The 57,671-nt window shown below is 52.6% G+C and carries 57 protein-coding genes and 2 pseudogenes (2 of these 59 cut by a window edge); 43 read left to right on the top strand and 16 right to left on the bottom strand.

The features are described 5' to 3' along the window. On the top strand, positions 1 to 497 hold the 3' end of the coding sequence (locus BLO51_RS04600) for a hypothetical protein (RefSeq protein ID WP_090667453.1). It extends 1,336 nt beyond the left edge of the window; only the last 497 of its 1,833 coding nucleotides appear in the window; its start codon lies off the left edge, out of view; it ends in the stop codon at positions 495 to 497. Between the two features lie 179 nt (positions 498 to 676). After that, entirely contained in the window at positions 677 to 820 is a 144-nt protein-coding gene (locus BLO51_RS29670; protein WP_217266690.1) for a hypothetical protein, read from the top strand. 73 nt (positions 821 to 893) lie between these two features. On the opposite strand, the gene BLO51_RS04595 is transcribed toward BLO51_RS29670, so the two are convergent. After that, the gene (locus BLO51_RS04595) at positions 894 to 2,216 is read right to left on the bottom strand and encodes a 6-phospho-beta-glucosidase (RefSeq protein ID WP_090667449.1); all 1,323 of its coding nucleotides are present in this window, start codon (positions 2,214 to 2,216) and stop codon (positions 894 to 896) included. Beyond that, complete coding sequence (locus BLO51_RS04590; protein WP_090667446.1) at positions 2,213 to 3,196, bottom strand: N-acetylglucosamine kinase; 984 nt, start codon at positions 3,194 to 3,196, stop codon at positions 2,213 to 2,215. The genes BLO51_RS04595 and BLO51_RS04590 overlap by 4 nt, the downstream gene beginning before the upstream one ends. A gap of 228 nt (positions 3,197 to 3,424) precedes the next feature. Between BLO51_RS04590 and BLO51_RS04585 the strand changes: the two genes are divergently transcribed. After that, complete coding sequence (locus BLO51_RS04585; RefSeq protein ID WP_245719530.1) at positions 3,425 to 4,216, top strand: GntR family transcriptional regulator; 792 nt, start codon at positions 3,425 to 3,427, stop codon at positions 4,214 to 4,216. 87 nt (positions 4,217 to 4,303) lie between these two features. Here BLO51_RS04585 and BLO51_RS04580 read toward each other — a convergent pair whose 3' ends face one another. Next, positions 4,304 to 5,113 (bottom strand): helix-turn-helix domain-containing protein, encoded by an 810-nt coding sequence (locus BLO51_RS04580; RefSeq protein WP_090667440.1) that lies wholly within the window; start codon positions 5,111 to 5,113, stop codon positions 4,304 to 4,306. 145 nt (positions 5,114 to 5,258) lie between these two features. Between BLO51_RS04580 and BLO51_RS04575 the strand changes: the two genes are divergently transcribed. Beyond that, positions 5,259 to 5,708, top strand: coding sequence for an SRPBCC family protein (locus BLO51_RS04575; RefSeq protein WP_090667436.1), 450 nt, complete (start codon positions 5,259 to 5,261; stop codon positions 5,706 to 5,708). Here BLO51_RS04575 and BLO51_RS04570 read toward each other — a convergent pair. The 3 genes from BLO51_RS04570 to BLO51_RS04560 all read right to left on the bottom strand — a co-directional run bounded on the left by BLO51_RS04570 (position 5,705) and on the right by BLO51_RS04560 (position 8,164). Continuing rightward, positions 5,705 to 5,911 carry a hypothetical protein gene (locus BLO51_RS04570; RefSeq protein ID WP_090667432.1) on the bottom strand — a complete coding sequence of 69 codons (207 nt, stop codon included), beginning with the start codon at positions 5,909 to 5,911 and terminating at the stop codon, positions 5,705 to 5,707. The genes BLO51_RS04575 and BLO51_RS04570 overlap by 4 nt on opposite strands. Positions 5,912 to 5,947: 36 nt before the next feature. Further along, positions 5,948 to 7,111: an acyltransferase gene (locus tag BLO51_RS04565; protein WP_281180324.1), complete on the bottom strand. Its 1,164-nt coding sequence runs from the start codon at positions 7,109 to 7,111 to the stop codon at positions 5,948 to 5,950. Between the two features lie 174 nt (positions 7,112 to 7,285). Continuing rightward, complete coding sequence (locus BLO51_RS04560; protein WP_090667427.1) at positions 7,286 to 8,164, bottom strand: hypothetical protein; 879 nt, start codon at positions 8,162 to 8,164, stop codon at positions 7,286 to 7,288. A 281-nt stretch (positions 8,165 to 8,445) separates the two neighbouring features. Between BLO51_RS04560 and BLO51_RS04555 the strand changes: the two genes are divergently transcribed. Further along, a complete protein-coding gene (locus BLO51_RS04555; protein WP_090667424.1) occupies positions 8,446 to 8,886 on the top strand; it encodes a flavodoxin in 441 nt (146 codons plus the stop codon). A gap of 117 nt (positions 8,887 to 9,003) precedes the next feature. Here the strand turns inward: BLO51_RS04555 and BLO51_RS04550 are convergent, their stop codons facing one another. Beyond that, positions 9,004 to 9,591: an ASCH domain-containing protein gene (locus BLO51_RS04550; RefSeq protein WP_090667421.1), complete on the bottom strand. Its 588-nt coding sequence runs from the start codon at positions 9,589 to 9,591 to the stop codon at positions 9,004 to 9,006. 137 nt (positions 9,592 to 9,728) lie between these two features. On the opposite strand from BLO51_RS04550, the gene BLO51_RS04545 reads away from it, so the two are divergent. Further along, positions 9,729 to 10,400 (top strand): HAD family hydrolase, encoded by a 672-nt coding sequence (locus tag BLO51_RS04545; RefSeq protein ID WP_090667418.1) that lies wholly within the window; start codon positions 9,729 to 9,731, stop codon positions 10,398 to 10,400. A gap of 395 nt (positions 10,401 to 10,795) precedes the next feature. Beyond that, the gene (locus tag BLO51_RS04540) at positions 10,796 to 12,487 is read left to right on the top strand and encodes a long-chain-fatty-acid--CoA ligase (RefSeq protein ID WP_090667415.1); all 1,692 of its coding nucleotides are present in this window, start codon (positions 10,796 to 10,798) and stop codon (positions 12,485 to 12,487) included. Positions 12,488 to 12,641: 154 nt separating this feature from the next. Here the strand turns inward: BLO51_RS04540 and rocF are convergent, their stop codons facing one another. Together rocF and BLO51_RS04530 are read right to left on the bottom strand one after the other, a co-directional pair. Then, positions 12,642 to 13,553 (bottom strand): arginase, encoded by a 912-nt coding sequence (rocF, locus tag BLO51_RS04535; protein WP_090667411.1) that lies wholly within the window; start codon positions 13,551 to 13,553, stop codon positions 12,642 to 12,644. Between the two features lie 36 nt (positions 13,554 to 13,589). Then, positions 13,590 to 14,798, bottom strand: a complete 1,209-nt coding sequence (locus BLO51_RS04530; RefSeq protein WP_090667408.1) for an ornithine--oxo-acid transaminase — start codon at positions 14,796 to 14,798, stop codon at positions 13,590 to 13,592. A 422-nt stretch (positions 14,799 to 15,220) separates the two neighbouring features. On the opposite strand from BLO51_RS04530, the gene BLO51_RS04525 reads away from it, so the two are divergent. The 3 genes from BLO51_RS04525 to BLO51_RS04515 all read left to right on the top strand — a co-directional run bounded on the left by BLO51_RS04525 (position 15,221) and on the right by BLO51_RS04515 (position 17,270). Continuing rightward, a complete protein-coding gene (locus BLO51_RS04525) occupies positions 15,221 to 16,174 on the top strand; it encodes a helix-turn-helix transcriptional regulator (RefSeq protein WP_090667405.1) in 954 nt (317 codons plus the stop codon). 64 nt (positions 16,175 to 16,238) lie between these two features. Continuing rightward, positions 16,239 to 16,787, top strand: a complete 549-nt coding sequence (locus tag BLO51_RS04520; RefSeq protein ID WP_090667402.1) for a GyrI-like domain-containing protein — start codon at positions 16,239 to 16,241, stop codon at positions 16,785 to 16,787. Positions 16,788 to 16,811: 24 nt separating this feature from the next. Further along, positions 16,812 to 17,270, top strand: coding sequence for a DUF1801 domain-containing protein (locus BLO51_RS04515; RefSeq protein WP_217266688.1), 459 nt, complete (start codon positions 16,812 to 16,814; stop codon positions 17,268 to 17,270). A 325-nt stretch (positions 17,271 to 17,595) separates the two neighbouring features. Here the strand turns inward: BLO51_RS04515 and BLO51_RS04510 are convergent, their stop codons facing one another. After that, complete coding sequence (locus BLO51_RS04510) at positions 17,596 to 18,009, bottom strand: hypothetical protein (RefSeq protein ID WP_090667395.1); 414 nt, start codon at positions 18,007 to 18,009, stop codon at positions 17,596 to 17,598. After that, a complete protein-coding gene (locus BLO51_RS31115) occupies positions 18,006 to 18,428 on the bottom strand; it encodes a MobA/MobL family protein (protein WP_281180323.1) in 423 nt (140 codons plus the stop codon). The genes BLO51_RS04510 and BLO51_RS31115 overlap by 4 nt, the downstream gene beginning before the upstream one ends. Positions 18,429 to 18,543: 115 nt before the next feature. On the opposite strand from BLO51_RS31115, the gene BLO51_RS04500 reads away from it, so the two are divergent. The 6 genes and pseudogenes from BLO51_RS04500 to BLO51_RS04475 all read left to right on the top strand — a co-directional run bounded on the left by BLO51_RS04500 (position 18,544) and on the right by BLO51_RS04475 (position 23,418). Further along, entirely contained in the window at positions 18,544 to 19,212 is a 669-nt protein-coding gene (locus tag BLO51_RS04500; protein ID WP_167670100.1) for a hypothetical protein, read from the top strand. Positions 19,213 to 19,451: 239 nt separating this feature from the next. Beyond that, positions 19,452 to 19,613, top strand: a complete 162-nt coding sequence (locus BLO51_RS30095) for a DUF4275 family protein (RefSeq protein WP_090667585.1) — start codon at positions 19,452 to 19,454, stop codon at positions 19,611 to 19,613. Between the two features lie 89 nt (positions 19,614 to 19,702). After that, positions 19,703 to 20,083: a hypothetical protein gene (locus BLO51_RS30090; RefSeq protein ID WP_245719529.1), complete on the top strand. Its 381-nt coding sequence runs from the start codon at positions 19,703 to 19,705 to the stop codon at positions 20,081 to 20,083. A gap of 278 nt (positions 20,084 to 20,361) precedes the next feature. Then, positions 20,362 to 21,285: pseudogene (locus BLO51_RS04485) on the top strand (IS4 family transposase); the annotation flags it as partial. Positions 21,286 to 21,459: 174 nt separating this feature from the next. Then, entirely contained in the window at positions 21,460 to 22,713 is a 1,254-nt protein-coding gene (locus BLO51_RS04480) for an MFS transporter (protein ID WP_217266686.1), read from the top strand. Positions 22,714 to 23,040: 327 nt separating this feature from the next. Beyond that, positions 23,041 to 23,418: a helix-turn-helix domain-containing protein gene (locus BLO51_RS04475; protein ID WP_174551194.1), complete on the top strand. Its 378-nt coding sequence runs from the start codon at positions 23,041 to 23,043 to the stop codon at positions 23,416 to 23,418. 162 nt (positions 23,419 to 23,580) lie between these two features. On the opposite strand, the gene BLO51_RS04470 is transcribed toward BLO51_RS04475, so the two are convergent. Further along, positions 23,581 to 23,973 carry a hypothetical protein gene (locus BLO51_RS04470; RefSeq protein ID WP_217266685.1) on the bottom strand — a complete coding sequence of 131 codons (393 nt, stop codon included), beginning with the start codon at positions 23,971 to 23,973 and terminating at the stop codon, positions 23,581 to 23,583. 380 nt (positions 23,974 to 24,353) lie between these two features. Between BLO51_RS04470 and sigK the strand changes: the two genes are divergently transcribed. Continuing rightward, positions 24,354 to 25,055, top strand: a complete 702-nt coding sequence (sigK, locus tag BLO51_RS04465; RefSeq protein WP_090667381.1) for an RNA polymerase sporulation sigma factor SigK — start codon at positions 24,354 to 24,356, stop codon at positions 25,053 to 25,055. Between the two features lie 121 nt (positions 25,056 to 25,176). Next, positions 25,177 to 26,490: a xylose isomerase gene (gene xylA, locus BLO51_RS04460; RefSeq protein ID WP_090667378.1), complete on the top strand. Its 1,314-nt coding sequence runs from the start codon at positions 25,177 to 25,179 to the stop codon at positions 26,488 to 26,490. Between the two features lie 859 nt (positions 26,491 to 27,349). Here xylA and hisC read toward each other — a convergent pair. Continuing rightward, a complete protein-coding gene (hisC, locus tag BLO51_RS04450) occupies positions 27,350 to 28,417 on the bottom strand; it encodes a histidinol-phosphate transaminase (RefSeq protein ID WP_090667373.1) in 1,068 nt (355 codons plus the stop codon). A 194-nt stretch (positions 28,418 to 28,611) separates the two neighbouring features. Between hisC and pdxR the strand changes: the two genes are divergently transcribed. The 23 genes and pseudogenes from pdxR (at position 28,612) to BLO51_RS04335 (ending at position 53,904) form a co-directional block, all read left to right on the top strand. Next, the gene (gene pdxR, locus BLO51_RS04445; protein WP_090667370.1) at positions 28,612 to 30,054 is read left to right on the top strand and encodes a MocR-like pyridoxine biosynthesis transcription factor PdxR; all 1,443 of its coding nucleotides are present in this window, start codon (positions 28,612 to 28,614) and stop codon (positions 30,052 to 30,054) included. Between the two features lies 1 nt (position 30,055). Further along, a complete protein-coding gene (locus tag BLO51_RS04440; RefSeq protein WP_090667365.1) occupies positions 30,056 to 30,244 on the top strand; it encodes a hypothetical protein in 189 nt (62 codons plus the stop codon). A 281-nt stretch (positions 30,245 to 30,525) separates the two neighbouring features. Then, positions 30,526 to 31,524: an asparaginase gene (locus BLO51_RS04435; RefSeq protein WP_090667363.1), complete on the top strand. Its 999-nt coding sequence runs from the start codon at positions 30,526 to 30,528 to the stop codon at positions 31,522 to 31,524. A gap of 110 nt (positions 31,525 to 31,634) precedes the next feature. After that, the gene (locus tag BLO51_RS04430; RefSeq protein WP_090667360.1) at positions 31,635 to 33,218 is read left to right on the top strand and encodes a glutathione ABC transporter substrate-binding protein; all 1,584 of its coding nucleotides are present in this window, start codon (positions 31,635 to 31,637) and stop codon (positions 33,216 to 33,218) included. Positions 33,219 to 33,313: 95 nt separating this feature from the next. Further along, a complete protein-coding gene (locus BLO51_RS04425; protein WP_090667357.1) occupies positions 33,314 to 34,243 on the top strand; it encodes an ABC transporter permease subunit in 930 nt (309 codons plus the stop codon). A gap of 11 nt (positions 34,244 to 34,254) precedes the next feature. Continuing rightward, positions 34,255 to 35,151: an ABC transporter permease subunit gene (locus tag BLO51_RS04420; protein ID WP_090667354.1), complete on the top strand. Its 897-nt coding sequence runs from the start codon at positions 34,255 to 34,257 to the stop codon at positions 35,149 to 35,151. 16 nt (positions 35,152 to 35,167) lie between these two features. After that, complete coding sequence (locus BLO51_RS04415) at positions 35,168 to 36,166, top strand: ABC transporter ATP-binding protein (RefSeq protein WP_090667352.1); 999 nt, start codon at positions 35,168 to 35,170, stop codon at positions 36,164 to 36,166. Continuing rightward, a complete protein-coding gene (locus BLO51_RS04410) occupies positions 36,163 to 37,140 on the top strand; it encodes an ABC transporter ATP-binding protein (protein WP_090667349.1) in 978 nt (325 codons plus the stop codon). The genes BLO51_RS04415 and BLO51_RS04410 overlap by 4 nt, the downstream gene beginning before the upstream one ends. Further along, positions 37,137 to 38,600 carry a leucyl aminopeptidase family protein gene (locus BLO51_RS04405; RefSeq protein WP_090667346.1) on the top strand — a complete coding sequence of 488 codons (1,464 nt, stop codon included), beginning with the start codon at positions 37,137 to 37,139 and terminating at the stop codon, positions 38,598 to 38,600. The genes BLO51_RS04410 and BLO51_RS04405 overlap by 4 nt, the downstream gene beginning before the upstream one ends. 285 nt (positions 38,601 to 38,885) lie before the next feature. Then, positions 38,886 to 39,599: a 2OG-Fe(II) oxygenase gene (locus BLO51_RS04400; protein WP_090667343.1), complete on the top strand. Its 714-nt coding sequence runs from the start codon at positions 38,886 to 38,888 to the stop codon at positions 39,597 to 39,599. A 160-nt stretch (positions 39,600 to 39,759) separates the two neighbouring features. After that, positions 39,760 to 40,809, top strand: a complete 1,050-nt coding sequence (locus BLO51_RS04395; protein WP_090667340.1) for a serine hydrolase domain-containing protein — start codon at positions 39,760 to 39,762, stop codon at positions 40,807 to 40,809. A gap of 29 nt (positions 40,810 to 40,838) precedes the next feature. Continuing rightward, positions 40,839 to 42,155: an ABC transporter substrate-binding protein gene (locus BLO51_RS04390; RefSeq protein ID WP_090667337.1), complete on the top strand. Its 1,317-nt coding sequence runs from the start codon at positions 40,839 to 40,841 to the stop codon at positions 42,153 to 42,155. 41 nt (positions 42,156 to 42,196) lie between these two features. Next, positions 42,197 to 43,153: a carbohydrate ABC transporter permease gene (locus BLO51_RS04385; RefSeq protein WP_245719528.1), complete on the top strand. Its 957-nt coding sequence runs from the start codon at positions 42,197 to 42,199 to the stop codon at positions 43,151 to 43,153. Positions 43,154 to 43,171: 18 nt separating this feature from the next. Then, positions 43,172 to 43,996, top strand: a complete 825-nt coding sequence (locus tag BLO51_RS04380; protein WP_090667335.1) for a carbohydrate ABC transporter permease — start codon at positions 43,172 to 43,174, stop codon at positions 43,994 to 43,996. Between the two features lie 57 nt (positions 43,997 to 44,053). Further along, positions 44,054 to 44,974, top strand: a complete 921-nt coding sequence (gene murQ / locus BLO51_RS04375; protein ID WP_090667332.1) for an N-acetylmuramic acid 6-phosphate etherase — start codon at positions 44,054 to 44,056, stop codon at positions 44,972 to 44,974. Between the two features lie 106 nt (positions 44,975 to 45,080). Further along, positions 45,081 to 46,217, top strand: a pseudogene (locus BLO51_RS04370) (IS91 family transposase). A 362-nt stretch (positions 46,218 to 46,579) separates the two neighbouring features. Further along, complete coding sequence (locus BLO51_RS04365) at positions 46,580 to 48,079, top strand: spore germination protein (RefSeq protein WP_090667329.1); 1,500 nt, start codon at positions 46,580 to 46,582, stop codon at positions 48,077 to 48,079. Between the two features lies 1 nt (position 48,080). Next, complete coding sequence (locus BLO51_RS04360; protein ID WP_090667325.1) at positions 48,081 to 49,253, top strand: Ger(x)C family spore germination protein; 1,173 nt, start codon at positions 48,081 to 48,083, stop codon at positions 49,251 to 49,253. Between the two features lie 4 nt (positions 49,254 to 49,257). Then, on the top strand, positions 49,258 to 50,358 hold the full coding sequence (locus BLO51_RS04355; RefSeq protein ID WP_090667323.1) for a GerAB/ArcD/ProY family transporter: 1,101 nt from the start codon (positions 49,258 to 49,260) through the stop codon (positions 50,356 to 50,358). Further along, positions 50,355 to 50,558, top strand: a complete 204-nt coding sequence (locus BLO51_RS04350) for a hypothetical protein (protein ID WP_090667320.1) — start codon at positions 50,355 to 50,357, stop codon at positions 50,556 to 50,558. The genes BLO51_RS04355 and BLO51_RS04350 overlap by 4 nt, the downstream gene beginning before the upstream one ends. A 337-nt stretch (positions 50,559 to 50,895) precedes the next feature. After that, a complete protein-coding gene (locus tag BLO51_RS04345; RefSeq protein WP_090667315.1) occupies positions 50,896 to 51,318 on the top strand; it encodes a hypothetical protein in 423 nt (140 codons plus the stop codon). Between the two features lie 299 nt (positions 51,319 to 51,617). Then, the gene (locus tag BLO51_RS04340) at positions 51,618 to 52,649 is read left to right on the top strand and encodes an ROK family protein (RefSeq protein WP_245719525.1); all 1,032 of its coding nucleotides are present in this window, start codon (positions 51,618 to 51,620) and stop codon (positions 52,647 to 52,649) included. A 31-nt stretch (positions 52,650 to 52,680) separates the two neighbouring features. Beyond that, the gene (locus tag BLO51_RS04335) at positions 52,681 to 53,904 is read left to right on the top strand and encodes an MFS transporter (protein ID WP_174551193.1); all 1,224 of its coding nucleotides are present in this window, start codon (positions 52,681 to 52,683) and stop codon (positions 53,902 to 53,904) included. A gap of 20 nt (positions 53,905 to 53,924) precedes the next feature. Here BLO51_RS04335 and BLO51_RS04330 read toward each other — a convergent pair whose 3' ends face one another. Then, on the bottom strand, positions 53,925 to 54,674 hold the full coding sequence (locus tag BLO51_RS04330) for a response regulator transcription factor (RefSeq protein ID WP_090667312.1): 750 nt from the start codon (positions 54,672 to 54,674) through the stop codon (positions 53,925 to 53,927). A gap of 206 nt (positions 54,675 to 54,880) precedes the next feature. On the opposite strand from BLO51_RS04330, the gene BLO51_RS04325 reads away from it, so the two are divergent. Then, positions 54,881 to 55,741: a cytochrome c oxidase assembly protein gene (locus tag BLO51_RS04325; RefSeq protein ID WP_245719524.1), complete on the top strand. Its 861-nt coding sequence runs from the start codon at positions 54,881 to 54,883 to the stop codon at positions 55,739 to 55,741. A 3-nt stretch (positions 55,742 to 55,744) separates the two neighbouring features. On the opposite strand, the gene BLO51_RS04320 is transcribed toward BLO51_RS04325, so the two are convergent. Then, entirely contained in the window at positions 55,745 to 56,356 is a 612-nt protein-coding gene (locus BLO51_RS04320) for an SCO family protein (RefSeq protein WP_090667305.1), read from the bottom strand. Positions 56,357 to 56,421: 65 nt separating this feature from the next. Then, positions 56,422 to 56,787 carry a c-type cytochrome gene (locus BLO51_RS04315; protein WP_090667298.1) on the bottom strand — a complete coding sequence of 122 codons (366 nt, stop codon included), beginning with the start codon at positions 56,785 to 56,787 and terminating at the stop codon, positions 56,422 to 56,424. Positions 56,788 to 57,046: 259 nt separating this feature from the next. Here BLO51_RS04315 and BLO51_RS04310 point away from each other — a divergent pair, with 259 nt between their 5' ends. Further along, positions 57,047 to 57,671, top strand: the 5' portion of a protein-coding gene (locus tag BLO51_RS04310; protein ID WP_090667569.1) for a response regulator. It continues 23 nt past the right edge of the window; 625 of the gene's 648 nt are visible here — the first part of the coding sequence; its start codon is at positions 57,047 to 57,049; its stop codon lies off the right edge, out of view.

Here is a 57,671-nt window from a genome sequence, read left to right as displayed (position 1 = left end):
ATGAGCAATACGTTCTGAAGTTCACGGATGCGAAGACGGCAGCGCCGGCCTCGACGGCGATCGGAGCGTACCGTGTGGCCATGCAGGAAACGAAGCTGGACCTGAAAAATATGTCGTTCTATCCGTTCAACGTCAAGCTCAATGACTGGACGCTGAACGCGCGGTATATCGTACCTTCGGCGCTCTCTCCGAACACGCCAATCAGCTATACGTATCGGATGAAGCTTGATATGGACATTACCCGCCACGAGCATGTCGTCGTCGATCCGAATTCGTCCAAAATGCAGTTGGAGCTCGTAGATAAGACGGGCAAAATATTGTCGACCAAGTCGCTGCCGTTCAGCGGCGTGAACCGGTTGATCAGCGGCGTACAGTTTATTCAGTTCGACGCCCTGCGCACCGAAGAGCACGAGTATCCGCTGGACATTAATATATACGAAGTGATAGCGACCCCGACGGGTGAAGCGAAGCGGCTTGTCGGCGTACTGAAGCAATAGGCGATTTTTTAACGGCATACCCGAAGAAGCAGGTTCTCTCAGCGAGAGCCTGCTTTTTATAATGATAGAATGTAAAAATTTTCAGCGGAGCTGAACCATTCTATCATTTCAAGAAAAGCTTCCTCTAAGACACGAATGGTTCTTCCTCGAAAAGGCTTCGAAAAGAAGCTGGTAAGAGTATGGCCATTCATTCCTATTGGGAGAAAAGGGGTATGGAGTTCGAGCTGTTCCGCGATCCAGCCATTCGTCAGGTGATCGCTTCTGAAGGCATCCGTCCGATTCGCTGGTCGGATCTGCAGCACCTGATACGAAAGGGAGTTTAACCCGCCCGAGCACAAAAATAAAGATCCCGCCAGGTTCCGAAAGGAACAGGCGGGATCTTGTCTTATAGGACCGTTAACGTTGCCAATAAACAGGCAGCTCCGCTTGGTTTTCCCGCAAAATATCGTCCAGCACCGACTTGGCCAGCGAAGCGGAGCCGACGAGCGGATGAAGGGTCAGCGCTTGAAGCGCGGTCCCGTAATCCCCGGTGACGGCAGCTTCGACCGTCAGCTCCTCGTAAGCTTTTACCGCTTGCAGCAGCCCGCGGATTTTGGCGTCGATCGGCGTGGTCAACTGCACCGGGTGGGCGCCGTTCGCGTCGATCACGCAGTTCACTTCTACCGAGACGTCGTCCGGCAGGCAGCCGATGATGCCGTTGTTGCGCACGTTGACGGTTTGGATGTCCTTTTTGTTATTGTAAATGGAAGAGACTAAATTCAGTGCCGCTTCGGAATAGTAGGCACCGCCGCGTTTTTCGAGCTGCGGAGGCTTGACGTTCAGGTTCGGGTCTTTGTACATCTCGAACAGCTCGTCTTCGACCTTCTTCACGGCTTCTGCCCGTGTGCCTGTCGTTTCCGCCGCATGGAGCTGCTCTTTCAGCATCTCGTCGCGCAAATAATAATAACGGTGGTAAGCGCACGGAAGCGAGCCGAGAGATTTCAAAAATTCGAGATCCCAGCCGAAATCCGGGATGTTCTTCATCGTAAACCCGCTTTGTCCGCTTGCTGCTTGGAACAGCACCTGCTGGGTCACGTCGACGCCGTCCACGATCATGCGAGTCGTCCAGTTCAGATGGTTGATGCCGATCATCTCAATGTCCACTTGGGAGACGTCGACATTCAGCGCCTTGGCGATCTGTATCCGGGTACCGATCGGCAAATTGCAGAGCCCCATCGTCTGGATGCTGGAATGCTTCAGTACAGCTTCCGTCACGATCCCTGCCGGATTCGTAAAGTTGAGCAGCCAAGCATTGGGCGCAAGCTCTTCCATGTCCTTGCAAATATCCAGAATGACCGGAATCGTACGAAGCGCCTTGGCGAAGCCTCCCGCGCCGGTTGTTTCCTGCCCAATCAGATTGTAGCGCAGCGGAATGCGCTCGTCCCGGGCGCGTGCCGCGAGCTGGCCGACGCGGAGCTGCGTCGTGACGAAGTCGGCATCCCGGATCGCCTCCCGGCGGTCCAGCGTCAAGTGGAGATTGATCGGGACGTTCGCTTTTTCCAGCATGCGCTTGGCCAGATTGCCGACGATTTCGAGCTTTTCCTTGCCGGCTTCGATATCGACCAGGTACAAATCTTTCACGGGAAGCTCGGGATACCGTTTGATGAAGCCTTCGATCAATTCTGGCGTGTAGGAAGAGCCGCCACCGATAACGGCTACTTTTAACGATTCCTTTTTCATGCTTCATACCCTCCGTAAGCTGCAAATTTGGAATGCATAGCTTCGCCTGCCGCCAGACCCAGATGGTCCATGCCGAGCAGTACGGCGCCGTAAACCGGAGCCATCTCCGGAATGATCAGTTCGATGGAGCCGTGCTCCTGCCGGACCGTCTCCTCCAAGGCGGCGAGCAAATGCGGATTGCGGCCTTTCTGCACGACGCTGCCGACCAGCACGATCGGAATCGTCTCCTTCCGGAAGCCGCCCAGCCGGCGGATGACCGAGCACGCCGCGATGCCGAGTTCCCGGCCGGTGTCCTGCAGGAGGCGGATCGCCAGAGCGTCGCCTTCGTCAGCCGCCTCGTGCAGTACGATCGTGAGATTGCCCTCCCGCAGCGAATAAATGTCCCGGTCCAGAAAATCGTTCACCATCTGCTCGACGGTGTCGAAACCGAAATAACGAGGCACTTTGTGCTGCAGAACGGACGGAATGTCCCGGTACTCCCATGAGCGAACCGCCGCTTGGAATGTCCGCGTCGCCATGTAGTGGCTGCCTGCGGCGTCGCCGTACAGCGTTCCAAGGCCTCCGGTTTGAATCGTGCGGCCTTCCTCGTTGCGTCCCGCCGCATTCGTGCCGCTGCCGCAGACGAGCACGACGCCCGCATTGTCCGGACAGCCGATACGAAGGCCTTCCATCGTATCGCAGACGACGTCCCAATTCGCAAAAGGCAGCGTCGCCAGCGCGGGGCGAAGAATCGAGAAATCGTGCTCCCGGTCCGCACCCGCAAGGCCGTACTGGACGAAGGCGATATCGTCATGAGCCAGGCCGGCCTCCTGAATCGCTTGTTCTACGGATTGCCGGATATGCCCCAGCGCCTTATCGATGCCGACAATCTGATGATTGCCGCATCCGGCAATGCCGCTTCCCCGCTTGTTTCCATGCTCGTCGATAACAACTGCATACGTCTTGGTTCCGCCGCCGTCTACGCCGATGATATAGCTCATGCTGATGCCGACTCCTTCCTTCTCCTAAGAAGCACTTGTTATTACAAATATTATTAATTTGCATTTGTCATTACAAATTTAACACGCCTTCCGAGCGGCGTCAACGGGTTATTTTCAGATAAAATAGGCTCTTGAATACCTATCTTCAACGTTGTATCCTATAGTTGTATCTAAATTTGTATCGAATGTTTGGGTACAATGACTATGGTTCTTATCGGAGGTTTCAACGTGGCAAAAACGAAAGCGGACGCTCCGCTCTATCATAAGCTGAAAAACCGTATACTGGAGCTGATCGAGTCGGGACGGTATCGGCCGGGGGACCGCTTGCCGACCGAATACGAGCTGTGCGAGCAATTTGAGGTGAGCCGGACGACGGTCCGGCAAGCGCTGCATCATTTGAAGCTGGAGGGGCATATCGAGCAAACGCAAGGCAAGGGCACCTTCGTCGCTTCTTCCAAAATTCAGCAGCCGCTGTCCAGCTACATCAGCTTTGACGATTATATGAAGCGGCTGGGGCTAACCGGCGAAACGAAGGTGCTGGAATTCGCTGTGGTGCCGGCAAACGCGAAGCTGGCCAAGATGCTGCAGGTCGCCGAAACGGACCCGCTCTTCAAGCTGATCCGTATGCGGTATGTTGACCGGACGCCCCTGAAATATTCCATTACGTATATTCCGTGGAAGGTTGCGCCGGGTCTTGCTCTTGAGGAAATTCATGGCTCGCTGTACGACGTGTTCCGCGGCAAGTACGGGCATCAATTAAGCAAATGTGTCGACTGGATCGAGCCGATCCTGACCGATGATCAGTACAGCGAATATTTGGAGGTGGCCGTCGGGGCTCCCGCCTTGATGGTCCGTTCCGTTACCTATGATACGGCGGGCATACCAATGGAGCATTCGCAGGAAATATTCCGCGGCGACCGTTCGAAGTTCGTGCTGGAGCGCGACCTCCAGTCGCCTTCTGCGAATTATACGGGACTGCTGCCCGACCCGTGGCAGCACGAGCCAGACGGCGCGGAATGACCCCGGAGTACGACAAAACGGCCCGGTTCCAACGAACCGGACCTGCTCCACGCTTGCCTTGCCTATTCGAACGGCAGCAGCCCGGGGTTAGCAGGAATGATGCTTCTTGACGTATTGCTCCGGCGACGGCCCCACAATCGACCTGAAATCGCGGATGAAATGGGACTGATCGTAATAGCCGAGCGCCAAGGAAAGCTGCAACCAATCGGGAACGGAGCCATGGTGCATCTGCTCGGCCGCTTCATGAAGCCGGTAGCGCCGAATGACCCATTTGGGGCTTACGCCGACATAGCGGTCGAACATGCGCTGCAGCGTCCGCTTGTGCACTCCGGTTTGGCGCACGGCATCATCCACTTTGACGATGGTCCGGTCGTTTTGGATGCGGCTGACGATGTCGCTCACCAAGCTGACGTTGTCGTCCGGCGCCGGGAGCCGCTCGCCGAGGAACGTTTCCACCCGGCGGAGCGCCGGCTCGATCTCCTCTTGGGCAAAAATTTCTTTCTCAAGCGGCCCGCTATCCATCCCGAACACTTCGCGGAAGCTGACGGAGCTGTCCGTCAACCGGGATATCGGCTCGTTCAGGAAAGGGTAGAAGCCTCCGGGCTTGAATTTCAGGCCAAGTACCCAGCCTCGGTCCTGCAGCAAATGAGAGGAGGTCACACTGGTAACGCCGTAAATGCGCGTAAGCTCCGGTTCGAAAACCAGATTGACGTTCGGATGGGTCAATACCGTCTGACGATACGGCGCTTCTCCGCGCAAGTCCCACTTGACGATCCAATAATGCTGCACGAAAAAGTCGATTTCCGCCGAAGGCTGGAATCGGGACAATACAAACTTTTTTTCACCGTTTTTCGGATGCAATAGTCCTCTTGGGGTCTCGTCGGCCGTCCTGTGCATCAAATCTCTCCCTTGCCCCGTTATGCGGGAAAATCGTTCTGTCGCGTTTTTCCTATACGCTTGTCCGCAGCCGAATGTATAGTAAGAGTAACAGTCGGGGCATCCGATTGCAATTCCAAAATAATAGATGCGCGGAGGGATAAGCATGGATCTTGTTTACCATTACTATATCGGGGCGTCACCGGAGGACGTCTGGCAGGTATTGATTTCGGACGAAGGCGTGAAAAAGACGATGTTCGGCTGTACGATCCGTTCCACCTTCGAGGTTGGCGCCGATTACGCGTACGTGGGACCCGGGAACGACGGCGACGAAACTGTCCACGTCTACGGCGAGGTGCTCGCCATCGAGCCTAACCGTCTGCTCAGCGTGACCGAGCATGCCGGACCTTCTTACCGGGACAACCACGCCGAGCTGGAGACCCGGATCACGTTCGCGCTGGAGCCTATGGGCAGCTGCACCAAGCTGACGCTGGTCAACGACAAGTGGCCGGCCAATCATCCGTCGTACGAGAACACCCGGCAAAGCTGGCCTATGATTTTGAGCAATATCAAAACCTACGCCGAAACGGGCAAAACGCTTGATTTCGGTTATTAATATCGTGTCAAACGGGACGGAGACTTGCTTCGTTCCGTTTTGCTTTCTGCGATTTTCGCGCCGGCATAGGCAACGATCAGGAGGAGCGTAATCCAGACGGACCGTTCGAAGGCGATGCGAAAGCGCTTGCGTCCACAGGTCGTCGCCGATGATAAAATAAGCCACCCGGTTGGAGATGCATAAGCCCCCGTCGTGCATGCCAAGAATCAGACCTCCGGCTCTTCTGCGATTTAGCGATTTTAGCCCTTCATGCTGTCAGCCGACAGGCCGGGAACTGGCTGCGGTTTCTTTTTGGATTTCCCCAAACCGGTCATCCATTGCCCGAGGAACGGAATCCTGGACAGCGCAAATGTGGCCAGCACCGACATCGCCGAGCAAAGAATAAAGGCAAGGATCGTGCGAAGTGTGACGTTCACCTGCGGAAGCAGTACGTCAGAGAGCATGGTAGCCCAGGTCAGCATCAGCGCATGGATCAAATAAGCGCCATAGGAATATTGGCTGACAATCCAGAGCACACGGCGCGTAAACCCCTTCGCGGATTCGGCGACCCGCATTCCGAACTTATATGCCACAAGAATCGAAACGATCAAGAAAACCGCCGTCACCGGGCGCAGCAAAAGCAAGTCCTCGTAGTGATTCTGAGATGCGGGGTTATTTTCGAAGCCGGCAACGACACGATAAGTCAAGTAAGCGGACAAGCTAAAAAAACCGGCATACACCAGCGGCCCGTTGCGTCTCAGCCATTCCCTCCAGTGCGTTAGCGCCGAACCGGAGACTGCTCCAAGGACAAAGTAGTAGAAGAAATAGAGCGAGTTGCGGTCTGCATATTCGGTCAGCATGGGGGTCAGCGCCGGCAGATTCCATTGCTCCGCCGCCTGATAAAGCGGCCATATTAGAGTCATACCATACACATACACGATAGCCAAAAGCATCATGGCGGCGATCGCGCGCCCAGATGTCACGATTCGGCTTCGCACATTCTGGATCACCCAGCGCCAAAGCGGAAACGTCACGTAAAACGGAATGATCATCACAATATACCACAAGTGATACGAGGCTTTGCCGGTAAATGCCAGCCCCACGAACTGCTGTACGCCTGTGAAGAGGCCGGTGCTTTGCAACAATGCGGGAGCAGCATAGATGAGGGACCAGAACAAATACGGGACGCCGATGTCCTTCAGCCGCTTTTGCAGAAACGAACCGTAACGTAGCGGCCCGTCATAATTGTAAAACAGTACGAGACCTGTAATAAAGATGAACAACGGAACAGCAAACTTGGAAAGAAGAAGAAAAAGTGTAAACATCACGCCATCCGAAAGCGTTGTATCCGGCTCGGACAAATAGTGGCCGATCGAGTGCTGCAGCACAACGGCCAGAAAGGCGAGTGCCCGTAAAACATGTATTTCTTCAATAGTTGTTTTTTTTCATTTTGATCTTCTCTGACCCCCAAACGACAATAAACCCTACTGCTATGATTCAAACAACTCTATCATTATAGTGCAAAGTATAGCGCTTATGAAAGATATGACGGATTCGGGATTTCTGGAATCGCCCGTGGATGCGGCGGATGAACTGATTTACCGGCGTCCTCTATGAAGCTTTGGGCTGATCCACACGGCGGATTCTACGGTTTTGGAAGAGGGTTCTGGTTTTGGAGCCTTCGTTTGCTTTGAAACGAACAGGCGGGAAGGGGCGGTTTTGCGGGTCCGCGATTTGCCGCTCCGGCTGGCGGTCACGGTTTTGGCGACGGTTCGTTGTGCGGACCTCGACCGGTATGACGATTTTATAGGCTGAGCCGAATCGTTCGGCGCAGTACCGGTCGCCGGGTCGACGGATTCCGGTGCGTCCGATAACGGCGAGAACGATAGCGTCCGGGCCACTTGATCATAAGCAAGCAGGCACGGCTGCCCATTGCCCAGCCGAAGCTTGGCCGCAGCGCCCGCCGACAGTACGAATTGTTCGCTAAGCTCGTTTTGGGGCACCGAGAGGCGGAGCTTGACGGAAGCACTCCCGTGTCTGGCCCGCACGGTCCGGCTCCTTTGTGCGCCAGCCATTCCGAGCTTGTTCAGTAACGAATACCCGATTCTTACTCTCGGTTCCGGTTGACCCTTTTCGGTAAGCACGATGACCCGCTCTTTGTTCAAGGTAATTTTGGTCAGAGTCACAGTCTGTTCGAGCTCGTTATATTCCAGCAGGCAGCGGGCTCCTCCCCGCAGGTTGACGGCTTGGGCCGTGGCCGGTCCCATTTCGATGTAATGAAACAGGCATTCGTCGTCCTGTCCCCGCACGATGCGGATTTGTTTTCCCGGACTGCCTTCTTTTTTCAAAACGACCATCGTTCCGTCCCGAAGCGCGTGCAGCTCATGTGCGTAGCCGTTTATACAATTCGCGACCACTGTTATCGTATCCTCGCTAAGCTCCGGGTTTACAACGACATCGAATAGTCCTCTTGCCACTTCGATCCTCTCCCGTAATGCCGATGTAAGTTTCTGTCCTGCTGGCACCTATATAAGGTATGTCATCCGCCGTCCTATGGTATGGACAGTTGTCTTGAGGTACCTATCACGAAAAAAGGACGCGTTCCCGGAACGGCGCATTGAGTCAGGTGTCGGTGGAAGGCGATGCGGACCGAAAATGAGTGGCTTCTCAAAAAAACATAATTGACAATGATAATCATTATCATTTAATATGATTGAGGAAGTAGATGGAACATGACGGAAAACGGAGGAGCTTGGAAATGAAGCTGATTATTGTGTTTGCCAGCATGACGGGCAATACGGAGGAGATGGCCGACGAGGTCGCAGAGGGGGTCCGCGAAGCGGGGATCGAGCCGGTCGTCAAAAACGTGATGGATGCAAGCGGTCACGAGCTGGCAGATTACGACGGCATTATTCTTGGAGCTTACACTTGGGGCGACGGTGAGCTCCCCGACGAATTTCTCGATTTCTACGAAGAGATGGACGGTCTGGAGCTGAGCGGGAAAAAGGCGGCGGTCTTCGGTTCGGCGGATTCCTCGTACGCGCAGTTCGGCAAGGCGGTCGACCTTCTCAAGGAGAAGCTGGAGGAACTCGGAGCGGACGTTGTCGCAGAAGGCTTGAAGGTAGAATTAAACCCGTCGGATTCGGATAAAGCCGCCTGCCGGGCACTCGGCAAACAGGTGGCGGATGCTTTGGCCTGATACGGCTGCCGCGCGCCGGATATCAAAGCACCCCTTGCGCTGCACATCCAAGACACACAAGCATCGTGTCCATGCAGGAAGGGGTGGTTTGCTTCGGACCGGTCGGTTCGAAGCTTGTCAAGGTTGAAGATGCTTAAGCAGCCTGATGCCGCGGGACGACAGCTTGTACCCCGTGCCCAGACTGATCGTAAGCCCGAGCTCCTTGAGCTTCCGCACGTTGATTTTGAGCGCATCGGGTTCCCAAGCCATTCTGTCGGCCAATTCGGCCGCTCTACTGCCCGACAGCTCTTGGATGAGAAGCATCGTTTGCAGCGTCCAGGGACCTCGTCGGCTTGCCTTATCATAGCGCTGCAACCGGCGCTTCAACTCGTCTACCTCGGCATCGGTCAGCTCGTCTTGCTCCCACAGCATCTCGCGCGGATCGGAACCGGCATATCGCAGCTCAATTCGATAAACGTTACCCTTGCCGCGGTATCGGTTCAGTTCTTTCCGCAGCTCCGCCAGCGATACATAGCCGGCCCGTCCGGCATCTTCCGCGGTCAAACGCTCCTCTTCCGCAACGACCTCCACGCTTTGAATCTCAAGCACGCCGACCGGTGTGCGCAGCTTGGTTCCCTCGTTGATCCGCGCTTTCTTCCAGCATCGAAAAGCCGTCGTGACACTGCCGTCCGCCAGCCTTTTCAGCACGTCGTTTTTGAACAGCATGGGCATTCACCTCCCGATCTTAGTATAACATGCGCTTGGAGCTCCGAAGGGAGCGTGATAAAATCAGTTCAGACGACACTTTGTCGAAGATAGATTTCACGCTATGCCAGATCAGGAAAGGAGAAAGGGGAACCGATATGTTTACGACTTTTATATTCGATATGGACGGCGTCATCATTGACAGCGAGCCGCTTCACTTCAAGGTGGATATGGAGGTGATGGAAGGGCTCGGCGTTCCGATTACGAAGGAGGAGCTTGAAGCGTATGTCGGGATGACCAATCCCGAGATGTGGACCCGAATCCGGCTCAAGTACGGCCTGGCGACATCCGTCGAGGACATCATCGAATTGCAGCTGAAGCGGAAGCTGTCGTACTTGGAGGCTTCGGACGACCGGCCGATCGAGGGGATCGCGGAGCTGCTTCATTCGCTGCATGGCAGCAAGCGGATCGGTCTGGCTTCCTCCTCGCCGCGGGTGTTCATTGAGGCGGTGCTGAATAAGTTCGGCCTGCTTCCGTATTTCGATTTTGTAATAAGCGGCGAAGAAGTGGACCATGGCAAACCGGCACCGGATATTTATTTGAAAGCCGCTGAAATGCTCGGTGCCTCGCCCGATCAATGCATCGTCCTGGAAGATTCCCGCAACGGCGTGGCTGCGGCCAAAGCTGCCGGTATGACGTGCATCGGGTTTCAAAATGTCAATTCCGGAAACCAAGATTTATCAAAGGCCGATTGGATCATCGGCTCGATCCGCCAGATCCGGCTTGAAGAGCTCGAGAGGCTGATTCCATCAGCCGAAGCGGGAGCTTAAGCCGCCGCGTAGTCGGTCCAACAGAGAAGCGCACCTCTTTTCGGGCAAGAGCTCATTTGCATCCCCGGCAGGTGCGCTTCCGTTTGCCTCCCCGTCCCCCGCAAGAATCCCACCAACTCCCCATGGATCAATCGTTTGCCTTCTCACCTGAATCTCACCTATGGCATAGACGCAGCTTGCGGCGCATAAATTACCAAGTACAGGGGAAATGGCGGCGCTTTCGGACAACCTGGCCGGCCGTTGGCCGCAAGCGGCAAAGCGGACGGTCCTGTGGTTCGTCCGCTAGGGCGGTTTACCGTTTCCCCAATCGGCCGCCGCCGAGGTGTCATACGTGACCGGCGAAACCGTCGGCGTCGGCCTCCAGACCAAGGTAACCTTGCATGGAGGTGGTTTTAATGCCCGACAAGCCTTGGCTGCGTCACTATCCTGCCGAGGTGCCGCCGACGTTCGACTACCCGCGACATTCGCTGGCTTGTTTTTTGACGGAGTCCGCCCGTACGTATCCGCAGCGCGCCGCCTTGGATTTTATGGGCAAAACGATGACTTACCGCAAGCTTCTGGAGCAAGCGAGCCGGTTTGCGGACGCGCTCGTCCGGCACGGCGTGCGCCAAGGCGACCGGGTGGCGCTCATGCTGCCGAACTGCCCGCAAACGGTCATTGCGTATTTCGGCACGCTGCTTATGGGCGGCATCGTCGTAATGACCAATCCGATGTACACCCCGCGCGAGCTGGAGTATCAGCTCAAGGATGCGGGGGCCCGGACGATCGTCACGCTGGATCTGCTGTACCGGCGGGTATCGGAAATTGCCGAGTCCGCCGAGCTGAGGCATGTCATCGTCACGTCGATCAAGGACTACATGCCTATCCCGCAAAAATGGCTCTACCCGATGTTCGCGAAGAAGCAGGGACTGGACCGGAAAGTCGTTTATGGCAACGGCGTCTATCCGTTCCGGCAATTTATGGAGCGGGGTTCCCCCGAGCTTCGGCAAGCGGAGGTGGATGCGGAACACGATCTGGCTTTGATCCAATATACCGGAGGCACGACCGGGCGGGCCAAAGGAGTGATGCTCACGCATTATAACCTAATCGCCAATACGATTCAAAGCCGGCTGTGGTCCTACCGTTTGAAGCCCGGACAGGAAACGTATTTGTCGGCGCTGCCTTTTTTTCATGTGTTCGGGCTTACGGTGCTGTTGAATCAGTCCGTTTATTTGGGCGGAACGCTGGCGCTCCTGCCGCGGTTCGAGACCGGCTTGCTGCTTGAGACCATTCGCCGGACGAAGCCGACCGTGTTCCCCGGCGCGCCGACGATGTATATTGCGCTTCTCCAGCAAGCCCGCAAGCCGCGGTTTAACTTATCTTCGCTGAAGCTGTGCATCAGCGGGGCCGCTCCGCTGCCGCTTGAGGTGCAGGAGCAGTTCGAGGCCATCTCGGGTGGCCGCCTCGTCGAGGGCTACGGCTTAACGGAAGCGTCGCCCGTCACGCACGGGAACAACATCTGGGAGCGGCGGAAAATCGGCTCCATCGGGATTCCGTTCCCCGATACGGACGCGCGGATTGTCGACCCGCAGACGCTGGAGGAGCTGCCGGTCGGAGAGGTCGGCGAGCTTGCCGTCTGCGGACCCCAAGTGATGAAGGGCTATTGGAACAGACTGGAGGATACGGCGGCGGTGCTGAAGGACGGATGGCTGTACACCGGCGATATGGGAAGGATGGATGAGGACGGCTTTTTTTACATTTTGGATCGCAAAAAGGACTTGATCATCGCCGGAGGCTTCAATATTTATCCGCGCGAGATCGAGGAGGTGCTGTACGAGCACCCGGATGTGGCGGAGGCTGTGGTGGCCGGCGTGCGCGATCGTTACCGGGGGGAGACGGTGAAGGCGTATCTGGTCATGAAGCAGGGCAGCGAGGCGGGAGCCGAGGAGCTCAACCGGTGGTGCCGGGAGCGACTGGCCGCTTACAAGGTGCCCCAGATTTACGAATTTCGCGATCATCTGCCCAAAACGATGGTCGGCAAAGTGTTGCGCAGAAAGCTGTTGGAAGAAGAGGCGAAACGGACGGAAGGCGAAACGCCCGGCGATTGACGGCAGATGCTGGGCTGCCTGATCCGCGCCATACTGCGTAAGCTCATATAAAACGAAGCAAAGTGCTTCTGCAGGCAGCAGTACACGCTGCGGCAGAAGCACTTTGCTATTGCAGGGATGCCGTCCGAACGCATCCGGCAAATCGGGCAGCCGATCACAAAATTTGCTCCCCAAGCAGGGAGCCGATCAATTCGACGGCGAGCTGTGCCGTCTTCTGTCCCGTATCGAGCGACGGATTCACCTCGACCAGCTCGGCGGACGTCACGATTCCCGATTCGTGCAGCAGCTCAAGGGCCAGGTGCGCTTCCCGGTAGCTGAGTCCGCCTTTCACCGGCGTTCCCGTGCCGGGCGCTTCGACCGGATCAAGGCTGTCGATATCAAAGCTCAAATGTACGCCGTCCGTGCCTTTGCCCGCCACCTGAAGGGCTTCTTCCATCACGCTGCTCATTCCGCGCCGGTCGATGTCGTGCATCGTGAAGCAGGTGATACCCTGCGCCTTGATGCTGGCTTTCTCGCCCGGATCGAGGTCTCTTACCCCGAGAAGGACCGTATGCTCCGGCCTGATCTTCGGGCTAATGCCCCCGATTCGGGTTAACCGTTCGTCGCCTTGCCCGAGACTTGCGGCGAGCGACATGCCATGGATGTTGCCCGAAGGCGTCGTATCGGGCGTGTTCAGATCGGAATGGGCATCAATCCAGATCACGCCGAGCCGGCTATAGTGCGAGGCCAGCCCTGCCAGCGTACCGATCGCGATGCTGTGATCGCCACCGAGAACGAGCGGGAAGCTCCCCTGCTGCACGATACGGGAGACGCCGGCGGCCAGCGCTTCGTTCACGGCCAGCACGTCGTGAAAATACTTTAGTGCGGTAAGCGGAAGCGCATCCTGATTGAGCTGCGGCTCCGGCCAAGTCAACAGTCCGGCATCGCTCCATTGAATGCCGAGCCGGCGTAATTTTTCAGGCAGACCGGCTTGCATAATAGCTTCCGGGCCGCCGCGGGCCCCCCGGCGTCCGGCCCCCAAGTCGAAAGGAACGCCGAGAAGGGTGATTGAGTTTGCGCGGGTCATGCAGTCCAGCTCCTTCTTCTGTGCTTAGTTAAAGCTCTATACGCTCTCATGCTGCGGCAGCAATACTTCTTCGAGCCGCTCCAGCGCCATATCGAGCTCTTCCTTGGCAATGATTAGCGGGGGAGCCAGACGAATCGTATGCTCATGTGTTTCCTTGCACAGAATTCCGCGCTCTTTGAGCTTTTCGCAGTAAGGCCTTGCCGCCGTCTCCAGCTCGATCCCGATAAACAGCCCGCGCCCGCGAACCTCACGAACAAGCGGGCTGCGGAGCCGGCGGAGTCGCTCGATCGCATACTCGCCCAGTTCCCGGGAGCGCTCGGCCAGTCCTTCGGACTCGATGACCTCCATCGCAGCAATCGCGACGGCACAGGCGAGCGGATTGCCGCCGAAGGTCGAGCCATGCGAGCCAGGGGAAAATAGCTCCAGCACCTCCCGGTCGGCCGCTACGGCAGAGACGGGCAGCACGCCGCCCCCGAGCGCTTTGCCCAGGATATACATATCGGGCACGACCTGTTCCCAGTCGCATGCGAACCGTTGACCGGTTCGCCCGAAGCCGGTCTGAATCTCGTCGGCGATAAATAGCACGTTTCGCTCCTTGCACAGCTGCCAAGCTTGGCGCAAATAGCCTTCCGGCGGCAGGATAATGCCTGCTTCGCCCTGGATCGGCTCGAAGAGAAAAGCGGCCGTATTCGGCGTGATAGCGTTTTCGAGCGCCTGCAAATCGCCGTAAGGGACAACCGTAAAGCCCGGGGTAAACGGACCGAAGCCCTTCTTGTATTCCGGCGTTGTGGAGAAGGAAGTGACCGCAAGGGTCCGGCCGTGAAAATTGCCTTCGCAGACAATCACTTCCGCAAGCGGCTCCGTCACTTGCTTTCGCTCATAGGCCCAGCGTCTGGCCGCCTTCACCGCCGTTTCCACCGCTTCCGCCCCTGTGTTCATCGGCAGGATCATCGGCTTGCCCGTCAGCCGGGACAGCAGTTCGAAGAACGGTCCAATCCGGTCGTTATGGAACGCCCGGGACGTTAAAGTGACCCGCTCGGCTTGGTCCTTCAAGGCCTGGATGATTTTCGGATGCCGGTGCCCTTGGTTTAGCGCGGAGTAGCTGCTCAGCAGATCAAGATAACGCCTGCCTTCCGCATCCTCGACCCATACGCCCTCGGCTTTGGAGATGACGATCGGGAGCGGGTTATAATTGGGAGCGCCATAATGCTCCGCCAAACGAATGAAATCCGTCGTTCGGCTCACGTGAATTCACCTCGGTTTCGTTTGATTGGAACTGGAAGAAAATATATTACTATACATATATTCCATACGGACTTCGACTGTCCTTCTTTCAAAAGGAAAAATTTCTTTTATTTAATCTGACGGAGCGTGCAACGGCGCAAGTGAATGGTGAACAGCCTGCGGGAGATAAAGGCTTCGGCGGCGGATGCGGCAAGGGGCCGGGAATGCCGGATAGCAATGAATTTGAATCAACGACATAATCGGCATGTATGAGTATTATGGTGAATGAATACTTACAGGGCTACCTCCGGGCTGCCTTTCTTGATGCATATGAGGTAATATATAATGATAGCGAGCATGAATTAATTTCGGAGAATTCTCATGAATAAGCAATAGCAATCGCAAACAAGCTTGTTTGTCCGACATAATGGAGGTCAACTACTGTGAAATTGGAAAGGCTCTTATCTATCATCATCTTGCTGCTGAACCGCCGCATGGTGCAAGCCAAGGAACTCGCTGAGCGGTTCGAGGTGTCCGTACGGACGATATACCGGGATATCGAAGCGATAAATGTGGCCGGCATCCCCGTTGTCACCTACCAGGGAAACAACGGCGGCATCGGTTTGGCGGAAGGTTACCGCTTGGATCGCAATGTGCTGACCAACGACGAGCTTGCTGCCATCGTCACCGCCCTTCGCAGCATCTCCACCTCATACGGCAACGAGCAGCATCTGCGGTTAATGGAGAAAATCAATAGCGTTATCCCGCCCGCATACTCCGAAGAATTCCGGCATATGACGAGCCGTGTCCTGATCGACTATTCGCCATGGGACGGCAACGAAAGGCTGCAGCCTAAACTGCAGCAGTTAAAGGAAGCGGTAGATAGCTGCCATATAGCAGAATTCACCTACTCCAATGCGAAAGGCGAAGTATCTCATCGAATCGTTGAGCCTCATATGCTCATTATGAAAGGAAAACAATGGTACTTGAAAGCCTACTGCCAGGAGAAAGAGCAGTTCAGATTATTCAAATTAAAGAGGATGAAGGAGTTGGAGATAGCCGATGGGAGGATATTCATTCGCCGAGAGCTACCGAAGCAAGATCGCTCTGCAGACCAGAGCCCGACCGAGTCGTCTCAGGCGACAGAGTTCGTCTTGCGATTCCGTGCTGAATCTCGTTATTTGGCGGAGGAATGGTTTGGGATTGAGGAGTTATCGCCAGTTGATGACGGCAGTTGGCAAGTAAAGAAAGCATATCCGGAAGATGAATGGTTGTACAGTTTTATACTTAGCCTGGGACATCATGCAGAGGTTCTTGAACCCCCACATCTGAGAGAGATCATCGCCAGCCGTGCGGAGCAAGTTGCGAAAATGTATAGAAGTGGTCATTTAACTTGACAGATAGCTGTCAGGTTAGTTGTGTTAAACTAGTCTTATTCCAATTAAAGGAGAAGGATTAGCGATGAAACAAGACGAATTTCAATCAAAAGCACAAACTGGTCAAACCGGAGATGCGGCTGTCCCGAAACCTACCCGTGTCGAGGAGCGTCCGTCCTTCACGCTGGCCGGAATTAGCGTTGTCACGACAAATGAGGCCGAATTAAGCGGGCAAGGGAAAATTGGCAAGCTGTTTGAGCAATTTCACTCAACAGATATTGCCGGACAACTGGGTATCCAAATACAGCAGAACGGCCATTACAGCTGCTACTTCAACTATGAACAGGGAGTTGCCGGACAATATGAAGTAATGGTCGGCGTACACGTTCGAGAACCATTGCAGGACCAATATCCCGATTTCGTAAAGACGTTTACTGTTCCCGCTGCTAAATATGCCGTATTCGTGACGGAGCGGGGGCCGATTATAGAGATGGTGCAGCGGGCTTGGGCCGATATTTGGCAATGGTCGCAACAACCCGGTAATGATCGGGCGTTCACGGGCGATTTTGAGTATTATGGGCCGAATATCGATCCGAACAACGGACAAGCGGAAATTTATATCGCATTGCGCTAATACAGTACAACACCGTCCCTGTAAATGAACATCCTTGATGCAATGGGGAAAGGAATGATCAGCATGGATGCGATTGAAAACACAAAGGTAGCCGATGTATTCGACCGTTATCCCAAACACATGCAAGAAAAATTGTTGTTTCTCCGCCAATTAATACTGGATACTGCATCAGAGATAGATGGCGTTGACACGGTGGAAGAGACACTAAAATGGGGCGAACCTAGTTACATCGCAAAAAGCGGAAGTACCATCAGAATCAATTGGAAAGAATCAAACTTAAATCAGTATGCCATGTATTTCAATTGCAACTCAAAACTGGTGGACACATTTAGAGAACTTTATCGGGATAAATTCAACTTTGAGGGTAACCGGGCGATCATGTTCGATGAAAATGATGAAATACCCGTGGATGAATTGAAACAATGCATTTCATTGGCTCTCACTTACCATACCCGAAAGCATCTTCCCATGCTGGGCATATGATTTAAGGCATTCCTTTTTACCTTACATGCACAAGTAGGCCCCAGCTCACATACAATGTACAATTGATGTTATGCGTGCTGGGGCTTTGTTCATTAAACAGTTAACCTTGTGGAATGCGCACTCGCACAACATCGTGATTGAACATAACTTGCGGCTGGTAGCCCACATCCTTCGCGGCGCGGTGCATTGAGAATGAAATCTTAATTTCATTTTATATGCGTAAAAAAATGTACAATTTAGAGGCCAAAGAGCCTCTTTTTCTATTCGCTAAAATTGGAAATTATTAGAAGTTATAAAAACGAATTCATCGAGCTATCGTCTCTCATTAGTCATCTTTAGGTGTTATGTTATAACTAACCAAATAAAATTTAGCTGTTGGAGTATCATTCTTCAGATACAGTTCCACATTATCTTTTTTAACCCCAACATTACATAAACTAACGGTTATTTCAAAATACTTTGCCCCATGTAAAGCATCTGCACGAATGCTCCCCTTATCTTTTCTTTTTACTGTTACCTTCTCGTTAATATTAGTTATTCGTTCACAATTAAAGGTAGCATATTCTGTCTTATAAATGTCTTTGAGTGAAGCAACTATAACTGAATGCAATTGTTGTAACAAAGCTTCCTCAAGTTGTTTTTCCCTAGTTTTTGAATGAGCAGCTAATGTTGGTGTTGTTATATTAATTAAAAGCATACATATAAGACTAAGATAGCAATAGCGAGTTTTAAAGGTCAAAAGGACGCGCCCCTTTTAAATTTTCTGTATATTTCCCTTTCCGGAGAATATTTATCCATTCCCAATATTTTGTCAGTTACAATTCTGCAAATGGTGCCGTGCTTAAGTAGCTCCACATCTTGGGTCAACAAAATAAAAAAACTCATGGAGTCATTTTCATCCATGAGAAAAACGAATGTATAAAGCTGTGAGTTGCAATTTCTCTCGATTTTCTCCACAGCGTTCCATAGGGTACCGCGGTCTGTGTACTCTCTCGGCGCATGGTCGGGCAATAAAATTGATCTATGCACAACGCCACCTTTTCGTGTGTAGTCATGGGTCACTCTATCATACTCATTTGTGATTTTTTCACCGCTGCGGTAACCCGCCGCTGCAACCGACGACTTGCCTTTGCCACGGTTAATGATTTTTATGCTCAAATGAAAGATTGCGATAGTTGACCTCCTCTTATTCTTGATTGAAGAAACATTTTGCTTCTGGTATAACCAATTTAAGTTATAATAAATAAGATGAATAAGCAGGATTTTTATTTTATTGGCGGTGGTGACTACGGTGGGGTGTGACATACAGCTTTTTTGCGAGGGGTTTTTACGAAAACACAAGAATACAGAGAAAAAATGGATAAATATTGACCAATGGTATAGGCAAGATGATTGGGCTGAATACATGGTGACTGAAAACGAGGGATTTCACTATACAGATTTAATTGATAACAGGCGCGACTATGGCCTTTTTTATCTGTTGGCAGGGGTGCGGGGAAACGATGAAGAAAACAGCTATTTGCCAATATCTAAAGCAAAAGGTTTACCTGAGCATATGGATTCTTTAGTCAAGAAATACTATGAAAATTTCTGTGAGATAGATTTTGAATCTGAAAAAGTTGACTTTCATCACGCTTCCTATCTGACGCTGAAAGAACTCAAGGATAGCGGATATGGCAACTTGATGGAATTAAAGGGCTGGGTCTATGAAGATGAACATAAAAAAGCAACCGAAACAATTGAGAATGGTCAAAAGTATCAGCTTCACTTTGTGGATGTCAAAACTCCAAATCGTGTAGAACAAGGCATGGTTTTGATGGAATGGAAAGGCTATCTCAACTTAAATCTAACCTACCTGATGGAACGAATGGAAGTTTTGAAAAAGGAAAGAGCCATCGAAAACGATGAAGAAATAAGAATAGTGTTTTGGTTTGATAATTAACTTTTGCGTCCAAAGCAAAACAACATATCTTTATGCAAGCCCTGGTTACATTAAATACACATTTTTCCAGATGAATCTACAGCAAATCCGTAGCTTTCTGCTGAAATGGGTGTAATTGGAATTAGGTTTTGCTGCTACTTACACCACAACAGGTCAAATTCGCCACGGTATGGCGAAAAGGAGCGTATTGGTTTGGAAGTCATAACCAACTATGATAAAATAACATGGAGTCCTAAAACATAGAGAAGGGATATTCCAATGAACAAAGTGAAATAGTCAGAGTAAGGAAAATCCCTGAATGGGGAGAATATCTACGTAATCAGTGGGAATATAACTTCGCTAATCATCTTAGTCATGAAGAAAGGAAGCAATTTATCTTCATGATACTGGCGGTAGCGTAAAAAAATGTATCAATGGAGGCCAAAGAGCCTCTTTTTTTTATTTGCAGAAGAGGGATAACACTCAAATTCCGCACCCTTTGACTCTAAAAATGGCGAATTCAACGAAGAAACAATTTGTGAAAACCCCCTTGTTAAACCGGAGACTGGTTTATAAAAATGTTGAATTTGAATTGACAAATATACAGCGATTAAATCAAGGAAAACTTCTAACACTAACTGAAACTCGCGAAATTAATGGAATTACAGAAAAATACTACAAAGCCAAATCTACAAGATTCCTCACATCCTCTAATGAGGAATTTACAACGAATAAAGATAATATTTCTTCAAGAATTCTAACTCAACTTTTATTGACATCCGAAGACAGAGAAAAATTAGTCTCAGAACTTGTAAAAGTTCTTGAGAAGTGGGAAAGTTTGCCCAAACCAAAAAATGAAGAAGAACTACTTGAAGTCAGGCCTGTTGATTAACCACTAAATGGTAGAAAAAAGATCGCCTTTACTGTAGAATCGTTTGTACCACCAAAGCGATTCGAGAAAGAGGCGACCTCATGAAAAATTGTATCACGATCCCATCCGTTCTTCAATCCATTCTAAGTGCTGAAGAAGTCAAATCAATTGTGCGAATGATAGGTTATGAAGACAAAGCCCGTAAGTTTACGGTATATGACTTGTTACAATATTGGTGTACGGCTGCTCATTAACAATGGGAGGGTTACCGGGCAGGGGTTGACTGCGCTCATTCCTGCGGCTTAATTCAGGTTCACTATTCTAGCTTTTCGAGCAAAGCAGCAGAGGTACCTTTTGCTGTGTTCAAAGAGCTTTTTCATCTGCTTATCCAAAAATGTAGTCGTAAGACACGTCGAAAATTGGCTTTCCCTAAAGAATTGCTTCTTATTGATTCCACAACGATGACCGTTGGCAAAACCCGTCTGCCTTGGGCACCTTATCATGGGGAACGAGCAGGCGTAAAATTACATGTGGCCTTGCAGGCAGAAAATCTTCAGCCACTGAAGGCCATCGAGAGCATTGGCTCGAAGCATGACGGGCCGATGAGCGAGAGCTTGACTCATACGGACTACATTATGGTCATGGACAGAGCCTACGGAAAACTCGAACGTTTGGATGGCTATAAAGAAAACGGGCAGTCATTCGTCGTTCGGTTAAGAGATAACGTTCATCTTGAAAAACCGCGTGCTTTGCATCGTCAAATCGAGGAAGATTCGCCAATTATTCGTGATATCACGTGTCAACTTGGAACAGCCCAATGTCGATCTAAACATCGCCATCGTGTTGTGATCTTTCGGGACTTTGAAGGTCGAGAAATCCGAGTCGCCACAGATCTAATGCAGGTCTCTGCCGAGCAAATCGCGCAGATGTACAAAGCTCGTTGGCAGATCGAGGTATTCTTTCGTTGGATTAAGCAGCATTTAAACATTCCTACGTTGTTTGGGACAACAGAGAACGCCGTTTATGGTCAGTTATTTGCAGCATTGATGGTGTACGTTCTGCTGAAATGGCTGTTTGACTCCGTTTCTTCATCCATATCTCGGCATGTGGAACTCTCCTTTGTCCGATTTACACGTTTATTCGCTCTTCATATGCTGCCTGCTGAATGGCTTATAAAGATTCAATATATTGTGCAAACACATAACCCCCAGGGGGTTGTTTAGAATACATAATTTGGTTAATCAACAGGCCTGACTTGAAGTTAAAGTTGAAGTGTTCCTAGGGGTCTGTCCGACGAAACAGGGTTAAGCCCCTTCCGTCGCGAATTATCGATCAACTGATCTTTCGATGATCACCAAGAGGTACTCTAACGTGGCCCAATATCCCAAGGAGGAATGATGAATAATACACCTGGTGACGTAAAGCAGTATCCAATTAATTTTATATTATTACTCTCATCTCGAATTTTTAAAGTTATCTCAGATAACTTTGCCTCTATTGCTCTAGTATGGTTACTTATTGAATCTGGTGGTGGGGCGGTGAGCACGTCCATTCTATATGTATGTTCGATAGTACCACAAATGGCTCTTAGCTTATTTATTAGTCCCTTACTAAATAAAGGACGGTTACAGTACTGGATGGCAGCATCAGATGTGATACGTGCTTTGATAATAATTATAGTGCCAATTTGTTACTACTTCGATATTCTACCTGTTTGGGTATTTTTCGTCACTGCTTTACTCCAATCCGTTACTGCTGCTATCTATAATCCTTCATCAGTTGCATTATTACCAAGAGTTGTTGATGAGGTAAAGATTCAATCAGCAAATGCACATTTGCAATCAGTTACTCAAATTGTAAACCTTTTAGGATTGGCCTGCGCTGGATTACTTGTTTCACTTTTGTCTGCTAGTACTACTTTACTATTGACAGGGGTGCTATTAGTTATATCAGGTCTATTAATTCTAACTGTCAAGACACCAAATTATACTAATGACCCGAAGGAACAGATTATCGAATCTTCTGGAAGAGTGGTTTTCAATTCTTACTTCAAGTACGTTTATGAAGGAATTATGAATGTAAAAAGACATAAACTAATATTTGGGTTGACAATATATGCCATTTTTATAAATGTGGGCACTATACCATGGATGTCTTTATCAGCAATTTATGTAGCTGATCAGTTGAATGGTAATGCAACAACGCTTTCTATAATTCGGGCAAGTTCAGCTATTGGAGCTCTTCTCATGGGGATAATTCTCGTCAAAATTAAAATTGTACGCCATGGGATGTTTTTCCTCTTTGCAGGTGTAATAAGTGGTGTAGTCCTTACAATTTTGGGGGTAATGCCTGAGTTATCTGTTATTATTGTTTGCTGTTTTATTTTAGGTGCAACTGAAACAGCAATAAATGTTCCAGAGATGGTTATCTTACAAACCACAGTTCCACAACACCAACAAGCACAAGTTTACGCGACACTAATGACAATTAGTACCTTTTTCATCCCAATTGCAATCTTGATCAGTGCACCGCTTGCAAATATGTTTGGTATGGGTCTGATTATAGCTATTGGTGGGGGGATAATTGTACTATCAGGAATAATAATTCGTTTTACGACGCCTCTTTTAGAATCAACTTCAATGAGAACATAGTGCCGAGAGATGTTAAATCGCTTAATTTGTGCGCCGTTCGGATTACATATTGTGATCTCATTGATAATTTACATCGGTTCGTGTACATATCTTCAAGAAATTCAACAATACGGGGAAGGATCTGGGAGATTCGATCTCCATCGGTAATCATTTACTTGAATAATGGAAACGCACCCACCATTGGCTGCTTCTCGCATAATGTACCTATCCGTGGGCAATTTCCTCGATTTTATGCGTGCAATCTATTGACATAGGTCTAACCAAAGCTATTAAACTTTTTGATAGCAGAGAGTTTAATAGGGGAGTCGCATGGAGGTTAGGTGTGTTTTGAATTTACATCCCAATGTCAGGAGAAAGTATTATTTTGACGACAAGAAAAAGGCAATCATGGTTTATAAATATCCAGCAGAAGAATGTTTGTTTTGTTCAGGCAAGCAACAAATCATTTACTTCAAACGATTTTATATTTGTACGCCATGTATTCAAAGCCTTCCTTTGCTTCAAGTTTTCTTGGAGCGGATAGAACGTGAACGAGCTAATAAGGTAAAAACGAAAACAATTACTGCAAAAAGGAAAGAAGCATTGGATCGTCTGCATCAAGCGATGAAGGAAAATCCAGAAGCTTCACAAAAGAAACTAGCCGAAATTTTAGGATTTTCACAAGCATGGGTCAGTAAGTTGATTAGGAATATTGTAGATTCATAAAGTGCGAACCTGACAACGAGTGTGAAAGAGGCCGCGAACTATTTCGCCGTGGGCGTAGCCTTCACCATCACTCGTTTTTTTCTTTGTTCAGTTCAAAGAGCGCAACAGGGAGCAAATACAGTTCTATCCACCCAATCGTATCCCTTCGGGTCACATGACACCTTACAGAGGATACTCCTCTACATTCGAGGCCTCGGTAAAATCCTCCAGCCGGACCCCGAGCACCGCCAGATGCTCCTGCAGCGCCGCAACCGAATCCAACTGATTGTAATCCTCCACCCGATCGTAGGACGGATCAAATCCGTGCTCAAGATCCGACGATAAGAACGACGCCTTGCGTAGCCGGAAGCGCGCGTCCTGCTCGCGGCATCGGGGCGCATATCTGGAATGTCCCAGCATGGCATTTGGCTCCGTGCGAAATGGATAGGGCGGCAGCGCCTCAGGCCGCAGCGAAATCTCGATCCACGTGCGGTAGAGCGGGTCCTCCGGACTGAGCTCATGCAGCAAAGCCTTTCCGTGAAGGAGCAGCTCCAGATTGTCTATTTTTCCGATCATCCTTTGTGTCCTGCCTTTCCATTAAACGCGTACTACTATTAACCATACCATGCTTTTTAGCGCGGTGACGATCCAGTCATCTTCAAAATAGACCTTGACTCCCTACGCCGTAGTCCAAGTTCACCTGGCGAATCTCTAATGATTGTGACATACAAGTGCAGCGACCTGCAAGACTGATTGTGCCTTTTTGGCCGGAGTATTATGGGATTTAAGTTCCATAATCATTCCACATTTTCAAACAGGAGAAGCAAACGTCACGGATTCAGGTGTAAATTTTGTATACAGGCACTTCCGGGCTGCCGCCCACATACACTAATACTAATCTTTGCGCGAAAACTTCCGAGATCGTTGATCGGCAAACACCTTAGGGGGTGGCTGGAATGCCCGGATTATTCAGTGCCGTAGCTTTATTTATTAAACAGCTTACTTTACTCGTTTCCTATGTAAAAAACAACGCGTTTCCCCAGCCTTTGGCGGAGGATGAAGAAGACAAACATTTGAAGCTGATGGCCCAAGGCAATCAACATTCGCGCAATGTGCTCATCGAGCATAACCTTCGGCTTGTCGCGCACATCGTCAAGAAATTCGACAATACGGGGGAGGATCTGGAGGATTTGATCTCGATCGGTACGATCGGTTTGATCAAAGCGATTGAATCGTTTTCCCCCGACAAAGGGACCAAGCTTGCGACCTTCGCTGCGCGGTGTATCGAGAATGAAATTCTGATGCATCTTCGCTCGCTGAAAAAGACGCGCAAGGACGTATCGCTGCACGACCCGATCGGGACGGACAAGGAGGGAAATGAGATTACGTTAATCGATATCCTCGGCACGGACTCCGACGAGGTGGTGGATAAGGTACAGCTCAAGATCGAGAAAAGCAAGATTTACAAAAACCTGGATATTCTCGACGAGCGGGAAAAGGAGGTCGTTGTGGGCCGTTTCGGGCTCGAACATGGCGGAGAGGAGCGTACGCAGCGGGAAATCGCCAAAGAGCTCGGCATCTCGCGCTCTTACGTTTCGCGGATCGAGAAGCGGGCGCTGATGAAGCTGTACCACGAGTTTTATAAGCAAAAGAGGTAAAACCATGAGAGCAGCTATCTATCGATAGTTTGCTTTTTTTTCTATCGTGGCATAACAATGCTTGCTGTCGGACGATGGCTGGCATTTCAAAGCTATTTTTCCAACATAGGGGGGAATCGATATGAGTTATTTCAATACGGTGAACAAGATTCAATATGAGGGCAGGGACTCCAAAAATCCGTTGGCGCTCAAGCATTACAACAAATCGGAAATCGTGTATGGCCAAACGCAAGAGGAGCATCTTCGCTTTGCCGTAGCCTACTGGCATACCTTTACAGGCGGGGGCAGCGATCCGTTTGGCGCCGATACGGCCATTCGTCCTTGGACGGACTGCACCGGGTTGGACTTGGCGAAGGCACGCGTCGAGGCGGCCTTTGAATTTTTTGAGAAAATCGGCGCTCCTTATTTTTGCTTCCATGACCGGGATATTGCGCCTGAAGGCGATTCGCTGAAAGAAACGAATCACCATCTGGATGTGATCGTGGCCTCTATACAAGAGCACATGAAAGCGAGCGGCGTGAAGCTGCTGTGGAACACCGCCAATATGTTTACCAATCCGCGATTCGTTCATGGCGCGGCAACGACCTCTAATGCGGATGTGTACGCGTATGCGGCCGCCCAGGTGAAGAAAGGGCTGGAAACAGCGGTAGAGCTGGGGGCGGAAAATTATGTGTTCTGGGGCGGACGCGAAGGCTACGAATCGCTGCTTAACACGGATATGGAGCTTGAGCTGGACAATTTGGCGAGATTTTATCATATGGCTGTGGCTTATGCGCAAGAAATTGGCTTTACGGGGCAATTTTTGATCGAGCCGAAGCCGAAGGAGCCGACGAAGCACCAATATGATTTTGATGCCGCAACCACCATTGCTTTCCTGCAAAAATACGGGCTCCAGGATCATTTCAAGCTGAATCTCGAAGCGAACCACGCGACGTTGGCCGGACATACCTTCGAGCACGAGCTGCGTGTAGCCCGCTTGCACGGCATGCTCGGTTCAATCGATGCGAATCAGGGCGATCTGCTGCTTGGCTGGGATACGGATGAATTCCCGACCGATCTGTATGCGGTTACTCTCGCAATGTATGAAATTTTGAGCAACGGGGGCCTCGGATCGGGCGGCGTGAACTTCGACGCGAAGGTCAGAAGATCGTCGTTCGAGCCGGAAGATTTGTTCCATGCGCATATCGCGGGAATGGATACGTTTTCCAAAGGCTTGAAGGTGGCGGCAAAATTGATCGAGGACCGCTTTTTTGAGAAAATTACGGATGAGCGTTACAGCAGCTTCAAAAGCGGCATCGGCCTTGATATCGTGGCAGGCAAAACGGATTTCCGCCAATTGGAGCAGTATGCGCTCGGCAACCAAACGATTGGCAACAAATCCGGCAGACTGGAGCGGATCAAGGCCGAGCTGAACGAGTATATCTTTTCCGTATAAGCGGGGCGAACGATCACTCCTTGGGGAGACGGGCAGAAGACCTTGGGTGGAAATGTCCCAACTTTTTTAAATTTTGAGCGTCTATACCTAGGAAGGAGGAAACTTATGAGACTTCTCAGATATATTTTATTGTTGATTGTATTTATGCTTTCTTACTGGGCAGGTTTTTTTTCTTACGAAAGTACCCTTTGGTTAGTTTGGCAACAGACTCTTGGGGGGGATAAGCGAGCGGTAATTTATTGGTCTTTGTTAGCTTATTTAGTCATATCAGTTCCATTGTATCTTTTAATCTGTTACACAATCAAAACTAAAATAAAGCGTAATTCAGCCCGTATGTTTTGTTACCCTACCATGTGTGCGCTCACCTTTATATTGCCTACAGCCTTCATAATGATTTCCTTCGGGGGCGGTAGCTTTTTCTCGGCTGAATCTCAGTTGTTTTACTCATTTTTTGCCTCATCCGGGATCGTATTCGGTGTAGGTTACGGGTTGATTTCACATGTTTTCGAATCCAAACATTGAATTGTAACAATCTCACGAGGATGACGATTCTCCGACCATCCCAAGAGGGTATCCTATATGCTCCAAGCACGTCGTCTATTTGTCCTGCCACGGATGCTTGTTATGCAACTACGAAGGCAGCGGCTGAAGTTCGTCTCCCGGCTCCTCGGAATGTAATCTTGCCCATAACAAAGCAGCCTGGATCTCACTACATCAGTGCTATGACCGGCATAAGTCGAAAAGTTGCTTCAAATCCAACTGGAAATACATGGTCGGACGTTCAAATTATAACATGACCGCTTCAATCGCCAAAGAAGCCCCCGTTCCCCTCGAAACCAAGGGCGGGAGCTTCTTTCCTTTAGCCCAGCAGTCCGCGCAGCACAGCGGTAACGGCAGCCATTTCTTCGTCCGTACCGATGGAAATGCGCAGCTTGTCGGCCAAACGAGGATGCTCGAAATGGCGGACGTAGATGTTGCGTTCCAGCAGCCTCCGGTACCATTCGCGGGCATCGGGCTTTCCGGCTCCCGCCGGAGGCGTGCACAGCACAAAGTTTGTTTGCGAAGGCATGACATCGAAGCCGAGGCTCCGAAGCTCGGCAATGAAGCTGTCGCGCGTCGCCTTGACCGCCGCCACCGTACGCGCCGTGTATTCCCGGTCCTCCAGGGCCGCCACGGCAAGCTTCCGGCTGATCGCGTTGATGTTGTAGATGTCCTTGCTCTTTTCCAGCGCGGCGATGAGCGGCTCGGTAGCGATGCAGTAGCCGACCCGCGCTCCGCACAGGGCGTAAGCCTTGGAGAACGTACGGACGACGATCACGTTGGGATAGCGGTCCACCTGTGGGATGGCGGTTGCGCCGGGATCGGCGAAGTCGATGTAGGCTTCGTCGATGACAACGAGCCCCGGGAAGCGACTGACCAGCCGTTCCACTTCTTCAAGCGGCAGCAGGTGTCCGGTAGGCGCATTCGGATTGACCAGCACGATCGCGTCCGCCCCGCTGCTTATCAGCAGATCCGTATCGACGGTAAAGTCGCTGCGCATCGGAACGGCGATGGAAGAAGCCTGATAAGATGCCGCCACCGTGTGATACAGCGAGAACGACGGGTCCGGTAGGGCCAGACGCCGGTTCGGGCCGATGAAGCCTTTGACGATCAAGGAAATGATCTCGCTTGAGCCGTTCCCGCAAAAGACTTGCTCGTCCTTGACGCCGTGCAGCTGTGAAAGTGCGGCGCGCAGCTGTACACAGTGGGCGTCGGGATAACGACGCAGCTCTTCTTCGCCAAGCGTGCGCAACGCCTCCAGCACAAGCGGAGAGGGCGGGTACGGGCTTTCGTTCTGATTCAGCTTGATCACGCCGCTTCCTTCCGGTGGAAGATCGCCCAAGGCGTAAGGGGTGAGCCGTTTAATATGTGGCAAAATAAGGGTCATCGGTTTGGTTCCTCCTGACATCCAGCTGACGGGGTCAGCTCGTGATTTTATGATGAGATGCATGTCTTCCGCTTTGCGCAATGGGATGATAAGATGAGCATAACTGTATTTTGACATTGAAAAAATAGTCAGTTTCGTCATTTTTACAGTGACAGTTTGAAACACTGAACGTTTATTACAAAGGAGAAGCCGGGATGATCGACTTGATGCCGAGGCTCGACGAAACGTCGGGCGAAGCGCTGTATATGCAGCTGTACCGCTATATCCGCGACGAAATCGCCGCCGGCCGCATTCCGGCGAACGAGCGGCTGCCGTCCATCCGTACGCTGTCCGCTTACTTGGGCGTAAGCCGGTCGCCGGTCGCTCTTGCCTACGAGCAGCTGCTCGCCGAAGGCTATGTGACCAGCCGACCGCGCAGCGGGCTATATGCCGCAGAGTTGGACACGTCCGCCTCCTTGCAGGCGCAGACCGAAGCGGCAGCGGAACGTTCCGCCGTGTCGCTGTCGCCGAAGCGCGCGTATCACGCATCTCAGGATGAACCGTTCCGTTACGACTTTGGCTACGGCAGCGTCGATATCGCGAGCTTTCCGCTGGCGAAATGGCGCAGGCTGATGAACCGCTGTCTGCTGCCGGAAAACAGCCGTCTGCTGCTGTACGGCGATTTGCAGGGCGAGTCGGAGCTGCGCGCCGAAATTGCCGCCTACCTGCACCATATGCGCGGGGTACGCTGCGAGCCGGAGCAGATCGTCATCGGTGCGGGCACGTACCACTCGCTCGATTTGCTGTTCCAATTGCTGCGCGAGGATGTCGTCTGCATCGCTTCCGAAGAAGCGGTCAACGACGGGGTAAAAGCGCTGTTCGGGCAGTTCCGGTTCGATTGCCTGCCCCTCCGGCTGGAAAGCGACGGCATCTGCCTCGAAGAGCTGCAGGCCAGTGGCGCGCAGGCCGTTTATGTCACCCCGTCGCATCAGTTTCCGTACGGCATGACGCTGTCGGCGGGCAAGCGGCTCAAGCTGCTTCAATGGGCGAAGGAGCGGCGGGCCTACATCGTCGAGAACGACTACGACGGCGAGTTCCGCTACAGCGGCCGGCCGATTCCTTCGCTGCAGAGCTTGGACGACGACGGCCGGGTCATCTACGTCGGCACGTTCTCGCGGGCGCTGACGCCGGCGTTTCGGCTCAGCTATCTCGTGCTGCCACCGGCGCTGCTGGCGAGGTTCCGCATCCGACGGCACAGCTACGACCAGCTTGCCTCACCGATATTCCAGAAGACGCAGCAGCTGTTCATGCAATCCGGCGACTTCGAGCGACATGTGCGCAAAATGCGCAGTGTCTACCACAAAAAGCGCGATGCGCTGCTGCATGCGGTGCGCGACGCTTTTCCGGCGGGCGTCGAGATGATCGGCGCGGACTCGGGGCTGCACATGTTGCTTCGGGTACGCGCCGATCAGGACGAAGCGGAGCTTGTGCGCGCAGCCGCCCGGGAAGGAGTCCGCGTCTATCCGGCTTCGGCTTACCGGCTTCGGCCGGAGGCTGACGAGGCCCCGACCGTGCTGCTAGGCTTCGGCGGCCTGTCCGAAACGGACATCCGGGAAGGGATAGGGCTGCTGGCGCGGGCATGGAAAATGGAGGGGTAACGTGAAAGTTTCCGGCGAAGGAAGCAGCGTCTTGAACCTGTACTCGATCCGCGAACAGGAGAGCAAAATTTGCAAGGATAACAGCCATCCGGTGAAACCCGAAAGACCGCACGCTTCCCGGCCAAACGGCCTGAGGGGAGAGGCGGTTTTTTTGTATACGAAGGACAAAAACGACAAGAGAAGAAATTAATACCGTCACTGGAATAAATAAATCTTGTATTCTTCGAATCGATCCCGAAAACTGTTGTTTATCTTCACAAATTATTCAAATATTTATTGACAAGCAAAAAAAACGGCTGTTATTATTAACATCAGTGGTGAAAATAAACGAAAAGAACTTGTTCGAGGAATCATTTTACGTGGTTCCGGACCGGACGAACCCGACTTGAAAGCGTTAGCAATCGGGATGCTCGGACCGTTAACCGCAGCGGAACATCTTGAACTTCACATGCCGAAAGGATATGAGTACTTATGGGCTTCGAACGATTGGTGGAAGAATACCGCGGAGGCGTGCTGGAGAATGTACATATGGGCCTCGTCTGCGGAATGGACGAGAACGGACGGATTGTGTACTCCGTCGGCGACGAACAGCATATGACTTTTCTGCGTTCGGCGGCGAAGCCGTTTCAGGCGATCCCGGTCTTTAAGAACGGCATCGACGACAAATTCAAGCTGAGCCCGAAGGAAGCGGCTTTGTTCGCCGCCTCGCACCGGGGAGAAAAGTATCATATCGAGGCGCTCGAGGCGATTTTGGAGAAAACCGGGCTGAAGGAAGAAGACATCCTGTGCTGTCCGACTTACCCGCTCAACGAAGCGCCGCGTGCAGCCTGCAACTGGGAGCATCTGGAGAAGCGCAGGCTGTACCATAACTGCTCCGGCAAGCATTCCGGTTATCTCGCGCTGTCCAAGGATCTCGGCTACGACCTCGAAACCTACTGGAGCATCGACCACCCGGCACAGCAGCTCAGCCTGGAAGCGATGGCGGAAATGGCCGACTACCCGAAGGAAGACATCCGCATCGGGGTGGACGGCTGCGGCTTTCCGGTTTATGCGATGCCGCTCCAAAACATCGCTCGCGCCTATCTGAAGCTGGCTTGCCCGGATTTGATAGAGGATGCCGGTACGAGAGCGGCGGTTACGAAAATCGCCGGCTATATGAACGCGAACCCGGAGATGATCGCGAGCCACGACTTTATCTGCACCGCGCTGCTGACCGACCCGAACATTGTCGCCAAGGGCGGCGCCAAAGGAGTGTACGGCTTCGGGCTCAAAAAGGAGCGCATGAGCTTCGCCTTAAAAGTGCTGGACGGCTCTGAGCTCGTGTGGCCGATTATCGTCGCTTCGATTCTGGAGCAGATCGGCTACGATAACCGCGATACGATCGACCGGCTGTATGCGCTGGCTCCGAAGGAGATCAAAAACGATAACCACATTGTCGTAGGCGAGAGAAAAACCGTATTCCATTTCTAAGCGGGCGCATCACCGATCCAAAGGTAACGATCTTCCGCTTATGGACGAATGGGTTCGTTCGTCCCGCAGGAAGATTTAGCATAAATCAATGAAAAACGGGGGGATTTTCCATGAAAAAACGTTTCACAACTTTTACGGCATTGGTGCTCGCAGGCGCGATGTTTGCAGGCTGCAGCGGCGGCGCAGGCAAGTCGCAGCCGCAAGGCGCGGCCGAACAGCCAACGGCCAAGAAGGAAGGCAACGGCATCACGATTGCGGTCAATGCCAACTTCGTAACGCTGGACCCGCATAACGCGGCCGATACGCTGTCCATTTCCGGCTACCGCACGATGTATCAAGGTCTGCTCGGCTTCGATCAGGATATGAAGGTCGTGCCCGTGCTGGCTGAATCTTACGAAGTGAGCCCGGACGCGAAAGTATACACCTTCAAACTGAAAGAGAACATCAAGTTCCACGACGGCACGCCGCTCAACGCCGAAGCGGTCAAAATCAACCTCGACCGGGTGAAAAACAAGGATAACAACTTGAAAATGGCCCGCAGCTTCGCCACCGTGGAGAAAACCGAAGTCGTCGACGCCAAAACGGTCAAAATCACGCTGTCCCAGCCGTATTCCGCGATACTGAACAAGCTGGCCATGCTGATGATCATCAGCCCGCAGGCGCTGGAGAAGCACGGCAAAGATATCGGCCAGCACCCGGTAGGCACGGGCCCGTTCAAGTATAAGGAATGGGTACAGGGCGACCGGATGACGATCGAGAAAAACGCCGATTATTGGGAAAAAGGACTGCCGAAGGTAGATACTGTCACCTTCAAGCCGGTGCCGGAGAACGGTTCCCGCGTCGCGATGCTGAAAACGGGCGAAGCCGATTTCGCCTATCCGCTGCCGACCGAGCAGGTTGAGCAGGTGAACGGAAAGAACGGCATCGCAGTGGACAAAACGCCTTCGACGATTGCGCGCTACATCACGATGAACATGACGAAGAAACCGTTCGACGACGTCCGCGTCCGTCAGGCGATCAACTTCGCAATCAACAAAGACGCCTATATCAAAGTCGTCAAATCGGGCTTTGCCGAGAAGCTGGACTCGACGATGTCGTCCAAAACGCAATTCTATGCGAAGCAAACGCCGTATGACGGCAACGTGGAGAAAGCGAAAGCGCTCCTGAAGGAAGCCGGCCTCGAAAACGGGTTCAAAGCCGAAATCTGGGGCAGCTCCGACTCGGAGACGGTCAAAGGCATGCAGTTCGTGCAGCAGCAGCTGGCAGCCGTAGGCATCACGCTCGACGTGAAGCAGATGGAAGAAGGCACGCTGTCCAACGAGATCAACTCGGCCAAAACGCCGCAGGAATCCAAGGTGCAAATGTGGTACGTCAGCTGGTCCCCGTCCTCGGCCGACGCCGACGCGGCGACGCGCCCGCTCTTCGCGAGCGAAATGTTCCCTCCGAACGGAGCGAACACCGCTTACTACAAAAACGACAAAGTGGACGAACTGATCGCAAAAGCGAACAAGCTGTCGAACGCCGACGAGCAAAAAGCCGTTTACGCCGATATTCAAGCGCAAATCTACAAAGACGCTCCGTGGGTCTTCCTTGCCGTCGACCAGATCGTATCCGGCAAGAAAAACTACCTCGAAGGCGTGAAAGTATATCCGGACGGCTCGATCAACGTCCGCGAAGCCGAAATCAAGAAGTAAGTCCTGACCTGATGCTGTGTTGACCCGCCCTTCGGTGCGGTGCTCACCACAGCATCTCGCCTAATGGCAGGTTTTCAGAGGAGGAGTGTAAAAGCTTGGCTCAGTATGTGCTAAAACGATTGGTTGCCGTCATTCCGATTCTTTTTATCGTTTCCGTCTTGATCTTTCTGTTCATCCATTTGATTCCCGGCGATCCGGCGCGGCTCGTCGCGGGCAAGGAAGCCACGCTCGAAGACATCAGCCGCATTCAGGCCGAGCTCGGCCTCGACAAGCCGCTCTGGGAGCAATATTTGATCTATATGTCGCATCTGCTGCAGGGCGATCTGGGCCGTTCACTCAAAACCGGCTTGCCGGTGACGGAAATGCTTGCCTCGCGCATGATGCCGACGATTTGGCTGACGATTTTCAGCATGGGCTGGGCGCTTGTGTTCGGGATTGTAATCGGAGTCATCTCGGCGACGAAGCGCAACCGCTGGCCGGACTATTTGAGCATGCTGACCGCGGTCTCGGGCATTTCGGTGCCGCCGTTCTGGCTCGGGCTGCTGCTTATCCAGCTGTTCTCCGTGCAGCTCGGCTGGCTGCCGACCGGAGGCGTCGATTCGTGGCAGGGCTACGTGCTTCCTTCGATTACGCTCGGAGCGGGCATCATGTCGATGCTGGCGCGCTTCTCCCGGGCCTCGCTGCTGGAATCGCTGAAGCAGGATTATATCCGGACCGGCCGGGCCAAAGGCTTGAACGAGTCCGCGGTCGTCTGGGGGCATGCGATGAAAAACTCGATGATCTCCGTCATTACCGTGGCCGGGCTTCAGTTCGGCTTTCTGCTTGGCGGCTCGGTCATTGTCGAGACGGTGTTCAGTATCCCGGGGCTCGGGCGGCTGCTGATCGATTCGATCGCCTTCCGCGATTATACGGTCATTCAAGCGGAGCTGCTGCTGTTCGCCGTCGAATTCATTCTGGTCAACTTGCTCGTTGACGTCCTGTATGGCGTTCTCAATCCTAAAATTCGCCTGTCGGGCCAGAACTGAGGAGGACCACCATGAATCAAAACATCGTCATCGACCATTCCGCGGATTCGGCCGTTCCGTTAACGAAAAGCAGTCCGCTCCGCGATTTTTGGATCAAAATGAAAAAGCAAAAGCTCGCGTTCGCCGCAGGCTTGTTTATCGTACTGCTCGTCGTCGTCGCGATCATCGGTCCAGCGCTTGCGCCTTACGATCCGACTGTGCCGGACTACGACAACATTTTGTCCGGTCCGTCGGCGAAGCATTTGGCCGGTACGGACGAGTACGGCCGAGATATTTTCAGCCGCATTCTCGTCGGCACCCGGCTGTCGCTGTCCGTCGGCCTCAGCGCCGTGCTGATCGGCGCGGTCATCGGCACACTGCTCGGGCTGATCAGCGGCTATTATGGCGGCTGGCTCGACCGGCTGATCATGCGGGGCAGCGACGTGATGTTCTCGTTCCCCGATCTGCTGCTGGCGATCGGGATTGTCGCGATTCTCGGGCCGGGGCTGATGAACGTCGTCGTCGCCGTTGCGATCTTCGGCATTCCGTCGTTCGCGAGGCTGATCCGCAGCGCCACCTTGGAAACGAAGGAGTCGCTGTATGTGGAAGCCGCCCGTTCCATCGGGGCGAACAACACGCGGATTATTGCCCGTCATATTTTTCCCGAAACCGTTCCGAGTCTGATCGTTTATTTCACGATGCGGATCGGGACGACGATTTTGGCCGCATCGGGCCTGAGCTTTCTCGGCCTTGGGGCGAAGCCTTCGGACCCGGACTGGGGGGCCATGCTGAGTATGGGCCGCGATTACCTCAGCATCGCGCCGCATGTCGTTTATTTTCCGGGAGCCGCCATTTTCCTGACGGTTCTCGCCTTCAACATACTGGGAGACGGTTTGAGAGACGCGCTCGATCCGAAGATCAAGAATTAGAACAGGAGTAACGCGAATGACTCAAAAACTACTTGACGTGAAAGGCCTCAAGACACAGTTCACCCGGGATCAAGGCAAAGTCAACGCGATCGACGGCGTCGACTTTCATGTGAACAAAGGCGAAGTGCTCGGTCTGGTCGGAGAATCCGGCTGCGGCAAAAGCGTCACGTCCTTGTCCGTCATGCGGCTGCTGCACGGCACGCCGGGGAGCATTGTCGGGGGAACGGTCCGTTTTCAGGAGAAGGAACTGGTCGCGCTGTCCGAAAGCGACATGCGCCGTATCCGCGGCAAAGACATCGCGATGATTTTCCAGGAGCCGATGACGTCGCTCAATCCGGTGCTCAAGATCGGCAAGCAGCTCGTAGAAGCGATCCGCCTGCACTTGAAATACGATAAAAGCAAGGCGCGGGAGCATGCCGTTCATATGCTAAAGCTGGTCGGCATTCCGCGCGCCGAGGATGTCATTGACGAATATCCGCACCAGCTCTCGGGTGGCATGCGGCAGCGGGTCATGATCGCCATGGCGATGTCCTGTAACCCGCAGCTCCTCATTGCCGACGAGCCGACCACCGCGCTGGATGTGACGATCCAGGCGCAAATTTTGGACCTGATGAAGAAGCTGAAGGATGAGAACGACATGTCCATCATGCTGATTACCCACGATTTGGGCGTGGTGGCCGAAATGTGCGACCGCGTCATCGTCATGTACGCCGGACGCGTGGTCGAGGAAGGGAACGTGCTGGATATTTTCGACGACCCGCAGCATCCGTATACGAAGGGGCTTATTCATTCGGTGCCGAAGCTGCGCCAGAATCACCGGCGGCTCGAATCGATTCCCGGCAACGTGCCGGACTTGACGAACATGCCGGTCGGCTGCAAGTTCGCTCCCCGCTGCTCGGCGGTAATGGACATCTGCCGCGAGCGGGAGCCGCAGCTGGAACAGACAACTGGCGGCCGAAAGTGCCGCTGCTGGCTCTATGAGAACGATAGCGCGAAGGGAGAAGGGGAAGCGTGACGAAACCGCTGGTGGAAGTGAAAAACCTGCGCAAAGTGTTTCCGATCAAGAAAGGGTGGTTCGGGAAGCCGGCTTTGCTGCAGGCGGTGGATAACGTATCTTTCTCCATCCGCAAGGGCGAGACGTTCAGCATCGTCGGCGAGAGCGGCTGCGGCAAGTCGACGACGGGCCGCCTGATTACGCGGCTGCTGGCGCCGAGCGAAGGCGAGATTTGGTTCGACGGGCAGGAGATCGGGAAGCTGGACGAGTCCCGCATTCGTCCGCTGCGTCGGCAGATGCAGATGGTGTTCCAGGACCCGTACGCGTCGCTTAACCCGCGCATGAAGATCAAGGACATCATCGCCGAGCCGTTGCTTATTCACGAGAAAATGTCGGCGGCGGAGCGGGAGAAGGACGTGCAGCGCCTGCTCGAGGTCGTCGGCTTAAGCTCGTTCCACGGCGAGCGCTACCCGCACGAGTTCAGCGGCGGCCAGCGTCAGCGCGTCGGCATCGCCCGCGCTTTGGCCGTGAAGCCAAGCCTGATCGTGGCCGACGAGCCGGTATCCGCGCTCGACGTGTCCATCCAGTCGCAGGTGCTGAATCTGCTGCAGGATTTGCAGGAGGAGCTCGGGCTGACGTACTTGTTTATTTCCCACGATCTGAGCGTCGTCGAGCATATCAGCGACCGGATCGGCGTCATGTATCTCGGCTCGATGGTCGAGCTCGCGGATAAGGACGCGATCTACGAAAAGCCGCTGCATCCGTATACGCAGGCGCTCTTTTCTTCCGTGCCCGTGCCGGACCCGCGGCTGAAGCGCGAGAAAATCGTGCTGAAGGGCGACCTGCCCAGCCCGGTCAACCCGCCGTCCGGCTGCCGGTTCCATACCCGCTGCCCGGTTGCAATGGATGTTTGCCGGACGAAAGCACCCGTGTTCCAAGAGCAGGAGCCGGGCCATTACGTGGCTTGCCACTTGCATGGGGAGAGCAAAGGATGAAGATCACGACAGGATTCGTTCAAACGGCGGATGTCACGGTTTATCTGTGCCCGGAGCACGCCGGGCAGCCGGTTCCGCAGTTGGAGCTGCGGCCGACGATGAAAGCCCGCGGCGCGGTCACTTGGTTTTACGGCCGTGGCGAAGAGGCGCACGTACTGATCCTCGGACTCGGACCGGAAGCGAGGGTCGATGCCGAACGGCTGCGCGAGGCGGCCGGGAATGCGGCCAGAGCGGTCCATAAGGAAGGCTTCGCGACCGTGAACGTCATGCTGGAATCGTTCGTCCGGGCGCTGAACGGCGCGCTTTCCGAGGAAGAAGCGGTGCGGGCTTGGGCGGAGGGCTGGCTGCTCGGCTCGTATGCGTTCGACAAATACAAGTCCCGCAAGGAAGCCCGTACGGTGGAGCGTCTGCACCTTGTATGCGCCAGTGAGGCTTCCTATGAGGAAGCGCTGGAGCAGACGGCCATTCGCACGGAAGGGGCCATGTTTGCGCGCGACCTGTGCAATGAGCCTCCGAACGTGCTGCATCCGGAATCGCTCGTTGAGATGGTTCGGGAGCGGTTTGCGGAGCGGCCGGTGAACGTTCGCGTCTATGGAGAGCAGGAGCTCGCGGACCTGGGCATGAACGGGCTATTGACCGTCGCGCAGGGAAGCCGGTACAAGCCCGCGCTCATCGAGCTGACGTTTTGCACCGATCCGTCGCAGCCGCTGCTGGCGCTCGTAGGCAAAGGCATCACGTTCGATATGGGCGGTATGAACGTCAAGTCCGGACGGGATATCAGCGACGCGCGGTTCGATATGGGCGGCTCCTGCGCCGTGCTTGGAGCGATGGATATGATCAGCCGCTCGGAGCTGCAGGCGAACATCGTCGCGCTGATCGCGGTCGCGGACAATATGCCCGACGCGGCGGCGTTCGTGCCATCCACGGTGGTCACGTACCCGAACGGCCTTTCCGTGCAGGTCGGCAACACCGACGCGGAAGGCCGCCTCGTGCTGGCCGATGCGCTGCTGCACGCCGGGCGTCTCGGCGCACGGGAAGTGATCGACATCGCGACGCTGACGGGCAACGTCGGCGAAGCGCTCGGGCTGAGCGTCGCAGGGGCGTGGGGTGACCGCAAGCTGGTCGAGACGCTGACCGCCATCGGCGAGACGAATGGGGACCGGCTGTGGCCGATGCCGCTGGTCGACGACTACGAGGAGCTGCTGCGCAGCGATTACGCCGACATGAACAACATTCCGCCGATTTCGTACGGCGGAGCCATTGTAGCGGCGTTGTTCCTGCGTCGCTTCGTGGCCGAGACGATGCGCTGGGTACACATCGACATGGCAAACACCGTGCAAGCTAAGGCTGCGCGCGGCTATTACCCGGCTGGCGCGACCGGCTACGGCGCGCGTTTGCTGGCCGACTTTGCGGTGAGCCGGGCCGAAGCGAACCGGACTGCCGGGGGCGGCGAGGCTTGATGCCAACCGTCGGCTGGGCGTGGACAGACAGGTTTTAGGCTAGATGAATGGGGTACTGATAAGAGATCGTTCCAGAGGCAGATGTTTTGCCGAGGGGCGGTCTCTTTTTTTGATTTTATCAAGTTCCTCGAAAGGGAGTCCCGTCACATGCCCGATTTGGTAAAAATGGAGGGTTCATACAGCGTCTGCCGTAACCCTAAATAGGTAAGCATGATATGGAAAGACGCTGCAGGGCTTTTTGGTTATGATGAAGGCAGCTAAATTATCACGGAAGGAGCCTTTGGTATGACGGAATCTATCACAAAGCGCGTCGCGGGGTTGGATTGGCCTTCGATCCAACAAGCCTTGGATGAGCAAGGCTTTGCAGCGTTTCCGCCTTTGTTGCGGAATGACGAGTGCCGCGAGCTCATAGGCATGTATGAGGTGGAGTCGCACTTCCGGACCCGGATCGATATGGCCCGGTACAGGTTTGGCATCGGCGAATACCAATATTTCCAGTCACCGCTGCCGCCGCTGCTGCAGGAGCTGCGCGTCTCGTTTTACCCCCGGCTGGCCGAAACGGCGAATCGTTGGCAGACGCAGCTTGGTCGGGAAGCCGTGTATCCTCCCGAGCTGGCGCAATTTCTGGAACGCTGCCATGAGCACGGACAGACCCGTCCGACGCCGCTGCTTCTAAAGTACGAGGCAGGGGGCTATAACTGCCTGCATCAAGATATGTACGGGGATGTGTTTTTCCCGTTCCAGGTCGTTTTTGTCTTGAATCAGCGGGAAAAGGAATATGCGGGCGGCGAATTTTTGCTGGTCGAGCAAAGGCCAAGAGCGCAGTCCCGAGGCCATGCGATTGCGCTGGAGCAAGGAGCCGGTCTTATTTTTCCGACGCAGCATCGTCCGGTGCAGGGCACGCGCGGGACGTACCGGACGACGCTCCGTCACGGCGTAAGTACGATTACATCAGGTACGCGCTACAGTCTGGGGCTTATTTTTCATGATGCCCAATGATCGAAATCCTTGCGCTTAGGCGCAAGGATTTTTTTATACAGGAATAAAATTTCATGTCACTATTTACAAAATGAAATTATATTTTATAATATGAATATAAAACAAATGATAGCGTTTACAAAATGACGTCGACTTTAGAGAGAGGGGCGGCGATGGAGAGATGACCGATCCAAAGAAATGGAACGAGGTAGACCGGCTGATCCGGCGCTGGGTGAAGGAAAAGGCGATTCCCGGAGCCGTTGTGGATATCTCGCTGGGAACTGACGTTCGATGGAGCCAAGCTTACGGGTCTTATTCGGACGGCACCGCCGAGTGCCGGATAACCGAGCGAACGATGTTCGATGTCGCTTCGTTAACGAAAATCACGGTGACCTTGCCGGTCATTCTGGCGCTGGGGGAACAGGGAAGGCTCCGGCTGGACGATCCCGCCCAAGCGTATATTACCGGCTTCCGCCATCCGAACGTGACGCTGCGCCATCTGCTGATGCATACGTCTGGGCTTTCTCCTGAGCTTCCTTATGCCAAACGGACGGAGCGCCGGGATGTCATCCCTCTCGTGCTGAAGCAGGAGCTGGTGGCGGAGCCCGGGGAGCAGGCAGTGTACAGCGACCTCGGGATGATTTTGCTCGGCGAAGTCGCTGCCGTCGTATCCGGGCAATCGCTGGAATCGTGCGCGCGCCGTTATGTGTTCGACCCGCTGGGGATGGCCGATTCGACATTCAATCCGCGGCCCGAGCTGCGTGGACGAATCGCCGCCACGGAACCGCTGGACGATGGTACGGGGTATGTGCATGGAGTCGTCCATGACGAGAAGAGCTATCACCTCGGAGGCGTCAGCGGCAGCGCGGGGCTGTTCACAACGGCGGACGACCTGCGCAAGTACGCCCGAGCATGGCTTGACCCGGACGGCGGAGGACTGCTAAGCAGGGAAACGATCGACGGTTGCTTCCGCAATCCGTATCAAGGCCGGGCGCTCGGCTGGGAACTATGGCACGGTCAGGAGCGGTCGCCGGCTTGCGGGGCGTCTTGGCCGCACGGCAGCTTCGGACATACCGGCTTTACCGGAACGAGCCTGTGGATCGACCCGTTTCACGAGCTGATTGTCGTCTTCTTGACGAACGCGGTGCACTTCGGACGAAGTCCAATCATGCGGGAGCTGCGGCCGGTTTTGCATACGACGGTTTATACCTCGCTCATTGAGGATAAATAGAGGATCATCATCCAAGGGAGGGCTTAAGAATGAAGGGGACAAAGACAACGAAAACGGCAATCGCGCTCGCTGCGGCCATATCGCTGATCGCAACGGGCTGCAGCAGCCCGTCGAAAGACGGAGCCAAGGAAACGCCGACGGCAAATGGCGGCGGAGGACAGAAGACGGAAGGCCAGAAGGTCAAGCTGACGATGGGCAGCTGGCGGACGGAAGACAAGGAAGTATATGAGAAGATCATTAAAGCGTTCAACAAGGCGAATCCCGACATCGAAATCGAATTCAAGCCGACCAAGAATACCGAATACAACACGGTGCTGAATACGGCGCTGCAAACCGGCAGCGGCCCCGACATCATCCATCTCAGGCCGTATGCGGCCGGCATCGCGCTCGCCGACGCCAACTACTTGGAGCCGCTCGCCAGCGTCAAGGGGCTCGAAGCGATTCCGAAGGAAGCGAAAATGGCCGCGACCGGTAAGGACGGTAAAGTATACGGCGTGCCGACGGTCTACAGCTCGACGCAAATTTTTTATAACAAAACGCTGTTCAAAAAGTTTAACCTGTCCGAGCCGAAAACGTGGGACGAGCTGATGAAGGCGGCCGATACGCTGAAACAGAACAAGATTACGCCGTTTGCCTTCGGCTCCAAGGAAGGCTGGATTTTGTCCCTGACGCACGGTGCGCTCGGCCCGCAATTTTACGGCGGCACCGAGTTTGTCAACAACCTGATCACAGGCAAAATGAACTTCAAAAGCAAAGAGTTCACCGATTCGATCACGATGTTCCAAGGACTGACAAAATATTTCCCGGAAAATTATACGGGTCTCGGCATGGATGACATGCGCAATCTGTTCGTCACCGAGCAGGCGGGCATGATCGTGATGGGCGACTGGGAAATTGCGGTGATGAAAAAGATGAACCCGGATCTTGATCTCGATTTGTTCCCGGTTCCTCCCGTGAAGGCGGACGGCAAGGCCAGCGTGACCAATTGGGTGGACGGTTCGTTCGCCGTTAACGCGGCGTCCAAGAACAAGCAGGCGGCTTTGAAATTTATCGAGTTCATGACGACGAAGGAATTCGGCAAGATGGTGGCCGACGATCTGAAGAAGCCGAGCACGATTCCGGGCGTGGAATCCTCCGACCCGCTCGTCGCGAAAATGATTCAGCTCGCTGCCGCTAATTCCACGCCGTATGCGATGGTCGTGCATTTCAGTGCAGGCAATCCGACGACCAAGGCTACGCTGGAGACGACACTCCAAGGAATGTTTTTGGGCAAGGAAAAACCGGACACGGTGACGGATATCGTGCAGAAGAGCGCCGATTCCTGGTTCAAGCCCGCGGCCAAATAAACCGCCGGTCGACACAAACTTTATAGAAAGGGCGGGGCGCAATGAATCGAGAAGCGGCGGTATGGGACCGCACGAGCAAACGGAAGCCGGGTTTGAACTGGAAACGAGGGATCATCCACCTGTTCCCGGTTCCCGCCCTCGCCGTCTACACGCTGTTTGTCGTGTATCCGATCGTAGCGGCTTTCAGCTACAGCTTGTTCGACTGGAAGGGGCTTCAGAAGGGCGCTTTTGTCGGCATCGACAATTTCGTCAAGCTGTTTACGACGGAGCCGTTCAACGGGCTGTTCTGGAACGCGTTTGGGCATAACGTTTACTATTTTATACTTGAAATGATCGTGCAAAATGGAATCGCCTTCATTTTGGCGTATATTATTTACACGAAAATAAAGGGCGCGGAGCTGTTCAAAATGGCCTATTTCGTGCCACGGCTGCTGTCGGTCATCGTCGTCGGCTTTCTGTGGAAGCTGATGCTGAACCCGAATTCCGGCGTCGTAAACTTCGCGCTCAAGAACATCGGTCTCGCCGAATGGGCGAGGCCGTGGCTGGGCGAACCGGACACGGCGCTGACAGCGATCATTCTCGCAAACAGTTGGTTTGGCGTCGGCTTCGCGGTGCTGATTCTGCTTGCAGGCTTGCAGTCGATCTCCCAAGAGGTGATCGAGGCGTCGAGGCTGGACGGGGTGCAGGGCTTCCGCTTGATTCGCTCGATCATTCTGCCTATGATGACGCAGTCCATTGTCATCCTTACCGTATTTACGTTCATCCACGCGTTCGAAGCGTTCGAGCTTGTATATGCGATGCAGGGCTCGCAAGGGGAGCCGTACTATTCGACGGATACGCTGGCGGTTTTCTTTTACCGTACGGCTTTCGGCGGATCGTCGGGCGACGGCGTGGCGGTCGGTTTGGGCTCGGCGCTGGCGGTCGTGCTGTTCTTGATCATCGCTACACTGTCCGCATTGTTTATGGCCTATGTTCGCAAGCGGGACATGGAGTATTAGAAAGGGGGTAGACGCTTCGTGAAAACAAATCCGGCATTACGCGCATCGCATTATGTTATCGCCAGTCTGTTCGCGCTCCTCAGCCTCTATCCGATCGTTCTGATGCTCTTGTCTTCGTTCAAGACGAACATCGACATTTTCAAAAATCCGATCGGGCTGCCGAAGGCTTGGAGCATGACTGCCTATAAGAAGCTGTTGGACCAGCTGCCTTACTTCGATTATTTCTGGAACAGCCTGACGGTCAGCGTCGTATCCGTAACCCTGATCCTGCTGTCCGGGTCGCTGGCATCGTTCTATATTGCCAGATATCCGTTCCGCTGGAATCCGGCGCTGTTCTTCTTCTTCCTGCTCGGCATGATGATTCCGGTCAAGCTCGGCATCGTCCCGCTGTTCATGCTGATGAAAAATTTGGGGCTGATGAACACAGTTACTTCGCTGATTCTGATGTATACGGCTATCGGCATCCCGATGTCGGTCCTGATCTTGACCGGATTTTTCCGGACGCTGCCGAAGGAGTTGGAAGAGGCGGGGCGGATCGACGGCTGTTCCGATCTCCGCCTGCTGCTGAGTATCGTGGCGCCCTTGATGAGACCGGCGCTCGGAACGGTTATGATCATGAATTTCATCACGGTGTGGAACGATTTCTTCTTCCCGCTGATCTTCATCCAAGACGAAGTGAAAAAGACGATTCCCGTTGGCATGCTGACATTGTTCAGCGAATACTCCACCGATTGGAGCGTGCTGTTCGCGGGCCTGACCTTGTCGTCGCTGCCGATGATCGTACTCTTCGCCGTCTCCTCCAGGCAGTTTATGGACGGCATGACGGCAGGCGCGGTCAAGTAAGACGGGACGAGAAAGGCAGCTATTGCGGTCAGGGAACCAGGAAGGGAAGGACATTTTATGACGCATAACGAACAACGTCAGCCGGTAACGGAACAGCGCAACGCCAAGTCCGTTCATTTGGACCGGATGAGCGTGCGGGAAATCATCGAGACGATCAACAGCGAGGACGGTAAGATTGCCGCTTCCGTGCAAACCGCGCTGCCGCAAATCGAAGAAGCCATCACCGCGATTGCGGCGCGGCTGAAGCAGGGCGGCAAGCTTTATTACATCGGGGCCGGAACGAGCGGCCGGCTTGGCATTCTGGACGCGTCCGAGTGTCCTCCGACGTTCGGGGTCAATTCGTCGCTCGTGCGCGGCATCATTGCCGGGGGCGAGACGGCGATGGTGAACGCTGTCGAAAACGCGGAGGATGACCTGGAAGCCGGGGCAGCCGATATCGCGCGCTATGCGACGGCGGCGGACGCGGTCGTCGGCCTTACGGCGAGCGGCCGGACGCCGTATGTGCTGGGGGCGATCTGCGAGGCCAACCGCATCGGCGCCGTAACCGTCGGCATTTCGTGCAACACGGACACCGAGCTTAGCCGGGCGGCGGTACACGGCATCGAGGTGCCGGTCGGACCCGAGGTGGTTACCGGTTCGACACGCATGAAAGCCGGCACCGCGCAAAAGATGGTGCTGAACATGATCAGCACAACGGTGATGGTTCAGCTCGGCAAAGTGTACGGCAACCTGATGGTGAACGTGCAGGCGACGAACGCCAAGCTGCGCGAGAGGGTCGTGCGCATCATAAGCGAAGCGACCGGAGCGGACCGGACGACGGCGGAGGAGCTGGCCCGGAAGGCCGAAGGCGATGCGCGTCTGGCGATTCTGATGCACCGGTTTGCGATTGACAGGCAGGAAGCGTCGGCTGCTTTAGTGCGGTCGGGTGACCATTTTGGAGAGGCGGTCCGCTGGCTGGAAGGCCAACGGATCGGATAACAGAGCTTCCCGTGAACCGCCGAAAGCGGCTCGCGGGAAGCTTTTTCAACAGATAAGAAAGTATAAAATCATTACCCTATTTCAGAAAATTTGTTAAGGTAAGAAAATGGAGAACAACGTACTGAAGCGGATATTTCAAGAAAACTGGGAATGGTTTTCTGTGAAGCATAAGAAGCGGATTCGACCTGCGGTTGAGAAAGAAGTGGGTAAGTTTCTGGGCTGCGGGAATCCAAAGAACGGGTTCAAGCTATTGGTGTGCGAAGGCTGCCACGATATAAGAAGAGTTCCTTATCGGTGCAAAGGACGATTTTGCACGACTTGTTCGTGCGGAGAGACGGAAGAGTGGAGCCGTATGATGGCGGAAGATGTGTTCCAGGTCAATCACCGCCATATGATCTTCACGATCGATGAAGGGCTACGTGACATTTTCCTGAGGCATCGAGAGATGCTAAAAGATTTCATGGACGAAGCGGTACGAGTCGTGCAAGAGCATTTTGAGAAGAAGCACAAAGTGAAAGTTGGAGTCATAGCTGGCTTACATACGTTTGGATCGAGGTTAAACTTTAATCCCCATGTGCACATGTTGGTCACGATGGGAGGGATGACGGCAAACGGAGAGTGGAAAACGTACGACTACATTCCATTTCAAAAGCTGCGAAAAGTGTGGCAGACCGTGGTGCTGAAGTTGATCTGCAGATCACTGACGGAAGAAGAGAAGCGGAAGGTACAACCGTTGTTGCAGAAGGCCTACTTGGAGAATGAGGAAGGCTTCTATGTGCATGCGCCAAAACAAAGTGGAAATGTGAAAGCGCAGCTTGGATATATAGGCAGGTACATTCGCAGACCGGCACTACGGGGTGTATGCAAGGCGGTCTAAGAATATCTGCAAGAGAAGGTAAAGGCATGGCAAGCAACAGTGAAGCGGACGTTGGTGAAAGTGAAGCAACTGATTAGACGAAAATGGAGAGAGCGGATACAAGCAAATACGGGGAAAGACCCGATGGTCTGTCTGAAATGTGAGTGTTACCTTGAGTACAAGGGAGAAGTCTGCTTGGAGGAAGGCCAACTGCGGGTGAAATATGCCTCCTGTCAAACAACGAAAGCCACGCTAGAGAGGATGATTCGAGATCTCACCGGTGTCGAAGAAACGAAAAGTCGTAAAGAAGAAAAAGGAGTCGTCGGTGAGCGCGAGTCGCCGAATGATGGACAACCAACACGTCAATTATGTTTGTTTGGAATGTAAAGAGGAAGAAACGATACCGCTGGGAGTCGTAAGAGATTTTGACCGAATGGATGGTGGAGATCCAAGTGTGCCGCCTAAATTTGGATGCGAACATTGTGGAGGAGAAATGTACCCTGAGCATTACATTGGTGTACATGGCTACGAATACAAAGTCTCAGATATCCTCCAAACCCAAAAAGACCGTCAGAGAGATCTACCCTGACGGTTTTTCTTGATAAAGCGCAGAGTTGCAGGCTACCAGTTAATTTACAGATTTCTACACGTTATTTGAGTACATCAGTAAATTATAAAACGCAAAGTGTTTATCAGGTTTAATACACGGAAATACTGGAACTAACAACCGCGATTGAAGGTGTTTGCGCATGAGTGTAAGGGAGACAACAGAGTCAGAGTACTCTAATTATGACGGCAAAAACCCGGAGGCGTTTGTTCAGCAAATTGCAGGAGTGTTGCGCAATCCGCCGGATCTAGTGTACCGCAAGCTCGCGCTATCGACGGAGGTTTCCGGCTATTGCTTGTTCATTCAAACCTTAGCGGATAAAGCGGGAATAGAACAAAGTGTTCTTCGATTCTTATCTGAACCGTCTCTAGCCTGTGAATTGGAATTGTCTAAGAATGCTCTCGATGTTATAGAGAGTAGAATTCCTTTTAGCTCAATTGAGGTAACCAAAGAATTAAAGCAATGTATTCGAGGCTTATTAAACGGCCATTGTCTATTAGTTTTCTCCAGCATGAGTCAGATATTAGTATTGGATACCTCCAAATCGGCTCACCGAAACGTAACCGAACCTTTGATTGAGTCTACTGTCCAAGGACCGGCGGAAGGATTTACGGAAGATTTAGCTACTAACATATCTCTCTTGCGCAAAAGAATCAAAAATGCTCATTTTTGTATAGAACAGTTTGTGATTGGAACAGAAACGGAGACGAAGGTCAACTTGCTTTATCTAGGAAATCTTGCTCCCGAAGGCGTAGTCGATGAGTTCCGAAACCGCATTCATTCGATCCGGATCGATAGCGTGCTCGATAGCAACTATATTGAAGAATGGATTCAGGATAAGACGATGTCACCGTTCTCCACAATACTTGATACTGAACGTCCAGACGTGGTAGCTTCGCACCTTCTGGAAGGGCGAGTAGGCGTGCTTGTTGACGGTTCTCCGGATGCATTGATCGGTCCTATTACTTTTTTTCAATTGTTTATTTCGCCGGAAGACTATTATCAAAGAGCCGATATTGCCACTTTGCTGCGGTGGCTGCGAGTACTCTCTTTTCTCATGGCCGTGTTAATACCTGCGCTATATATTGCGGTCGTCTCTTATCACCAAGAGCTACTTCCCCACTCTTTATTAATCAGCATCGCGGCTCAGCGAGAAGGGGTGCCATTTCCCGCTATCATTGAAGCATTAGTCATGATGATCACGTTCGAGGTGTTGCACGAAGCAGGCCTTCGCATGCCGAGAGTTGCAGGACAAACCATCTCCATTGTTGGCGCGCTGGTATTGGGTCAGGCGGCCGTGCAAGCAGGACTTGTTTCGGCTGTCATGGTTATTGTCGTCTCGGTCACGGCGATATCCAATTTTGTGGCACCGACGTACAACTTCGGCATTACTCAGCGGATTCTTCAATTTTTCTATATGATTTTGGCAGGGACGGTGGGATTTTATGGTGTTTTGTGCGGTGTATTATTCACGGTGGTACATCTGGCTTCTATAAAGTCATTCGGTGTCCCTTATCTGACTCCGATCGCTCCTATAACAACGTCCGACTGGAAAGATATTCTTGTACGATTACCCCGTTTATGGATGAATTCGTATCCCAGGATGAATCGAACGAAGAAAAAACGAAGGAGTAACCCATGAAATGTTAAAGAAAATGATGTTGATCATTTTTTTTTCGGTTTGCCTAACGGGTTGCTGGGATAAAGTAGAAATCACTCAATTGGCGATTGCGGAGCTAATTGGCGTAGATTCGGATCCGGAGACCGGAAAATTTATTGTCTATTATCAAATAGTTAACCCGGAGGCGGTTGCGTCCACAAAAAGCAGCGGCATCAAGTCCCCAGTGTATACCTATAAAGTTGAGGGATTCAACATTCGGGATTTATCACTGAAAACGGCAGAAATTATGCCGCGGAATTTGTTTCCTGATCATTATCAGTCGGAGATCGTGACCGAACGGTACGCCAGACAAGGCTTGCAAACATTCCTTAACTTTTTTGAGAGACAGTACAACAGACGTTCCGATCTTTATTTATTCGTTACGGATTCTCCGCTTTCCGATGTCATGATGACGTATACCCCGCTAGAGAGATTACCGGGACGATATTTGCGTTCCCTGATTGAGCTCGAGTCGGAAACGACCGGGAGAGTAAGCAAAAAATCGCGAATAAAAGATTTGATGGAGAATATGGAATCTTCCATCCTAACGGTTTTGCCTGTGCTGAGCATCAGTGGATCGAAGCCATTGTCCACGACAGATCGCTATGAACAAATAAATGCAAATAAAGGAAGTTTCATACTGAACGGCGGGGCCGTATTTAGAAAGGACCGCATGATCGGAAAATTGCCGATGCGTGAGATGACTTATTACTACTTATTGAAAGGGGAAAACAAGGTACTCTTCGAATCGTTGGTAGTTAACGGGCGCGAGGTTGACATTCAAGCAACTAAAACGAAAGTCCGTAAACGTCTCTCCATCGGCACTGAGGGGGTCACCTGGAAAGTGGATATCAGCACGAATCTCCTCATCATGCAGAATGAACAAAGGAATAAATTAACTCTGGAGAACATGAAGGAAATCAAAGAAGCTTTTAATCAACAAGTCGATAAGAAGGTGACTGATTTTTTTGAAAGCGCGATGAGGAAAAAATGGGACTTTTTCGGTTTAGAGGAAGCAATTAAGTACAAGCGCGGCAAAGCATGGGAGAGCATACGAAACCAGAGGAACGCTTGGCAGCAAACAAAACTTCGACTGTCGGTTCAAAGCAAAGTTATCGATATCGGAGAGATCGACAATCCGTATCAAGGGAGTTAAAAGCATGGAGAAAGCTCAAATCAGTACTTGGCAGTTTTTTGTTTTGCTCTTCGGTAACTTGCTAGGGACCTCTTTTTTCTTCTGGCCGGGCGGCCTTATTCTCACGGCGAAACAGGATGCATGGATGGTCCCGCTCTGGGCGGGAGCCGCAGGAGTTCTTATGGCCTTGATTTGGATTAAACTAGCCGAGCATTACCCGGGAGAAACCCTTATCCAGATTTGTATCAAGGCCGCGGGAAAAGGGGTTGGCAGGGTGATAGCACTGCTTTATGTCGTATTTTTTGTGCATCTATCCGCCTTCGTCATTCGAATTATTGGGGATTTCATAAAGCTAACGATGATGCAGCGCACTCCTTTAACTGTGCTCCATGTCATGTTTCTTCTCATTATTTGTTATGCTGTAATCAAAGGAATCGAAACGATTTCGAGAGCCGCAGAACTAATGATTCCCATTGTTACTCTCACGTTTATTTTTATATTTCTAGCCGCGCTTTACGAATGGAATTCGGATCGTTTTCAGGGAATGTTTCGAATGAATGTATGGAAGACGGTAAAAGAAACCCGAGCCCTGATCGCTTTTCCATTTCTGGATGCTCATATTTTCCTGATGTTGTTGCCGTATGTTCAAAGCAAAAAGAAATTAAGTTTTATTATGGCTATTGTTGTCGCGACACTGGCGTTAAGCGGCATTACTTTTTTTATCATAGGCGTTCTCGGCGTCACTCGAGCTTCGCGCGAAACGTACCCCATGTTCGTGATCGTGCAGGAGATCCACATCGGAACGTTTTTCGAGCATTTGGAATCAACAATTGCTCTTATTTTGCTCGTCGCTATTTTTATAAAACTGTCCGTTACTTATTATTGCGCCGTGCACGGAATCCGCCAATTATTTCAGGTCCGCGACAAATCGTGGCTTGCAATATCGCTTATATTGCTTATATCCGGACTTACGTTAGGGTTTGATAATGTTATAGAGAATACTGTGTTTACCAGACGCTCTTATTTTGAATATTCGTTGTTTTTCGGTTGTATTTTCCCTACGCTTCTTCTTGTAATAACTTGGATAAAACGACTTAAGAGACAACCAAAGGAAGGCTCATCATGATTTGGTTTATCATTTTTATTGCTGTTTCACTGGGCCTTAGCACCGCTCTCATGATTAGACAGCAAAAAAACGCGAGGGAAATAGGGATTTTCGTGACCATTGTTTTGATAGGTTTTGCGGAATGGTTGAGTATATTCTTAGAAAGAAAATTTAATTTGAATGATTGGATCACCGCGTTCTTTGAATGGACCGGTTTATAGGCCTGCGTAAATTGCATATTGAATGTATTGGCTTAAATGCAAAATCACAACTAAGTAGCCTAAGTATACTGTTCTCTTTTCTGTGATTTCAATATCGGGACATACAGTGCGAACGAAAAAATTCATGAGATGTGTTCTTGGGTCAGTGATATCTTTAGTAACTAGCCATGATCGTAATTAGGATGCAGCTTCTTTTGAACGAGGTCAGAAAAGCAACAGGGAGTTCCGGAAATATGCTGATTTAGGATGGTTTGAAGGCCTCGACTATGAAGGAAAGCAGGAGGTTGAATATTTTAAGGTTTACGCGAAGGCCAATCTGTATATCCTTGACGTACTCATGGGAAAAGAAGCTGTTATTGCCGAATATGCCGCCTACTTGGTTGATCATCCGGACGAAATTTTGCCAGGCTTAGTAACCATTTTGAAGTCGGCCAATAAGTATGGTTTTTGCATCGATAAGGTACTGCTGCTGTTCTCCGATCAAATCGGCGGTTTCTGTTCTTTGCAAGATATGATCGGGATGGATCAGCACGTTCGATTCCGGTATCAAAAAGCAATTTATGAATTTTCCAAAGAAAACTTTAAAGACGGGATCGAGGAAACTTTATGCTGTTTGGTTTTGGCCTTTAGGATGAGACGATATGAGGATTGTTTCTGTTATTCAGCCTTGTTCGAAAAATACCGGAAATACGCAACAGGGGAGCAAATTCAGCGTTTTCAAGCTATTATGATAGGAGGGGAGGAGGTGAAATTGAGATGAAAGGTCTTATCTTTTCGTTGCTTATTGCATTTGGGTTGTGCAGTGGTTTTGTCCCAACAATTCTAACACCAGGACAAGGACCGGTAATGGTTACCTTGGATGAGCATGGCGTAGGACATTAGAAAACAGCACCCCTTAAAACATTTTCGGATCGTTTCTGGAAATGTTTTTTTTATTAATCTACGCGAATTTTTACATAAAATAACAGACCCACGAAAAATCATTCGTTGTGTCCCGAATGAATCTATGATACACTCGAAAAGTAATTAAAGAACTTTAATAAGTAGGCGGTGAATGCCTTGAAGCTTCCTTTCGTTCAGCCCAAAATGATGGGTGAGATGATTCGTCAGCAAATTCGTGCGGCGCTGTGTCGCGATTCGGTATCGACCAAGGCCGAGCTTGCGCAGAAAACGGGCATCAGCTTTCCGACGATTAGCAAAACGCTGGATGAAATGAACGACCAAGGAGAGGTTTTGTTAACGGGGCTGGGAGTATCCAGCGGAGGTCGGCGTCCGAAACAGTACCGGTTAAATGCCGATCATATGGCGGGGCTCGCCGTAGGACTCGAAAAGGATTATTCTTCCTATGCGCTCCTTAATTATGTGGGCGAGGTGATCGGGCGGGAGAAGCTTCCCGGCGTTTTGCACGATGGACCCGAGCGGTTGACCGAACAGATTGGAACCTTCGTAAAGCGATATCCTCATTTGCGCGCTCTGACCTTGGGAGTACCGGGTGCGGTAAATAACGGGCGTGTCTTCTATATGCTCGATTACGATAAGTTCCAGAACTTCGATTTCAAAGCCTTTTATCAGGAACGCTTTCCGCTCCGGGTTCAAGTGGAAAATGATATGAATGCCACTGTTCTTGGCTATCATGACCGTTCGGGAGACGAGCAAGACCGCTCTCTTGTATACCTGTATCTGGGACAGAACGGTCCGGGCGCCGGGATTATGGTGAACGGCGACGTGGTAAGAGGGAGCAGCTTTTTTTCGGGCGAGGTTTCTTTTTTGCCGCTTTACGATTCGCGGAATTTTTTACAAGCGGTACAAGACCGCGCTTCCGCACAGAACGGCACGGAGAGTCGCTTGAGGCTGATCGACGCGATGAGCCGTTTGGTCGCCGTGTTTACGGCCACCCTGAATCCGCATACCATCATTTTTTGCAGTACGGATATGACCGAACACGATCTTACCGATGTCCGGAAAGGAAGCGCCTTCTATGTTCCGGCAGACAACCTGCCGTCCCTGATCGTCCGGGATTGGGAGGAAGATTATTTCCATGGGCTAAATCAACTCACGATAAAAACGATGCTGGGTACCGGAATCGATTGATTGCACGGCCAGTTTAAAAAGGGGAATTAGCATGGAACATTCACTAAGCAGCCGCCAAATTCAACAATGGCGCATGGCCATCTATATCATTTTTGCGCTGCCCGGCTTTGCGATGGCCACCTGGGTTTCGCGTACTCCGGCCATCCGGGATACGCTAGGCGCCACCATCGCCGAGATGGGATGGATTATTTTCGGCTTGGCCGTCGGCTCCATCATCGGCCTGCTCAGCGCAAGTCATCTTATTGCAAGCCGCGGAGGGCGATTTGTCATGATGACCGGCCTTGCGGTCAGCTCGGCGGGGCTCGGCATCGTGGCGATGAGCGGGGTATGGCTTACCGACGGAATAACGGTGTTCCTGGGACTGGCCGTCTTCGGCTTCGGGAACGGAATATGCGACGTGGCGATGAATGTCGAGGGGACGGCGGTCGAGCGTGCCGCTCAAAAGTCGCTTCTGACCGGCTTTCATGCCGCATACAGCCTGGGCACGCTTGTGGGCGCCGTTGCGGGCTCGGCAGCCATTCAGGCGGGACTGTCCGTCGTCGTACATTTGTCGTTTGCGGCGGTCGTCGTGGTTTTATGCGCCGTCTATGTATACCGATTCGTCCCTGCCGGAACCGGGCAAGAGCGTGCTGCGGATTCGGGCGAACCGCCCATGACCGCACGGGAGCGTATGGCCGTGTGGAAAGAGCCGCGCACGATTTTGATCGGTATCGTTGTCTTGGGCATGTCGTTTGCGGAAGGCTCTGCGAACGACTGGCTTCCGCTGGCCATCGTAGACGGCTACCAGGTCTCTCCGGCGATGGGCTCGTTTGCTTTCGGCTTGTTCGTGGCCGCCATGACCATCGGCCGCGCCGCAGGCGGGAGGCTGCTCGACCGGTTCGGACGAGTCATTGTTCTGCGGGCTTCCGCGTTATCCGCGATTGCGGGGCTGCTTATCGTCATCTCGGGACAAAGCTTCACGGCTGCCGCCATCGGCGTTGTACTGTGGGGACTCGGCTCAGCTTTCGGATTTCCCGTCGGCTTGTCTGCCGCAGGAGACGATCCACGCGGGGTCGCTGCGAGGGTGGGTGCCGTTTCGACGGCCGGATATGCCGCCTCCCTTGTCGGGCCGCCTATTCTGGGTGTCGTCGGCGATTCCATCGGCTTGCTTCGCGCCCTAATTATTGTGTTGATCGGCGTTGTGGTAGCCGGATTATTGAGTCATGCCACGAGGCCAATCGGAGCGCGGGCCAAGGACACGAACTTCAAAGCTTAGCAGAGATAAAACCGTTATCGTCATCTGTCGATAACGGTTTTTTGCTTGTTCAGGGCGAAGGAAGCGGGCACATCCAAACGGTAGCCTATGCCCCAGACGGTGCGAAGCATCGAGGCGGCAGACGGCGAGACGGCGTGCATTTTTTCCCGGATGCGCCGGATATGGGAATCCACCGTCCGAAAATCGACGATCACCTCGTACTTCCATACGTCCTTAAGCAGCTCTTCGCGAGTCAGCGTCTTGTTCTCGTTCAATGCAAAATAACGCAGTAGTTCGTACTCTTTCAAAGTCAGCGTGATCTCGTGACCGTCAATCATCACACGCCGGGCCAGGTGCTCGATGACCAAATGCGGCAGCACGACGTCGTGGCGCGATTTGTTCTCCAGCCGGAGCCTTCCCGGAGCGGTGCGCTTCAGAATGGCATGGATGCGGCAGATCAGTTCGCGCGGACTGAATGGCTTCAGGACATAATCGTCGGCTCCGGCTTCGAAGCCGAGGAGGCGGTCGCTTTCGTCCCCTTTGGCCGTGAGCAGGATCACCGGCGTCGTCTTGACTCGTTTCAGCAGCCGGCAAATCTCGGGGCCGCTCAAACCCGGCATCATCCAATCGAGCAGCAAAATATCGTAGTCGCGATCTAAAGCCATTTGCAGCGCCTGCACTCCGTCTCCGGTTTCGTCCACGGCGGCGCCGTCTTTATTCAAATACAGGTTCAGTATGCGGCGGATCCGGTCCTCGTCGTCGGCGATGAGCATCTTGTAAGCTAAGGTCATGGCAGTTCCTCCTTCATGCTTCTCATTGTAGCCTTAGGCGGGCCGGGAGACATGCCTCGAATGAGTCATTTCGTCGTCGGTCCAGTGAACAAAGCTTGTCTCCTTTGTGACAACGAGATGGCACTTTCGTGTCATAGGAACCGGGGCTGAAATTAGGTAAGATGGAGGGGATGCCAAGAAACGAACAAGTAAAGGAGGCTTTGAGCTTGGACTTTCTGTTGATGATGGAAACGTACGGATTCCGGGTGGTGTGGGGGCCGGAGATGTTTCTGACGGTTGCGCTGGTGGCCGTATTTTACATGCGCTACAAGGGCAGCACGGTGTCCGGACAGCAGACGGCGAGCTTTTTTATCGGGCTGTTCTTGCTGTACATTGCGCTCGGAGGACCGCTGAATCTGGGCGGGCACTTCTGGTTCAGCCTCCATATGCTTCAGCAGTCTGTGATGTACCTGATCGTTCCGCCGCTGCTGCTTCGGGGGATGCCGGAAGGTTTTTTCCGGGCGCTTAGCGACAATCGGTGGAGCCGGTGGGTGATCCTTATTTTCGGTAATCCGATCTTTGCGATGTTTTTGTTCAACGGCGCTTTTTCTTTCTATCACATCCCGATGATTTTCGATGCCGCGATGTCCAATTTTGCGCTTCATAATGCGCTGCATTTGCTGCTGTTCTTCTCGGCGTTCGCTTTATGGTGGTCCGTGTTCAGTCCGGTCGGGGCGCTCTATGCGATGAGCGAGTTGAAAAAAATGGGGTACATCTTCTTGAACGGTATTTTACTGACGCCGGCATGCGCGCTCATCATCTTTGCCAAAGCGCCGATGTACGAGACCTACATCGCTGGTGCGCAAATGCTTTGCATGCCGTTCTATGCGATTCCGGTGGAGCCGTTGACGTTCTCCAGTCCGTGGCTTACGCCGCTGTCCGACCAGCAGCTGGGGGGCGTGATCATGAAGATTATGCAGGAAATTTCGTACGGCTGCCTGCTTGGCCTCGTATTCTTCCAGTGGTACAGGAGAGAAAAAGACAAAGCAGAGGACCTTCCCGATCCCCTGCTTGAGCCGACGCGGTAAGCGTTATTTCGATCCGGCGATTTGCCGGATCATTTTTAGAATTTCGTCGTTGTCCATCTCTTCGCCCATCGTATAAATTTTGCGGATTTGTCCTTGCTGGTCGACCAGGAACAACGAGGTCATCGTATGCACGAACCCGCCGTCCTTCATCTTTTGCACCGTCACGCCAAAATCTTTCGCGACGGCCGCCGTTTCTTTCTCCGTCCCGGTCAGCAGCGTCCACCCGCTGTAATCCATTCCCATTTTGTCTCCGTACGTTTTGAACACTTGAGGCGTATCGCGCTCGGGATCGAAGGTGACCGATAGAAAATGGACCTTATTTCCCCACATGCCGTCTTTCTTTAATTCGTTCTGCAGCTTGACCATGTTGTACGTCGTGGCCGGGCACACGTCCGGGCAATTGGTGAACAGGAACTCAACCAGACGCACTTTGCCGTTCGAATCGTTTAAAGAAACCTTCCCGCCATCCAACCCGCTCAGCTCAAAGTTCGGCGCCTGCTTCAACACCGGCAGAGGCGGCCCTTGATTGAACCAGGTAAATAGCGAGATTGCAAGGGCAGCCAGCAGGAGGGCGACCGTCAATTTAAACCCGTTCTTTTGAATCCATGGCTTCATCCGTTAACGTTCAACCTCCGGTTTCGTTGTTCTTTTTGCATTTCATTTCGCCTATTCCGCGCGCGTTATTTCTTTTCGGCGAGCCAGCGGGCGACGTTGGCAATCTCTTCGTCCTTCAAGCTGCTCTTGAACGCCGGCATGCCTCCGCGTCCGTTCTGGATCACTTTGTACAGCTGCTCGGCCGACAGCTTCTCGCCGATCTTCTGAAGATTCGGTCCCATTTTGCCTTCCAGATCGTTGCCGTGACAGGCGATACAGGACTGCTTGTAGACGGCTTCGGCGGCTTGGGCGTTAAGCGGAGCATCGGGAAGGGCCGGAGCGGCCGCCTCTTGCTTGACCTCGCTCGAATGCCGCTGCACCTCAGAGAACAAAAACCCCATGCCCAGAACGCAGGCAATTCCGCACAGGGACACCATCATCCATCGATGCATACATGCTCCTCCTTTCATTTCCACGATAATCCTAGCACTTTCGTTTCCGGCTTGTATATAGCACTTTGGAGTCAGACTAAAGCGCTTCATCCGAGGATTTGTCACGAAATTGTCGATCGTCCGGCGGGAAATAGCCCGACTGGGTCATGGGGAGCTGCGGGCGGGTATGGTTAGATGGAATGACAGGAGTACGATCGTTGATCCGGACGGCGAGAAGGAGCGCAGCGATCGCCGCCGGAAGGAAGAGAGGGGGATTTCCATGAGTCAACCGATTCGAATTATGCTGGCCGACGACCATGCGCATGCGCGCCAGGCGATGCGGGAAATTATTCAAGCGGACCCGGAGTTCGAGATCATATGCGAGGCGACGAACGGCAAAGAAGCGGTGCTGCTGGCGGAGCAGTGGATGCCCGATGTCATTCTGATGGACATCCGCATGCCCGAATTGGACGGTCTGGAAGCGACCAAGCTGATTAAAGAACGGTTCCCGTATGTCAAAATTGTTATGGTTACGGTATCGGACGATATTACGCATTTGTTCGAGGCGCTGAAGAAAGGGGCGCAGGGCTATTTGCTGAAAAACCTTCATCCCGCTTCGTGGCACGAATATTTACGGGCGGTCGCCATCGACGAAGCCCCGATGTCCCGGGAGATCGCCGTGCGTCTGCTTCAGGAGTTTTCCTCCGTCAGGCAGAGCATTCCAGATCATTCGCCGCTCACCCGGCGGGAAAAGGAGATTTTGGAGTGCGTGGCCAAAGGGAACTCCAACCGGGAGATTTCGGAAATTTTATCCATCTCCGAGCATACGGTGAAAAACCATCTGAAAAATATTTTGCATAAGCTGCATTTGGACAACCGGGTGCAATTGATGCGCTATGCCTATG

This window comes from Paenibacillus tianmuensis (genome assembly GCF_900100345.1).
Taxonomy (GTDB): Bacteria; Bacillota; Bacilli; order Paenibacillales; family NBRC-103111; genus Paenibacillus_G; species Paenibacillus_G tianmuensis.
The sequence above is the reverse complement of the archived record's forward strand: the minus strand, read 5'-3'. Positions and strand labels throughout refer to the sequence as shown.

Excerpts from the sequence above, each read along its gene's own strand:
- pdxR (WP_090667370.1), top strand. The coding sequence starts at position 28,612 with ATGATCGACTTGATGCCGAGGCTCGACGAAACGTCGGGCGAAGCGCTG.
- xylA (WP_090667378.1), top strand. The coding sequence starts at position 25,177 with ATGAGTTATTTCAATACGGTGAACAAGATTCAATATGAGGGCAGGGAC.
- BLO51_RS04320 (WP_090667305.1), bottom strand. The coding sequence starts at position 56,356 with ATGAAGCCATGGATTCAAAAGAACGGGTTTAAATTGACGGTCGCCCTC.
- BLO51_RS04400 (WP_090667343.1), top strand. The coding sequence starts at position 38,886 with ATGACGGAATCTATCACAAAGCGCGTCGCGGGGTTGGATTGGCCTTCG.
- rocF (WP_090667411.1), bottom strand. The coding sequence starts at position 13,553 with ATGACCCGCGCAAACTCAATCACCCTTCTCGGCGTTCCTTTCGACTTG.
- BLO51_RS29670 (WP_217266690.1), top strand. The coding sequence starts at position 677 with ATGGCCATTCATTCCTATTGGGAGAAAAGGGGTATGGAGTTCGAGCTG.
- BLO51_RS04335 (WP_174551193.1), top strand. The coding sequence starts at position 52,681 with ATGGAACATTCACTAAGCAGCCGCCAAATTCAACAATGGCGCATGGCC.
- BLO51_RS04395 (WP_090667340.1), top strand. The coding sequence starts at position 39,760 with ATGACCGATCCAAAGAAATGGAACGAGGTAGACCGGCTGATCCGGCGC.
- BLO51_RS04405 (WP_090667346.1), top strand. The coding sequence starts at position 37,137 with ATGAAGATCACGACAGGATTCGTTCAAACGGCGGATGTCACGGTTTAT.
- BLO51_RS04345 (WP_090667315.1), top strand. The coding sequence starts at position 50,896 with ATGGGAAAAGAAGCTGTTATTGCCGAATATGCCGCCTACTTGGTTGAT.
- BLO51_RS04365 (WP_090667329.1), top strand. The coding sequence starts at position 46,580 with ATGAGTGTAAGGGAGACAACAGAGTCAGAGTACTCTAATTATGACGGC.
- BLO51_RS04595 (WP_090667449.1), bottom strand. The coding sequence starts at position 2,216 with ATGAAAAAGGAATCGTTAAAAGTAGCCGTTATCGGTGGCGGCTCTTCC.
- sigK (WP_090667381.1), top strand. The coding sequence starts at position 24,354 with ATGCCCGGATTATTCAGTGCCGTAGCTTTATTTATTAAACAGCTTACT.
- BLO51_RS04540 (WP_090667415.1), top strand. The coding sequence starts at position 10,796 with ATGCCCGACAAGCCTTGGCTGCGTCACTATCCTGCCGAGGTGCCGCCG.
- BLO51_RS04580 (WP_090667440.1), bottom strand. The coding sequence starts at position 5,113 with ATGCACAGGACGGCCGACGAGACCCCAAGAGGACTATTGCATCCGAAA.
- BLO51_RS04430 (WP_090667360.1), top strand. The coding sequence starts at position 31,635 with ATGAAAAAACGTTTCACAACTTTTACGGCATTGGTGCTCGCAGGCGCG.
- BLO51_RS04575 (WP_090667436.1), top strand. The coding sequence starts at position 5,259 with ATGGATCTTGTTTACCATTACTATATCGGGGCGTCACCGGAGGACGTC.
- BLO51_RS04385 (WP_245719528.1), top strand. The coding sequence starts at position 42,197 with ATGAATCGAGAAGCGGCGGTATGGGACCGCACGAGCAAACGGAAGCCG.
- BLO51_RS04360 (WP_090667325.1), top strand. The coding sequence starts at position 48,081 with ATGTTAAAGAAAATGATGTTGATCATTTTTTTTTCGGTTTGCCTAACG.
- BLO51_RS04550 (WP_090667421.1), bottom strand. The coding sequence starts at position 9,591 with ATGCTGTTCAAAAACGACGTGCTGAAAAGGCTGGCGGACGGCAGTGTC.
- BLO51_RS04350 (WP_090667320.1), top strand. The coding sequence starts at position 50,355 with ATGATTTGGTTTATCATTTTTATTGCTGTTTCACTGGGCCTTAGCACC.
- BLO51_RS04315 (WP_090667298.1), bottom strand. The coding sequence starts at position 56,787 with ATGCATCGATGGATGATGGTGTCCCTGTGCGGAATTGCCTGCGTTCTG.
- BLO51_RS04415 (WP_090667352.1), top strand. The coding sequence starts at position 35,168 with ATGACTCAAAAACTACTTGACGTGAAAGGCCTCAAGACACAGTTCACC.
- BLO51_RS04330 (WP_090667312.1), bottom strand. The coding sequence starts at position 54,674 with ATGACCTTAGCTTACAAGATGCTCATCGCCGACGACGAGGACCGGATC.
- BLO51_RS04520 (WP_090667402.1), top strand. The coding sequence starts at position 16,239 with ATGAAACAAGACGAATTTCAATCAAAAGCACAAACTGGTCAAACCGGA.
- hisC (WP_090667373.1), bottom strand. The coding sequence starts at position 28,417 with ATGACCCTTATTTTGCCACATATTAAACGGCTCACCCCTTACGCCTTG.
- BLO51_RS04390 (WP_090667337.1), top strand. The coding sequence starts at position 40,839 with ATGAAGGGGACAAAGACAACGAAAACGGCAATCGCGCTCGCTGCGGCC.
- BLO51_RS04420 (WP_090667354.1), top strand. The coding sequence starts at position 34,255 with ATGAATCAAAACATCGTCATCGACCATTCCGCGGATTCGGCCGTTCCG.
- BLO51_RS04470 (WP_217266685.1), bottom strand. The coding sequence starts at position 23,973 with ATGATCGGAAAAATAGACAATCTGGAGCTGCTCCTTCACGGAAAGGCT.
- BLO51_RS04555 (WP_090667424.1), top strand. The coding sequence starts at position 8,446 with ATGAAGCTGATTATTGTGTTTGCCAGCATGACGGGCAATACGGAGGAG.
- BLO51_RS04355 (WP_090667323.1), top strand. The coding sequence starts at position 49,258 with ATGGAGAAAGCTCAAATCAGTACTTGGCAGTTTTTTGTTTTGCTCTTC.
- BLO51_RS04515 (WP_217266688.1), top strand. The coding sequence starts at position 16,812 with ATGAACATCCTTGATGCAATGGGGAAAGGAATGATCAGCATGGATGCG.
- BLO51_RS04590 (WP_090667446.1), bottom strand. The coding sequence starts at position 3,196 with ATGAGCTATATCATCGGCGTAGACGGCGGCGGAACCAAGACGTATGCA.
- BLO51_RS04480 (WP_217266686.1), top strand. The coding sequence starts at position 21,460 with ATGAATAATACACCTGGTGACGTAAAGCAGTATCCAATTAATTTTATA.
- BLO51_RS30090 (WP_245719529.1), top strand. The coding sequence starts at position 19,703 with ATGGCGAATTCAACGAAGAAACAATTTGTGAAAACCCCCTTGTTAAAC.
- BLO51_RS04545 (WP_090667418.1), top strand. The coding sequence starts at position 9,729 with ATGTTTACGACTTTTATATTCGATATGGACGGCGTCATCATTGACAGC.
- BLO51_RS04435 (WP_090667363.1), top strand. The coding sequence starts at position 30,526 with ATGGGCTTCGAACGATTGGTGGAAGAATACCGCGGAGGCGTGCTGGAG.
- murQ (WP_090667332.1), top strand. The coding sequence starts at position 44,054 with ATGACGCATAACGAACAACGTCAGCCGGTAACGGAACAGCGCAACGCC.